The 55947-nt window shown below is 59.0% G+C and carries 55 protein-coding genes (2 of these 55 running past the window's edge); 21 read left to right on the top strand and 34 right to left on the bottom strand.

The window, feature by feature from the left end; translation table 11 throughout:
- Positions 1-760, top strand: partial view of a LysR family transcriptional regulator gene (locus tag ASD70_RS24855; RefSeq protein WP_056847669.1) — the 3' portion only. 95 nt of this gene lie to the left of the window's left edge; the window shows 760 of its 855 coding nt (coding positions 96-855); its start codon lies beyond the left edge, outside the window; the stop codon is at positions 758-760.
- A gap of 40 nt (positions 761-800) precedes the next feature.
- On the opposite strand, the gene ASD70_RS24850 is transcribed toward ASD70_RS24855, so the two are convergent.
- The 3 genes from ASD70_RS24850 to ASD70_RS24840 are packed head-to-tail and all read right to left on the bottom strand — an operon-like array spanning position 801 to position 2839.
- A complete protein-coding gene (locus ASD70_RS24850) occupies positions 801-2030 on the bottom strand; it encodes an RNA polymerase sigma factor (RefSeq protein ID WP_056847668.1) in 1230 nt (409 codons plus the stop codon).
- Positions 2030-2377 carry a YciI family protein gene (locus ASD70_RS24845; protein ID WP_046069229.1) on the bottom strand — a complete coding sequence of 116 codons (348 nt, stop codon included), beginning with the start codon at positions 2375-2377 and terminating at the stop codon, positions 2030-2032. Before ASD70_RS24845 ends, ASD70_RS24850 begins: the two co-directional genes overlap by 1 nt.
- 42 nt (positions 2378-2419) lie before the next feature.
- A complete protein-coding gene (locus ASD70_RS24840) occupies positions 2420-2839 on the bottom strand; it encodes a YybH family protein (protein WP_056847667.1) in 420 nt (139 codons plus the stop codon).
- Between the two features lie 144 nt (positions 2840-2983).
- Here ASD70_RS24840 and ASD70_RS24835 point away from each other — a divergent pair, with 144 nt between their 5' ends.
- The gene (locus ASD70_RS24835) at positions 2984-3475 is read left to right on the top strand and encodes a GNAT family N-acetyltransferase (RefSeq protein WP_046069231.1); all 492 of its coding nucleotides are present in this window, start codon (positions 2984-2986) and stop codon (positions 3473-3475) included.
- Positions 3476-3539: 64 nt separating this feature from the next.
- Here ASD70_RS24835 and ASD70_RS24830 read toward each other — a convergent pair whose 3' ends face one another.
- Positions 3540-4022, bottom strand: coding sequence for a GyrI-like domain-containing protein (locus ASD70_RS24830; protein WP_056847666.1), 483 nt, complete (start codon positions 4020-4022; stop codon positions 3540-3542).
- A 197-nt stretch (positions 4023-4219) separates the two neighbouring features.
- Between ASD70_RS24830 and alaC the strand changes: the two genes are divergently transcribed.
- Complete coding sequence (gene alaC, locus ASD70_RS24825) at positions 4220-5437, top strand: alanine transaminase (protein ID WP_046069233.1); 1218 nt, start codon at positions 4220-4222, stop codon at positions 5435-5437.
- Between the two features lie 138 nt (positions 5438-5575).
- On the opposite strand, the gene ASD70_RS24820 is transcribed toward alaC, so the two are convergent.
- Entirely contained in the window at positions 5576-6928 is a 1353-nt protein-coding gene (locus ASD70_RS24820) for a GntP family permease (RefSeq protein WP_034115677.1), read from the bottom strand.
- A gap of 84 nt (positions 6929-7012) precedes the next feature.
- Positions 7013-7546, bottom strand: a complete 534-nt coding sequence (locus tag ASD70_RS24815) for a gluconokinase (RefSeq protein WP_043051282.1) — start codon at positions 7544-7546, stop codon at positions 7013-7015.
- 212 nt (positions 7547-7758) lie between these two features.
- Here ASD70_RS24815 and ASD70_RS24810 point away from each other — a divergent pair, with 212 nt between their 5' ends.
- From ASD70_RS24810 to ASD70_RS24790, 5 genes are all read left to right on the top strand, one after another.
- The gene (locus tag ASD70_RS24810; RefSeq protein WP_162252763.1) at positions 7759-8790 is read left to right on the top strand and encodes a LacI family DNA-binding transcriptional regulator; all 1032 of its coding nucleotides are present in this window, start codon (positions 7759-7761) and stop codon (positions 8788-8790) included.
- A gap of 358 nt (positions 8791-9148) precedes the next feature.
- The gene (locus ASD70_RS24805; RefSeq protein ID WP_046069235.1) at positions 9149-9781 is read left to right on the top strand and encodes a glutathione S-transferase family protein; all 633 of its coding nucleotides are present in this window, start codon (positions 9149-9151) and stop codon (positions 9779-9781) included.
- 15 nt (positions 9782-9796) lie between these two features.
- The gene (locus ASD70_RS24800) at positions 9797-10534 is read left to right on the top strand and encodes an NAD-dependent epimerase/dehydratase family protein (RefSeq protein ID WP_046069236.1); all 738 of its coding nucleotides are present in this window, start codon (positions 9797-9799) and stop codon (positions 10532-10534) included.
- Positions 10535-10543: 9 nt separating this feature from the next.
- On the top strand, positions 10544-11953 hold the full coding sequence (locus ASD70_RS24795) for an MFS transporter (protein WP_056847665.1): 1410 nt from the start codon (positions 10544-10546) through the stop codon (positions 11951-11953).
- Between the two features lie 134 nt (positions 11954-12087).
- A complete protein-coding gene (locus ASD70_RS24790; protein ID WP_056847664.1) occupies positions 12088-12585 on the top strand; it encodes a hypothetical protein in 498 nt (165 codons plus the stop codon).
- Between the two features lie 40 nt (positions 12586-12625).
- On the opposite strand, the gene ASD70_RS24785 is transcribed toward ASD70_RS24790, so the two are convergent.
- The 4 genes from ASD70_RS24785 to ASD70_RS24770 all read right to left on the bottom strand — a co-directional run bounded on the left by ASD70_RS24785 (position 12626) and on the right by ASD70_RS24770 (position 15977).
- Positions 12626-13567, bottom strand: coding sequence for an aliphatic sulfonate ABC transporter substrate-binding protein (locus tag ASD70_RS24785; protein WP_046069239.1), 942 nt, complete (start codon positions 13565-13567; stop codon positions 12626-12628).
- 61 nt (positions 13568-13628) lie between these two features.
- Positions 13629-14138, bottom strand: a complete 510-nt coding sequence (locus ASD70_RS24780; RefSeq protein ID WP_046069240.1) for a sigma-70 family RNA polymerase sigma factor — start codon at positions 14136-14138, stop codon at positions 13629-13631.
- Between the two features lie 108 nt (positions 14139-14246).
- Positions 14247-15038: a phosphate/phosphite/phosphonate ABC transporter substrate-binding protein gene (locus ASD70_RS24775; RefSeq protein WP_046069241.1), complete on the bottom strand. Its 792-nt coding sequence runs from the start codon at positions 15036-15038 to the stop codon at positions 14247-14249.
- 9 nt (positions 15039-15047) lie between these two features.
- A complete protein-coding gene (locus ASD70_RS24770; protein WP_056847663.1) occupies positions 15048-15977 on the bottom strand; it encodes a fatty acid desaturase in 930 nt (309 codons plus the stop codon).
- Between the two features lie 302 nt (positions 15978-16279).
- Here ASD70_RS24770 and ASD70_RS24765 point away from each other — a divergent pair, with 302 nt between their 5' ends.
- The gene (locus ASD70_RS24765) at positions 16280-16693 is read left to right on the top strand and encodes a GNAT family N-acetyltransferase (RefSeq protein ID WP_056847662.1); all 414 of its coding nucleotides are present in this window, start codon (positions 16280-16282) and stop codon (positions 16691-16693) included.
- A gap of 84 nt (positions 16694-16777) precedes the next feature.
- On the opposite strand, the gene def is transcribed toward ASD70_RS24765, so the two are convergent.
- The 3 genes from def to ASD70_RS24750 form a co-directional block, all read right to left on the bottom strand.
- A complete protein-coding gene (gene def / locus ASD70_RS24760) occupies positions 16778-17317 on the bottom strand; it encodes a peptide deformylase (RefSeq protein ID WP_046069244.1) in 540 nt (179 codons plus the stop codon).
- Positions 17314-18273 carry a YihY/virulence factor BrkB family protein gene (locus ASD70_RS24755; RefSeq protein WP_046069245.1) on the bottom strand — a complete coding sequence of 320 codons (960 nt, stop codon included), beginning with the start codon at positions 18271-18273 and terminating at the stop codon, positions 17314-17316. The genes def and ASD70_RS24755 overlap by 4 nt, the downstream gene beginning before the upstream one ends.
- Positions 18274-18454: 181 nt before the next feature.
- The gene (locus ASD70_RS24750) at positions 18455-18640 is read right to left on the bottom strand and encodes a CsbD family protein (protein ID WP_046069246.1); all 186 of its coding nucleotides are present in this window, start codon (positions 18638-18640) and stop codon (positions 18455-18457) included.
- A gap of 197 nt (positions 18641-18837) precedes the next feature.
- Here ASD70_RS24750 and ASD70_RS24745 point away from each other — a divergent pair, with 197 nt between their 5' ends.
- Positions 18838-19215, top strand: a complete 378-nt coding sequence (locus tag ASD70_RS24745) for a hypothetical protein (RefSeq protein ID WP_046069247.1) — start codon at positions 18838-18840, stop codon at positions 19213-19215.
- 57 nt (positions 19216-19272) lie between these two features.
- Here the strand turns inward: ASD70_RS24745 and ASD70_RS24740 are convergent, their stop codons facing one another.
- The 7 genes from ASD70_RS24740 to fadD2 all read right to left on the bottom strand — a co-directional run bounded on the left by ASD70_RS24740 (position 19273) and on the right by fadD2 (position 29439).
- A complete protein-coding gene (locus ASD70_RS24740; protein ID WP_056847661.1) occupies positions 19273-20460 on the bottom strand; it encodes a multidrug effflux MFS transporter in 1188 nt (395 codons plus the stop codon).
- A 10-nt stretch (positions 20461-20470) separates the two neighbouring features.
- Positions 20471-22201 carry a thiamine pyrophosphate-binding protein gene (locus tag ASD70_RS24735; protein ID WP_056847660.1) on the bottom strand — a complete coding sequence of 577 codons (1731 nt, stop codon included), beginning with the start codon at positions 22199-22201 and terminating at the stop codon, positions 20471-20473.
- A 13-nt stretch (positions 22202-22214) separates the two neighbouring features.
- On the bottom strand, positions 22215-22994 hold the full coding sequence (locus tag ASD70_RS24730; protein WP_056847659.1) for a phytanoyl-CoA dioxygenase family protein: 780 nt from the start codon (positions 22992-22994) through the stop codon (positions 22215-22217).
- 63 nt (positions 22995-23057) lie between these two features.
- Positions 23058-24410, bottom strand: coding sequence for a 3-phosphoshikimate 1-carboxyvinyltransferase (gene aroA, locus ASD70_RS24725; RefSeq protein WP_056847658.1), 1353 nt, complete (start codon positions 24408-24410; stop codon positions 23058-23060).
- A gap of 301 nt (positions 24411-24711) precedes the next feature.
- Positions 24712-25500, bottom strand: a complete 789-nt coding sequence (locus ASD70_RS24720) for an SDR family oxidoreductase (protein ID WP_056847657.1) — start codon at positions 25498-25500, stop codon at positions 24712-24714.
- A 175-nt stretch (positions 25501-25675) separates the two neighbouring features.
- Positions 25676-27367, bottom strand: coding sequence for a long-chain-fatty-acid--CoA ligase FadD1 (fadD1, locus tag ASD70_RS24715; RefSeq protein WP_046069253.1), 1692 nt, complete (start codon positions 27365-27367; stop codon positions 25676-25678).
- A gap of 383 nt (positions 27368-27750) precedes the next feature.
- Complete coding sequence (fadD2, locus tag ASD70_RS24710; RefSeq protein ID WP_056847656.1) at positions 27751-29439, bottom strand: long-chain-fatty-acid--CoA ligase FadD2; 1689 nt, start codon at positions 29437-29439, stop codon at positions 27751-27753.
- 210 nt (positions 29440-29649) lie between these two features.
- Here fadD2 and ASD70_RS24705 point away from each other — a divergent pair, with 210 nt between their 5' ends.
- Both ASD70_RS24705 and ASD70_RS24700 read left to right on the top strand, forming a co-directional pair.
- Positions 29650-30594 carry an alpha/beta hydrolase gene (locus tag ASD70_RS24705; RefSeq protein WP_046069255.1) on the top strand — a complete coding sequence of 315 codons (945 nt, stop codon included), beginning with the start codon at positions 29650-29652 and terminating at the stop codon, positions 30592-30594.
- Positions 30595-30650: 56 nt separating this feature from the next.
- Complete coding sequence (locus ASD70_RS24700) at positions 30651-31121, top strand: MaoC family dehydratase (RefSeq protein ID WP_015885544.1); 471 nt, start codon at positions 30651-30653, stop codon at positions 31119-31121.
- A gap of 144 nt (positions 31122-31265) precedes the next feature.
- Here ASD70_RS24700 and ASD70_RS24695 read toward each other — a convergent pair whose 3' ends face one another.
- Complete coding sequence (locus ASD70_RS24695) at positions 31266-31733, bottom strand: ferritin-like domain-containing protein (protein ID WP_003175720.1); 468 nt, start codon at positions 31731-31733, stop codon at positions 31266-31268.
- 204 nt (positions 31734-31937) lie between these two features.
- Between ASD70_RS24695 and ASD70_RS24690 the strand changes: the two genes are divergently transcribed.
- Both ASD70_RS24690 and ASD70_RS24685 read left to right on the top strand, forming a co-directional pair.
- The gene (locus ASD70_RS24690; protein WP_003213031.1) at positions 31938-32174 is read left to right on the top strand and encodes a DUF3820 family protein; all 237 of its coding nucleotides are present in this window, start codon (positions 31938-31940) and stop codon (positions 32172-32174) included.
- Positions 32175-32184: 10 nt separating this feature from the next.
- Positions 32185-33360: an aminotransferase class V-fold PLP-dependent enzyme gene (locus ASD70_RS24685; protein WP_056847655.1), complete on the top strand. Its 1176-nt coding sequence runs from the start codon at positions 32185-32187 to the stop codon at positions 33358-33360.
- 202 nt (positions 33361-33562) lie between these two features.
- Here ASD70_RS24685 and ASD70_RS24680 read toward each other — a convergent pair whose 3' ends face one another.
- Genes ASD70_RS24680 through zwf form a run of 3 tightly spaced genes read right to left on the bottom strand, consistent with a single transcriptional unit; the run spans position 33563 to position 36412 of the window.
- Positions 33563-34228, bottom strand: coding sequence for a bifunctional 4-hydroxy-2-oxoglutarate aldolase/2-dehydro-3-deoxy-phosphogluconate aldolase (locus ASD70_RS24680; RefSeq protein WP_017735662.1), 666 nt, complete (start codon positions 34226-34228; stop codon positions 33563-33565).
- A 17-nt stretch (positions 34229-34245) separates the two neighbouring features.
- Entirely contained in the window at positions 34246-34959 is a 714-nt protein-coding gene (gene pgl, locus ASD70_RS24675; RefSeq protein ID WP_046069258.1) for a 6-phosphogluconolactonase, read from the bottom strand.
- Entirely contained in the window at positions 34946-36412 is a 1467-nt protein-coding gene (zwf, locus tag ASD70_RS24670) for a glucose-6-phosphate dehydrogenase (protein ID WP_046069259.1), read from the bottom strand. The genes pgl and zwf overlap by 14 nt, the downstream gene beginning before the upstream one ends.
- 219 nt (positions 36413-36631) lie before the next feature.
- On the opposite strand from zwf, the gene ASD70_RS24665 reads away from it, so the two are divergent.
- Positions 36632-37492, top strand: a complete 861-nt coding sequence (locus tag ASD70_RS24665) for a MurR/RpiR family transcriptional regulator (RefSeq protein ID WP_169856377.1) — start codon at positions 36632-36634, stop codon at positions 37490-37492.
- A gap of 121 nt (positions 37493-37613) precedes the next feature.
- On the opposite strand, the gene ASD70_RS24660 is transcribed toward ASD70_RS24665, so the two are convergent.
- The 10 genes from ASD70_RS24660 to ASD70_RS24615 form a co-directional block, all read right to left on the bottom strand.
- Positions 37614-38459: a D-hexose-6-phosphate mutarotase gene (locus tag ASD70_RS24660; RefSeq protein ID WP_056847654.1), complete on the bottom strand. Its 846-nt coding sequence runs from the start codon at positions 38457-38459 to the stop codon at positions 37614-37616.
- 98 nt (positions 38460-38557) lie between these two features.
- A complete protein-coding gene (locus ASD70_RS24655) occupies positions 38558-39904 on the bottom strand; it encodes a carbohydrate porin (protein WP_056847653.1) in 1347 nt (448 codons plus the stop codon).
- 85 nt (positions 39905-39989) lie between these two features.
- Positions 39990-41150 carry an ABC transporter ATP-binding protein gene (locus ASD70_RS24650; protein ID WP_056847652.1) on the bottom strand — a complete coding sequence of 387 codons (1161 nt, stop codon included), beginning with the start codon at positions 41148-41150 and terminating at the stop codon, positions 39990-39992.
- A gap of 2 nt (positions 41151-41152) precedes the next feature.
- Positions 41153-41998: a carbohydrate ABC transporter permease gene (locus tag ASD70_RS24645; protein WP_056847651.1), complete on the bottom strand. Its 846-nt coding sequence runs from the start codon at positions 41996-41998 to the stop codon at positions 41153-41155.
- Positions 41991-42899 carry a carbohydrate ABC transporter permease gene (locus tag ASD70_RS24640; RefSeq protein ID WP_034115703.1) on the bottom strand — a complete coding sequence of 303 codons (909 nt, stop codon included), beginning with the start codon at positions 42897-42899 and terminating at the stop codon, positions 41991-41993. Before ASD70_RS24640 ends, ASD70_RS24645 begins: the two co-directional genes overlap by 8 nt.
- A gap of 157 nt (positions 42900-43056) precedes the next feature.
- On the bottom strand, positions 43057-44343 hold the full coding sequence (locus tag ASD70_RS24635) for an ABC transporter substrate-binding protein (RefSeq protein WP_046069263.1): 1287 nt from the start codon (positions 44341-44343) through the stop codon (positions 43057-43059).
- Positions 44344-44447: 104 nt separating this feature from the next.
- On the bottom strand, positions 44448-45707 hold the full coding sequence (locus tag ASD70_RS24630) for a D-mannose isomerase (protein WP_056847650.1): 1260 nt from the start codon (positions 45705-45707) through the stop codon (positions 44448-44450).
- A gap of 221 nt (positions 45708-45928) precedes the next feature.
- Complete coding sequence (locus tag ASD70_RS24625) at positions 45929-46753, bottom strand: hypothetical protein (protein ID WP_056847649.1); 825 nt, start codon at positions 46751-46753, stop codon at positions 45929-45931.
- A gap of 127 nt (positions 46754-46880) precedes the next feature.
- The gene (locus ASD70_RS24620) at positions 46881-47879 is read right to left on the bottom strand and encodes an NAD-dependent epimerase/dehydratase family protein (RefSeq protein ID WP_046069266.1); all 999 of its coding nucleotides are present in this window, start codon (positions 47877-47879) and stop codon (positions 46881-46883) included.
- Between the two features lie 52 nt (positions 47880-47931).
- Complete coding sequence (locus ASD70_RS24615) at positions 47932-48825, bottom strand: LysR family transcriptional regulator ArgP (protein WP_046069267.1); 894 nt, start codon at positions 48823-48825, stop codon at positions 47932-47934.
- A gap of 100 nt (positions 48826-48925) precedes the next feature.
- On the opposite strand from ASD70_RS24615, the gene ASD70_RS24610 reads away from it, so the two are divergent.
- The 6 genes from ASD70_RS24610 to ASD70_RS24585 form a co-directional block, all read left to right on the top strand.
- Entirely contained in the window at positions 48926-49525 is a 600-nt protein-coding gene (locus ASD70_RS24610; RefSeq protein WP_046069268.1) for a LysE/ArgO family amino acid transporter, read from the top strand.
- 178 nt (positions 49526-49703) lie between these two features.
- Positions 49704-50300: a superoxide dismutase gene (locus ASD70_RS24605; protein WP_043049045.1), complete on the top strand. Its 597-nt coding sequence runs from the start codon at positions 49704-49706 to the stop codon at positions 50298-50300.
- Between the two features lie 156 nt (positions 50301-50456).
- The gene (locus tag ASD70_RS24600) at positions 50457-50642 is read left to right on the top strand and encodes a hypothetical protein (protein ID WP_056847648.1); all 186 of its coding nucleotides are present in this window, start codon (positions 50457-50459) and stop codon (positions 50640-50642) included.
- A 193-nt stretch (positions 50643-50835) separates the two neighbouring features.
- Entirely contained in the window at positions 50836-52887 is a 2052-nt protein-coding gene (locus ASD70_RS24595) for a putative bifunctional diguanylate cyclase/phosphodiesterase (RefSeq protein ID WP_056847647.1), read from the top strand.
- Between the two features lie 126 nt (positions 52888-53013).
- Complete coding sequence (locus ASD70_RS24590; protein ID WP_046069271.1) at positions 53014-54351, top strand: imelysin family protein; 1338 nt, start codon at positions 53014-53016, stop codon at positions 54349-54351.
- Between the two features lie 247 nt (positions 54352-54598).
- Positions 54599-55947, top strand: the 5' portion of a protein-coding gene (locus tag ASD70_RS24585) for a TrkH family potassium uptake protein (RefSeq protein WP_046069272.1). It continues 106 nt past the right edge of the window; the window shows 1349 of its 1455 coding nt (coding positions 1-1349); the start codon lies at positions 54599-54601; its stop codon lies beyond the right edge, outside the window.

Raw genomic sequence — 55947 nt, 5'->3', positions numbered from 1 at the left:
CGTCAGCGCGGCGGTGGCCAGCCTTGAGATAGACTTGGATGTAGTGCTGTTTGACCGCAGCAGCCGCAAACCGACCTTGACCCCGGCAGGCCATGTACTGCTGCAACGCGCCGAGCAGGTGCTGGAGGCCAGCAGCCGCCTGGAATTGACGGCGAGCCAATTGGCCACGGGGTTGGAACCGAAGCTGACCATCGCCATGTCAGACACCTACCAATCGCAGCGCTTCGAAACCACCATCATCGCGTTTGCCGAACGTTATCCGGACCTGGAACTGGAATGGCTGATTGCCGAGTGCGATGACCTGATCGACCTTGTACAAAGTGGCCGAGCGCAAATCGCATTTATCGAGCAGCAGGAGGAGTACCCGCCGGACTTGACCCATTCGCCGGTCGAGGAACGTACCGAAACGGCCCTGTTCGTTTCCCCCCAGCATGCCTTGGCCAGGCTGGAAAAGGTTGACCAGCAGGCATTGAAACAGCATCGGGAATTGCGCCTGGCGAGCATCGTCAAACCCTATGACAATCGCGCTGCCGGGCGGGTCTGGTCGGCAGCCAGTTACCTGATGCTGATGGAAATGGCGCAGTTGGGTTTCGGCTGGGCGCCCCTGCCACGCTGGCTGGTGGAACGTTTTGGCAATGGCAGCCTGCAGGAACTGAGGGTGCGTGGCTGGCCGCGGTCGGTGACGGTGGATGCGTTGTGGTCGCGCCAGCATCCGCCGGGGCCGGCGGGGAGTTGGTTGCTGGGGCAGATGCTCGAATGAGCCAGTGAGAACAATGAAGCCCCCTCCCACATTTGGAGCTTCATTGTCTGGGGGATTTGAGTTCGGTCAGGCGTCGCTCCAGGAAGCGTTTTTCCGGGGTTTGCTGGGTCAGCGACAGGGCTTTTTCGTAAGCTGCACGGGCCTCTCCAACCCGTCCCAACTGCCGGCAGAATTCCCCCCGCGCCGAATGCGCCAAGTGGTAATCCTGCAACTCACCGCGTTGCAAAATGCTGTCCACCAATGTCAATCCAGCCGTCGGTCCCTGTTCCATCGCCACCGCTACCGCACGGTTCAACTCGACCACCGGCGATGGCATGGCCCTGAGCAATACATCGTAGAGCCCGACAATCTGCCGCCAATCAGTCTGCTCGGCACTCGGCGCCTCGGCGTGCACCGCCGCAATCGCTGCTTGCAGGCAATATGGCCCGAAGCGTCGCGTGGTCAGCGCCTGCTCCACCAATGCGCAGCCTTCAGCCATCAAGGACGTATCCCACAGCCCACGATCCTGAGCATCCAACAGCACCAATTCACCATTGGCCGAGGTGCGTGCCGGGCGGCGCGATTCGTGCAGCAACATCAACGCCAGCAAGCCCATGACTTCCGGCTCCGGTAGCAACTCCATCAGCAAGCGGCCCAGGCGAATGGCCTCCGCGGTCAAGTCTTCACGGGTGAGATCGGTGCCTGTGGAGGCCGAGTAGCCTTCGTTGAACACCAGGTAAATCACCCGCAGCACGCTGTCCAGGCGCTCGGGCAACTCGGCACGGGACGGCACTTGATAGGGGATTTTCGCTTCACGGATCTTGCCCTTGGCACGCACGATGCGCTGGGCGATGGTGGTGGGTGTGGCGAGAAACGCGTGGGCAATGGCCTCGGTACTCAGGTCGCAGATCTCGCGCAAGGTCAGCGCCGCCTGGGCATCGGGCGCCAACGCCGGGTGGCAGCAGGTGAAGATCAGGCGCAGGCGATCGTCTTCCACGTCTTCATCACTCCACTGCGCCGCTTCCAGTGTGTCGGCCTGCTCTTGCAGCAACGGGGTAAACCGCGCCTGGCGACGTAGACGGTCGATGGCTTTGAAGCGACCGGTTGATACCAGCCAGGCCCGTGGATTATCCGGCACACCGTCCTCGGGCCAGCGCTGCACGGCGACGAAAAATGCCTCGTGCAGCGCCTCTTCGGCCAGGTCGAAATCACCCAGCACACGAATCAGCGTTGCAAGCACACGCCGTGACTCGCTGCGGTAAACCGCTTCGACCTGGCCATTGAGCGTCATTAAGCTAGTTTCAATTCACGTACGGGGCGTACTTCCACACTGCCGACCCGGGCTGCCGGGATGCCGCCGGCTACCTGGAGCGCTTCGTTGAGGTCCCTGGCTTCGATCAGGTAGAAGCCGGCGAGCTGCTCCTTGGTTTCGGCAAATGGCCCGTCGGTGATCGACACCTTGCCATTGCGCATGCGCACGGTGGTGGCAGTATTGACCGGCTGCAGCGGCTCGGCGGCGAGCATGCGTCCGCTGGCCTGGACGGCCTCGGCGTAGGCAAGACACTCCGGGTCCTTGGGGCTGTCGGGCGAGGTGTGTAACAGCTGTTCGTCGCTGTAGATCAGGCACAGGTATTTCATGATGTTCTCCGTTTTCGGCCTGCTGACTATAGTTCGCAGTGCTCAAGGTTTCAGGTCGAACAGCGCCGTGCCGCTTTGCATATCGAACGGCGTCGACCAGTGCTCATGCACCACTTTCCATTGGCCATCGATACGCTGGTAAGCGGCGGTGACGCGCATCCAGCAGGTCTTGAGTACACCATCCGGACCGGTGCCACCGCAGTGCGCCAGCCAGTGTGCGAAGGCGCTGTCCTGGGCCTGGTTGATGCGCAACTCATGAAACTCAAAAACGCCTGGGCCCGGGCAATGTTCCATGCACGTCTTCCAGTGTGCACGATAGGCCTCCCTGCCCTTGAATTGCAGCGCGCCAACCGCATCGAATGCGACGATATCGTCGGCGTAAAAGCTGACAATCTTGTCGATATCCTGGGATACCACGGCTTGTTTCCATTGCTCGATCAGGGTGTTGATTGCAGTACTCATGGCGATGACTCCTGGGTTGTAAAATCACGGAAGACACCCTTAGTCGAACGGCCTTGTGGCAAATCGACAGGCCATGGAAAAATAATTTACCCCGCCACAAACCCGATAGACTGCAGCCTTCATTGCAGCCGTTCGGATAATCCGATGCAAACCCGCCTTGTTGCCTATGAGGCGCTCAATGCTGTGCAACAACAGCAAGTCAGCGCCATCGAAGTTCATCCTGAACAACTGCCGTTTTGCGGCGATATGTATTGCGCCCTCAATACGCTGCTGGTCAACCCGAGCCCTGGCGTCAAAGGTTTTGCGCTGTTGGCCGATGATATCCCCGTGGCCTTTCTCCTACTCAAGCGCCCACCCTGCCTGCCCCATTGGGCCGATGAACACTGCGCCACACTGCATGCGTTGCAAGTAGATCGGCATCAGCAAGGGCGTGGGTTCGGCAAGGCGTGTTTGCAGGCACTGCCAACCCTGGCGCTTGAGGTGTGGCCGCAGATCAAAGGGTTGGAGTTGTCTGTGGACACGCACAACCCGGCGGCAATGGGGCTGTATCTGGGGGCTGGATGGGTGGACAGCGGCGAAGCGTACAAGGGACAGGTTGGGTATGAGCGCCGGTTGAGTTGGATCTTCAATTCATAACGGTAATGTCACGCAAACACGACGTTGACGCGTGCCTGTCGTGTTTACATGACATCGGCGAGCGTCAGCCCCGCTCTCCAACCGGCAACCAGATCTCCACCGCTCCCGTGCCCTTTCTCGCGTCAAAATCTGCGCTATAGCGCTCGAAATCCGCGCCCATCACCTTGTAACCCGAGTGCGGCAGCCATTCGAACATAATGCGCTCGTAGGTTTGCTCAAGCGCCTGCACCGGCCCGTAATGCGGGAACACCGCATAGTTGAGCGGCGGGATTTCGATGAACTCAAAGTTGCTCGGCACATCGCCCTTGCCTGGGACTTCTACCCCGGCCATGTAATCAAACTCGCCGTGGTGGGGGTTGTGGCAAACGCCGTAGGTCACGCCGCCAACGCGCTTCTTGATGTCTTTAATGCACGTGTCAAACAACTCCCATAACTTGGGGATATCGCCCACGGTGGCCTTCGAATAACGCCCTTGTACACCGGCGATCACCAGGGCTTTGCCGGCTTCCATGCGTGGCTCCAACGGTTGTTTTGTCTGCTGATCCATACGAACAGTCTCCTTCTTATGAGGGAACAAACCCGCATCGAGTATAGGGGCATATCCCGGTCGCGCTCCATGTACAATTTTTTCCCGCGCCATCTGGACAACACGCCATCATCGCCCGTATTGTCTGCCCCGCAGGCCACCGCAGTGGCCGACGTCGCTCGGACGGTTCCGGGCGCTTACGTACTCTCGAGGCAACAATGGCCGACCAAGGTTCGCCGCGCCGCTTTGCGCGCATAGATCGACTCCCCCCTTACGTTTTCAATATCACTGCCGAGCTGAAGATGGCTGCGCGTCGGCGCGGCGAAGACATCATCGACTTGAGCATGGGTAACCCCGACGGCGCCACGCCACCGCACATTGTGGAAAAAATGGTCACCGTCGCCCAGCGTGAAGACACCCACGGCTACTCCACCTCCAAAGGCATCCCGCGCCTGCGCCGGGCGATTTCGCGCTGGTACAAGGACCGTTATGAAGTGGATATCGACCCCGAGTCGGAAGCCATCGTCACCATCGGTTCCAAAGAGGGTCTGGCGCACCTGATGCTGGCCACCCTGGACCAGGGCGACACCGTGTTGGTGCCCAACCCCAGCTACCCGATTCATATCTACGGTGCCGTGATTGCCGGCGCCCAGGTACGTTCGGTGCCGCTGGTGCCGGGCGTGGACTTCTTCGATGAGCTGGAACGGGCGATTCGTGGCTCGATCCCCAAGCCGAAGATGATGATCCTCGGTTTCCCGTCCAACCCCACCGCGCAGTGCGTGGAGCTGGATTTCTTCGAACGGGTCATCGCCCTGGCCAAACAGTACGACGTGCTCGTGGTTCACGACCTGGCCTACGCCGACATCGTCTACGACGGCTGGAAAGCCCCGTCGATCATGCAAGTGCCGGGCGCCAAGGACATCGCGGTGGAGTTTTTCACCCTGTCCAAGAGCTACAACATGGCCGGATGGCGCATCGGGTTCATGGTGGGCAACCCGGAACTGGTCAACGCCTTGGCGCGGATCAAGAGCTACCATGACTACGGCACCTTCACCCCGCTGCAGGTGGCGGCGATTGCGGCGCTGGAAGGCGACCAGCAGTGCGTCAAGGACATCGCCGAACAGTATCGCCAGCGCCGCAATGTGCTGGTCAAGGGGCTGCATGAACTGGGCTGGATGGTGGAGAACCCGAAGGCGTCGATGTATGTCTGGGCGAAGATTCCCGAGCAGTACGCCGCCATGGGCTCGCTGGAATTTGCCAAGAAACTGCTGCTGGAGGCCAAGGTGTGTGTATCGCCTGGGATTGGCTTTGGCGAGTATGGCGATGATCACGTGCGCTTTGCGCTGATCGAAAACCAGGACCGGATCCGCCAGGCAGTGCGGGGGATTCGTGGCATGTTCAGGGCGGATGGGCTAGTACCCAAAGCCAGCGTCTAACTCGGTCAAAATGTGGGAGGGGGCTTGCTCCCGATAGCAGTGGTTCAGTCGATACATCTGGTGACTGATCCACCGCCATCGGGAGCAAGCCCCCTCCCACATTTGATTGGGTTTTCACCCCAGACTGTGCGGTGTGGCTTACACCACCAACGACAGCAACATGATGAAGATCAGCGCCACGATCGACAGAATGGTCTCCATCGCCGTCCAGGTCTTGAACGTCTCGGCCACGGTCATGTTGAAGTACTGCTTGACCAGCCAGAACCCGGCATCGTTGACGTGCGACAGGATCAACGACCCCGCCCCCGTCGCCAGCACCAGCAACTCGCGGTTAACCCCCGGGATCATCCCCACCACCGGCACCACAATGCCCGCGCCGGTAATGGTCGCGACGGTCGCTGAGCCCGTGGCAATCCGAATCACCGCCGCCACCAGCCATGCTAGCAGGATCGGGTTGATCTGCGCGTTCACCGCCATATGACCGATCACGTCACCTACGCCGCTCGTGACCAGCATCTGCTTGAAACCACCACCGGCACCGATGATCAGGATGATCGCGGCGGTCGGCGCAAGACTGGCGTCGAGCAGCTTGAGGATCTGCTTGGAATGGATGCCCTGGCGATGGCCAAAGGTGTACAGCGACAACAACAAGGCCAGCAACAGCGCGGTGATCGGGTGGCCGATCATGTCCATCCAGTTGCGCACCACATTGCCTTCGGCAAAGGCGATGTCGGCGAAGGTTTTCAGCAGCATCAGGAACACCGGCAGCAGCACGGTGACCAGGGTGATGCTGAAGCTCGGCAGGTTTTTGTTTTCAGGCTCGCGGGCCAGTTGATCGACCAGCTCCTGGGACGGGTTGCCCGGGATGTACTTGGCGATAAAAGTACCGAAGATCGGGCCGGCGATGATGGCCGTCGGCAGCGCAACAATCAGGCCGTACAGGATGGTCTTGCCGATGTCCGCACCGAACACGCCAATAGCCAGCAACGGGCCCGGGTGCGGCGGCACCAGGCCGTGCACCGCCGAGAGGCCGGCGAGCAGCGGGATACCGATCTTAATCAGCGACACACCGGTACGCCGCGCCACGATAAACACCAGCGGGATCAGCAATACAAAGCCGATCTCGAAGAACAGCGGGATGCCCACCAGGAACGCGGCGAACATCATGGCCCACTGAACCTTCTCTTTGCCGAAGGCGCGGATCAGGGTCTGGGCGATCTGGTCGGCACCGCCGGATTCGGCCATCATCTTGCCGAGCATCGTGCCCAGCGCGAGGATGATGCCGACAAAGCCGAGCACCCCGCCGAAACCGTCCTGGAATGCCTTGATGATCTTGTCCACGGGCATGCCCGAGGTCAGGCCCAGGAAGCCGGCCGCGATGATCAGTGCAATGAACGGGTGCACCTTGAACTTGGTGATCAGAACGATCAACCCGATGATAGTGACCACTGCATCTAGCAGCAGGTAAGACTCGTGGGACATGCCAAACATGGGGGGTCTCTCCTGTTTGTTGTTGTTATTAAAGCGGGTGTTGAATTTCCTGCCGGGGATAGCGCTATCTTTTCCGGCAAAAAATTAATGAGTTGGTTCAAAGCCGTGCTTGAGCCACCAGGCGTTGGTCTGCTCGGCCAGTTCCTCAACGCTGTCTTCACTGGCGTTGAGCGCCAGGGTCAGCGGCTCGCCCTTGGGCGACTCCAGGGTGGCGAACTGGCTGTCGATCAGGCTGGCCGGCATGAAATGGCCGGGCCGGTGGGACACACGGTCGGCGGCGACTTCACGGGTCAGCTCCAGGAATACAAAGCCCAGGCCCGGCGCGGCTTCGCGCAGGTGGTCGCGGTATTTCTTTTTCAGGGCCGAACAGGTGAGCACCGGATGCTCGCCCGCCTTGAGCGAGCGGCGCAGTTCATCGCACAGGATGTCGAGCCAGCCGGCGCGGTCGTCGTCGTTAAGGGGGTGGCCGGCGCTCATCTTTTCGATGTTCGCGGCGGGGTGAAAGCTGTCGCCTTCAATGGCAGTGGCGCCGTTCAGGCGGCACAGGGCTTCGCTGACGCTGGACTTGCCACAGCCGGAAACACCCATGATGACCAGGGCGGTAACAGGTTGACTCATGAAACACCTCAGGACGCAGATAGCGCTACCTTTGCACAGCATAAGGCTAGTGCAAAAACAGGCTTTTCCCGCGCCGACTTGTCATTTTTATGGAGTGACGCGTGCATCTGCTCCAATCATTCGAACCGGATCAGGCAACCCTAGGTTCAATAATTTGCAGCCCTTTGGAGACAGCGCTACCTTAGTGCCTCGATTTTTGTTTGGCAAGCCGCCTGATGACCTCCAAGAACGATAAAAATACCCGCACGACGGGCCGCCCTACCCTCAATGAAGTTGCACGGCTGGCCGGGGTCAGCCCGATCACCGCCTCACGCGCCCTGCGCGGTATCAGCAGCGTCGCCACCGAACTGGTGGAAAAAGTCCAGCAGGCCGCCGCCGAACTCAGCTACGTGGTCAACCCCGCTGCCCGTGCCCTGGCCTCGGCCCAGAGCCATTCGGTGGTAGTGCTGGTGCCGTCACTGTCCAACCTGCTGTTTATCGAAACCCTGGAGGCCATCCATCAAGTACTGCGGCCCAAAGGCTTTGAAGTGCTGATCGGCAACTCTCATTATTCGCGTGATGAAGAAGAAAACCTGCTGCGCAACTACATGTCTTACCAGCCACGGGGGTTGCTGTTGACCGGATTCGACCGCACCGAAAGCGCGCGACGAATGGTCGAGACCAGCAATGTGCCGTGCGTGTACATGATGGATCTGGACCCCAATGCCGGGGTGAACTGCGTGGGTTTCTCACAGTTGGCAGCAGGCGAGACGGCGGCGGCGCATTTGCTGTCCCGGGGGCGTAAGCGCCTGGCCTACATTGGCGCGCAGTTGGATCAGCGCACGTTGTTGCGCGGTGAAGGTTTCCGCCGCGCCTTGCAGCAGGCGGGCATGTACGACCCGGCGCTGGAGCTTTTGACACCCCGCCCCTCCTCAGTGGGCCTGGGCGGCGAACTGTTCCTGCAATTGCTGGCAGCGCATCCGGATGTGGATGCGATCTTCTTCGGTAACGACGACCTGGCCCAGGGCGCCCTGCTCGAAGCCCTGCGCCATGGCATCAAGGTGCCTGAACGCGTGGCAGTGCTGGGCTTCAACGACTTGCCTGCATCGTCATTCATGGTGCCGCGCCTGAGCAGCATCAGCACGCCACGAGAAGCCATTGGCCGCAGGGCGGCGGAGCATTTGTTGACCATCATGGCGGGCAACAAGATCGCCAAGCCGGTGGTGGATATGGGGTTTGAGTTGCAGGTGCGGGAGAGCACCTGACCCGCTCGTTCCCACGCTCTGCGTGGGAACGATCAGAAGTCTGCCTGTGTTAATGGCGGCTGTGCGTAGGACACTTTCGGGTGCGCCGGCTTTGAGTGTCCACCGGTCTACTAACCTGCGTACAGCTGCCACCCTCGTTTAACTCGCTGCTCGGCAAGGCCATGGACCAGCACACACCACGCTGCTGAGACCTTACTCGGTCCAAATGTGGGAGGGGGCTTGCTCCCGATTGCAGTGGGTCAGCTATCTGTAAGTTGACTGACCCACCGCTATCGGGAGCAAGCCCCCTCCCACATTTTTTAACCATGCCCGCTTGCGCCCTGCTAGATTGACCACTTTCCATCGCCAGGGAAGAACCATGGGACATTCACTGAAAATCTTGGGCCGCACTTCCTCCATCAACGTGCGCAAAGTGTTGTGGACCTGCCAGGAACTGGGCATCGACTATGTGCGCGAGGACTGGGGCATCGGCTTCAAGCCCACGCAGTCCACCGAATTCCTCGCCCTGAACCCCAACGCGCAAATACCTGTGCTGATCGACGACCACGGCGTGCTGTGGGAGTCCAACACCATCTGCCGCTACCTCGTCGGCCTTTACCAACGCCACGACCTGCTGCCTGTCGAACCGGCGCCACGGGCCCGTGTCGAGCAGTGGATTGACTGGCAAGCCACGGAACTCAACCGCGCCTGGAGCGATGCCTTTACCGCCCTGGTACGCAATAACCCGGACGGCCTCGACGCTGCGCAGATCGCCGCCGCGGTGCAGGTATGGAACGACAAGATGGGGATTCTCGAACAGCAGCTGGCCAAGACCGGAGCCTATGTGGCCGGCGAGGAATTCTCCCTCGCCGACATTTTGATCGGCCTCTCGGTACACCGCTGGCAGGCAACCCCCATGCAGCGTCCGCCCTACCCAGCCATTGCCGCCTACTATCAGCGGCTCAGCCAGCACGCCGGTTTCAAGACCTTCGCCCTCGACGGCCACAACTAAGCACAGGGACCCCACGTGAACGGACTCAACGTACTACTCACCGGCGCCTGCGGCAGAATCGGCAAGACATTTTTCCAAGCCTCGCAAGACCGCTACCGCTTCACCCTCACCGACCGCATCGCGCCGGATTTCGACCTGGGTGGACACCGCTTCGTACACGCCGACCTCAGCGATAAATCCAGCCTGGCGACCCTGCTCGAAGGCATCGACGTGATCGTGCATCTGTCGGGCATCCCCCACGCCAGTGCCTCGTTCGACGAATTGCTGCCCAACAACATCCTCGCCACCACCTACCTCTTCGAAGCCGCCGTGGCTGCCGGCGTGCAGCGCCTGGTGTTCGCCAGCAGCGCACAAACCATCGAAGGCTATCCGGTCGACCGGCAGATCACCCCCGGCATGCAGGTGATGCCCGCCAACCTGTATGGCGTGAGCAAATGCTATGGCGAGGCGTTGTGTGGCTACTACGCGGCCAAGACGCCGCTGTCGACCATCGCCCTGCGCATCGGCGCTTTTGAATTCCCCGAAACCCACGACCTGAACAACGCTCGCGACCTCAGCGCGTGGCTCAGCCCGCGGGATGCCGTGCAGCTGTTGCAACGCTCAGTGGAAACCGTCGGCGTGAAGCACCTGATTGCCCACGGCATTTCCAACAACCGCTTCAAGCGCCTGGACCTGAGCGAGACCACGCGTGTGCTGGGCTACCAACCGTTGGACGACGCGTTCCAGGTATTCGAAATTCCCGTCACTTACTGAGTTTTCACCATGCCTGCACACGCCACCAAAGACGGCCTCGACCCGCTCCGCGCCGCCCATATCAGCGCACGCATCGACCGCCTGCCCGCCGTGGCCACCATCTGGCGCCTGGTGGCGCTGCTGTCTATCGGGGGTTTTTTCGAGCTGTATGACCTGTTCCAGACCGCCTATATCAGCCCCGGGCTGATCAGCGACGGAATTTTTCATACCGGCAGCCAGGGCGTGTTTGGCTTCTCGGACCAGGCCGCGTTCGCCTCGGCGACCTTCCTCGGCCTGTTCCTCGGTGCCAGCCTGCTCAGCCCCATCGCCGACCGCTTCGGGCGCCGGGCGATCTTCACCTTTGCATTGATCTGGTACACCGTCGCCACGGTGCTGATGGGTATTCAAACCTCCGCCCTGGGCATCATCTGCATGCGCTTTCTGGTGGGCATCGGCCTGGGCATCGAACTGGTGACTATCGATGCCTACCTCTCGGAACTGGTGCCCAAGCGCATGCGCAGTTCGGCGTTTGCCTTTGCGTTTTTCATTCAGTTTCTGTCGGTGCCCGCCGTGGCCTTGATGTCGTGGTGGCTGGTGCCCCAGGCGCCGTTCGGCATCTCCGGCTGGCGCTGGGTGGTGTTGAGCAGCGCGGTGTTTGCGCTGTTTATCTGGCAATTGCGCAAGCGCTTGCCGGAATCGCCGCGTTGGCTGGCACAGAAGGGCCGTTTCGAAGAAGCCGGTGCGATCATGGACAACTTGGAAACACGCTGCCTGAAAGATCACGGCAAGCCCTTGGATGAGCCGGAGCCCGAAGCCGTCAGCGTTCAAGGCCGCGGGCGTTTTGCCGATATCTGGCAACCACCGTACCGGCGCCGCGCCTTGATGCTGATCGTGTTCCATGTGTTCCAGGCCATCGGTTTTTTCGGCTTCGGCAATTGGTTGCCGGCGCTGCTGTCGGGCCAGGGTGTCAGCGTGACCCACAGCTTGCTGTACGCCTTTATCATCACCCTCGCCTACCCGCTGGGGCCGTTGCTGTTTGTGAAGGTGGCCAACCGCTTTGAAAACAAATGGCAGATCGTCGGTTCCGCCATGGGCGCGATGATCTTCGGCAGCCTGTTCGCCCTGCAAACCAGCGCATTGGGGCTGGTGTCCTGCGGGGTGATGATCACCTTCTGCAATGCCTGGCTGAGCTTCAGTTATCACTCGTACCAGAGCGAATTGTTCCCCACCAATATCCGCGCACGGGCCGTGGGGTTCTGCTATTCGTTCAGCCGCCTATCTACGGTGTTCAGCAGCCTGTTGATCGGCTTTATTCTCGAACACCTGGGCACGCCAGGGGTGTTGGCGTTTATCGCCAGCAGCATGCTGATCGTGATGATCACCATCAGCTGGTTCGGGCCGCGTACGCGTAACCTGGCGCTGGAAAATATCGCCCACTGACGGCAATGCTTGGCCGCCAGCGGCAGCATGCTTGCCGCGGCAGCCAAGCCATTCTCAGTAAATATTGAGGTTTGCACACACGGCACGCTATTTGCTCCAGCTGTGGCACCGACCATTTGCACAGGTGACCGATCATGCTGGTTAACAACAACACCCAAGCCATGTCGACCGTCCAACAGATCAAGCGACCCGACATGGACCCCGCCAACGCCGCCGCCAGCGCGTTGTACAGTGGTGCCCTTCAGACTGCGCAGCAGAACATCACAGTGCCAGTTGCGCAGAAGGAACTGGACAAGGCCAGCGATCGCATTGACGAAGCGTTTGCCAAGACCCGTGTGCAGCTGCAAGCCACTGCGCCGAACAGCGATGTGCCGGCCACCAGTGTCGCCGGTTCAGCACGCAGTGAGTTCACCGATTACATGACCAAGACCCCGGCCGAGCGCATTCGCGATCAGTTGCTCAAAGAACGCGGCCTGACACTGGAGCAACTGAACGCCCTGCCGGTGGAAGAGCAAAATGCCTTTGCCAAGGCAGTGTCCGAGCGGCTCCAGCAACAGCAACAGCAGCAGGTTGCAGCAAAGACGGCTGACCCACAGGCGCAGACGGTGAAAGAGACCCTGGCTGCGATCTAGTCGCCCAGGGAATCCATGACCTGATGCCGACTTGTAGGCGCTATTGGGGCTTTAAGACGACTTGCTGCACATCGACCTTTTTCGGGATCAGGCCGTTGGCAAAAAACAGGTCCGCCGTGCGCTGCTGATTGGCGACGTCGATCGCCTGCAAAGGACGGATCGGCGCGGGCGAGCGATGCTCGAAGTAGCTTTTGACCACCGCCGGTGGCAGGCCAAGGGTGCCGGCCATCAATGCAATGCTTTCATCGGGTTGGTCGAGTGATAGTCGCTGCGCCTTGCCGAGGGTCTGGATAATGGTGGCAATGGCCTGGGGATGTTGCTGGGCGAACGGGCCGTTGACCACAAAGAAACTGCCAGCCGGGTTAAGACCCTGACCATCACCCAGCACGCGAGCGGAGCCGTCGACCACCGCGGCCGAGTAGTACGGGTCCCAAATCACCCAGGCATCGACCTTGCCTTGTTCGAAGGCAGCACGGCCGTCGGAAGGTGAAAGGTACACCACGTTAACGTCCTTCCATTGCAAGCCGGCGCGCAGCAGGCTCTTGAGGAACAGGTTGTGCGCGCTGGACCCCTTGAGCAACGCCACGCGCTTGCCCTTGAGCTCGGCGACGTTCTGCACCGTGCTGGCCTTGGGGACCAGCACGGCTTCGGTCTTGCCGTCGTTGGGCTCGACGGCAAAGTACTGCAAGTCGATGCCAGCCGCCTGGGCAAAGATCGGCGGGATGTCGCCGATATTGCCGATATCCAGGCTGCCCGCATTGAGCGCCTCGATCAACGGCGGGCCGCCGAGGAATTCGGTCCATTGCACCTGGGTGCCGGGCAGCGCGGCTTCGAATAGCTTGTGCTCGCGGGCGAGCACCATGCTTACCGAACTTTTCTGGTAGCCGATTCGCAGGGTGGGAGGTTCGGCGGCGAGCGCAGGCTGGGCCAGGACGGTGAGCGCCAGCAGTGAACCACCTAGCAGGTTTTTCAGTTTTTTCATGGTTGCCTCATGGTCGTGATCGTGGGCGAGTTGGCCGTGTGCAGTGAGTCAGGCGTGGTGTTCATTCCAGGCGCAACCGCAGGCGACCGTTAAGCGCGCGGGCCATGTAATCACTGACCGAGCGCGGGGAAATTCCCAATTCGGCGGCGATCGCGGGATACGTCAGGCCATTGAGTCGGGACAACAGGAACGTCGCCCTGACCTTGGCCGGCAGGCCGTCGAGCCACTGGTCGACGACTTTCAGCGCCTCGCACGTCTGGGCCAGGTTTTCGGGGGACGGCACGCTGAAGGCTTCATCGTTATCCAGGACATCGAGATAGGCGCGCTCCAGGTCACGTCGCCGCCATAGCTGATACATCAGGCGCTGGGCAATGGTAGTGAGCAAGGCGCGAGGCTGGCGGATCGGGGCGACGTCGAGTGCGCTCAGGAGCTGGACAAAGGTGTCGGCGGCGATGTCTTCGGCGTGTGCACGGGAATCGAGTTGACGATACAGGCGGCTGCACAGCCAGGCGTAATGGCTGCGGAACAGTGCGCCCACGTAGTCGCGGTGAGAGGTGTCGGCGCCGGACATAGTGGCTCCTGTCGAGTAGGTTGCGCGTTATGTCCGGTGTTCCGGTGGAGCGATCCTAGCAAAGCCGCTTATTCTTTAATAATATTAAAAATGCATTTTAATATATCTTTATTGAATATTCGTGTAACCAAGGCTTGCGGCTTGCCGTTGGTAATCCAACAACACCTGATAGTCGTCCTCGCTGGCGGGGAGCACGGCTTGCACACCGAGGGTTTGCACCACCTGCGGCAGGTCTTGCAACGCCAGGTTCATGGCTTCGCGAACCTGCTCCTGCTGCACATCGCTCAAGCCCAGCGGGCCGATATAGGGCAAGGTCGGGCTCGACGCGCTGCGGGTAACGATGCGCAAACCCGCGACCTCTTCGGGCGCGAAACGCGCCAGGTAGTCATAGGTAATGCTGTCGATGGCGGCGAGGTCAGCGCGGTCTTCGCGCAGCCAGCGCAGGCTCTCACGGTGGGCGCCGCTGATGGCGATGCTGGCGAAGAAACGCCCATCGCGCTGCAACGGTGCCAGGCAGTGGCGCAGTAGGTTCATGCCACTGTTGGAGTCGTGGCCGTTGATCACCCCGCGGCTGTTGTAAAACTGCGCCAGCATAGTACGTGGGTTGTCAGCGCGGCTCAGCAACAGGCTGCAGTGTTCGCCATTGCTGCTATGGGGTAGCTCGTAGCGGGGGCGACCGATAACGCGTACCTGGCCGCGCAGTTGGGTCATCAGCGGGTAGCCGCAGGTTTGGGCGACCAGCAATTCAGGCGCCAGCCACAGGCTCGGCAAGTCGAGGTGGTCGGCGTTGAGACGACGCAGGCCCAGGCGTTCAAGGATGCGCGCAAGCCACTGTTGATTGGCCCGCTCGATGGGCTCCGGCGCGACATACATGCGCAACTCGGCGTAGTGCTTACTCATGGGCATATCTCAGGCAAAAGGGTGCCGAGGGCTGTCGATGGCCTTGAGGCCGTGGCGACTGATCAACTGGCCGTAGCCCTGCACCAGGAACCCACCGCTACGCGCCAGCCATTGCTCGCGACGGGCGCGATATACCGTGGGTAGCAGGTACCAGGGAAGTTTGGGCAGGTCGTGGTGCACCAGGTGCAGATTGTTGTTGAGGAACAACCAACGCCAGGGCCAGGACGCTTCGTTGAGCACCGTGCGTTGTTCCGGCCGGAGATGCGGGCGGTGTTCATAGTAGGAACGGATCGACGCCAAGGACATGGCCGGTACGCTGACCAGCAGCAGGTAATGCCACACCGGCAGAACGCTGTAATGGGTGATAAACCCCAGCATCAACAGGGTCACGACGCCGTGGGCCAACCACATCGGCCAAACCTCTGGCAGGCGTTGCCATTGATCGTGCACCAACCGGCTGATGGCCAAGGGTGCCGCCAGCAGCAAGCGACCGACTACCGTCTTGGTCAACCAATGCACGCTGCGTTGCAAGCGCGAGCTGGCGTCCCACTGCTGTTGGTTAAGGTAGCGGCTTTCGGGGTCGATGCCGGGCAGGGTCAGGTCTTCGTCGTGGTGATGCAACAGGTGGCTGTCGCGGTACAGGGTGTAGGGGTACCACACGGCAAACGGCGCGTAGCCGAGCAGTTTGTTCACCAACGGGAAACGGGTGGGATGGCCGTGCAGCAACTCGTGTTGCAGCGACAGCCAAAGGGTCACCAACGGGATCAGCAACAGAGTGCTGCACCACAGGCCCAGCCAGTGGCTGGCAAGCAACACACCGAACCAGCCGATATACACGCCGAGCAACAACAGCCAGGTGGGCCATTCGGTCTTCGCGGTAAAACTTGCAGCCAGGGCCTGGATTTCCCGGCGGTGGGTCAGGTCAAGGTAGTTGGCCATCGGCAGCTCAGAGCAGGTGTTTCCCACTCTGTGCCGCGAAGCGCGCAAATCTTGCAGATCCTTTGGTTCTAAGCTTGTAACTCAGTGACCGAACAGGCCGGTCTCGGACTTCTTGGCTTTCTTGTCCGCGCGTTTTTCATCGGCGGTCTTTGCCGGCTTTTTCTTCGCGGCTTTCTTTGAATCCATACCTTTGGCCATGATGCATGCTCAACTGAAAGGGGATGTAGCACTGGGTATACCACCTATTGCCCGACAGAAGGCGCTTATAATCCCCGGCCCTTGATAATGCTGGCCAGAAGACCATGCCCGAATTGCACATCGAACCGCTGGCAGAGCCCCTGTGGCCACTGTTGAACAAGTTTTACCGCAGCCACAATTCCTCGATGAAGGCCCTCAAGGGTGGACGCTTGTGGGTGGCACGCGACAGCGAGATCGTGGCCGGTTTGTGCTTGAGCCCGGTGGTGGGTGGGCAGTGGCTGACGGGGGTGTTTGTCGATCCGGCCTATCGCGGCCAGGGGTTGGCGGCACGCTTGATTGAGCAGGCGGTAGCCGGAGTGGAGGGTACGGTGTGGCTGCTGTGCCATCCGGATCTGGAGGGGCTGTATCAGCGTATGGGGTTCAGCCAGGAAACGGTATTGCCGCAATCGCTCAGTGAGCGCTTGGTGCGCTACAAACGCAACAAGCCGATGATTGCCATGGGGTTCTCAATCATCTGAATGATGCCGGGCAAAAATGTGGGAGGGGCGGTGCAACGATTCGACTCGCCCACTCCCACATTGGGATCTCAGGTAGCCTGGTGTTTATTCGTCAGCTGTTGGGGCCATTTCCGGGAACATGACTTCGATAAACCCGAATTTGCTGAAATCGGTGATCCGCGATGGGTATAACCGGCCAATCAAATGATCGCACTCATGCTGTACCACTCGCGCGTGGAAGCCATCGGCAAATCGTACAATCGGTTCGCCTTTGGGATCGAAACCTTCGTAGCGAATTTGCTGGTAACGGTCCACCGCTCCACGTAAACCCGGCACAGACAGGCAACCTTCGTAGCCCTCTTCCAGCACCGGGCTCAACGGGGTAATCAGCGGGTTGATCAGGATGGTCTGCGCCACCGGCGGCGCGTCCGGGTAGCGCTCGCTGGCTTCGAAACCAAAGATCACCAGCTGCAGGTCAACGCCAATCTGCGGCGCGGCCAGGCCAACTCCACCTACATGTTCCATGGTCTGGAACATGTCGTCGATCAGTTGCCACAGCTCCGGGCTGTCGAACATTTCCGGCGGCACCGGCGAGGCGATACGCAGCAGGCGCTCGTCGCCCATTTTCAGGATTTCACGGATCATCGCTCTGGCACTTCATCAGGGGTGGGCTTGGAGTGGTCCCGGCCTAGGCCCGAGACGTGCTGTTTTTCACTGGTGTCACTGGGTTCGTCGAATTCCTTTTCACCGGGCTCCTTGCCTTCGGCGGACATGTGTTCGATCACGGCATTCATCTCCGCGCCCAGCAGCAACACGGCGGCGGAAATATAGAAGTACAGGAGCAGGACGATAATCGCGCCGATACTGCCATACATGGCGTTGTAGTCGGCGAATGTCTTGACGTAATAGCCAAAGCCAAGGGAAGCCACGATCCACACCACCACGGCCAATACCGAGCCTGGAGTGATAAAGCGAAACTTCTGCTCCACGTCAGGCATCACGTAGTACATAAGCGCCACGGCGAACATCAGCAGGATCACGATCAACGGCCAGCGCAGAATAGTCCACAAGGTGACCACGAATTCCTGCATGCCGATCTGCCCGGCGAGCCATTCCATGACCTGCGGGCCAAGCACCATCAACGCCGCGGCGGCCAGCAACATGCCGGCGATACCCACGGTGTAGAAAATCGACAGGGGGAAGCGCTTCCAGATCGGCCGCCCCTCGACCACGTCGTAGGCCGCGTTCATCGCACTCATCATCAGGCGTACGCCCGCAGAGGCGGTCCACAGCGCGATGACAATACCCACCGAGAGCAGGCCGCCCTTGGACTGCTGCAACTGGTCGATCACCGGGTTGACCTGCTCCAGCGCCTGGGGAGGCAACACCAGTTCCGATTGCAGTCGCAGCCAGGTAAAGAAGTCCGGCAGGTGCAGGAAACCGATCAGGGCAATGAGGAACAGCAGGAAGGGAAACAGTGAGAACAGCATCTGGTAAGCCAGTGCCGAGGCGTAGGTAGGCATCTCGTCATCGACGAATTCCTTGACGGTGCGTACCAGCACCTTGTGCAGCTTGAGACCTTCGAGTACCGGAAAAATCATAGCGTCTCCTTTCGCCGCAAAGAGGTTGAGTTCGTGGGCGACTCAAGGGCCGTTTTCTACATCAAAGTAGCCCATTTGGCGACTTTGAAACAATTTCCAAAGTTTAGTTGCAACCGCTCACATAAAAACGGCCATCCGTGGATGGCCGCAGGGCTGCGAGAAACCAGCCGGCGAAACAGGATTATTTGGTGGCTTTCTTTACCGCGTCCTTGGTATCGCCGACCGCTTTCTGCACTTCGCCTTTCTTCTCTTGAACCACGCCTTCAGCGCGCAACTTGTCGTTGCCGGTGACTTTGCCGACACCTTGCTTGACGTTGCCGACTGCTTCGTTAGCCAAACCTTTTGCCTTATCCGATGCACTGCTCATGGTATTTCTCCTGGAACAATCGAGGGTTTCGGTCATTACGTAGAGGTTGACCCGGGGCCATGTGGCAGAGTTTCAATTATTTTCGGCAGGCATTTCATCGCAGGCCGCAGGTTTGGCTTTATGTTTTGCCCCCAACCCACGAGAATGCCCGGCACATTCAGGCTACACGGCTGAATAACAGATCCCGTAGGAAGGTTATGAAACTCAATAAAGCGCAGGCCATTGCCCGTAGAAACCAGGAACTGGGCGGTGCCGTACTCGGCGTCAACAACTGCCACTTCACCGACCTGGACCGCAAACGCAACATCTGGTGGTTCGACCTGCCAGTGGCGCGGATTGCCGTGGGCCAGTACGAGTGGATCCACCTGTTGATGCACAACGCCGAGACCGACCAGTTGCTGCACCTCAAGGTGCCGACCGTGTTCCTGCGCGAAAAACTCGAAGGCCTGGTGGTGCGTAATGCCGGCAAGCGCAAGCCGGAGATTACCCTGGAGCTGAGCGCCGACAAAGATTCGTTCCTCAAGGATGTGCGCCCGGCGGGTGCGGGCGTGAGCTTCGCGCAGTTCGCGCTGTAACCTGGCAGGTAAAGGGCCGTGGGCGAGAGCGTTACGCCCTCGCACCTTCGCTCCTTTTCAGGCGGTTGCCACGGACCGGCTGGCAATACGCTGGGCCAGGGCGATGGCGAACAGGCAAAACAACGCCATGACCAAAATTCCCAGCATCAGTCCCATCGCCGTGCTGGTGTGCCCCTCAGAGAAAAAGTACAGCGCCAATGCAGCACCGGCCATCTTGATAGCCCCCTGCAGTGCACTCCCGGTGCCGGCGTGTTTGGCCTGGCCATGCAAACTGATCCCCAACAGCAGCGGTGAGGACAACCCACAGCCAAGGGCGACCAAAAAGCCGTACACCACTATCGCCGGCGCCGTGACCAGGTTGAATGCCTGGAGCACCAGCGGCGCAAGCGCTGCCAACCCCGTCAGCGCAACCAGGGACGCCATCAGGATCCGCTCAGGCGAGTAGCGATTCAAGAAACGCTTGGTCAGGTAAGACCCCAGGACAATACCCGCAGAGTAGCCAACGAATAGCAGGCCGTTCTCCTGGCTCTCCAGATGGAACTGCAGCTGATAAATAAACGGACTCGCGGTGAAATAGCCGATGGTGATCGCAAACAGCACCGCGGAAACCAGGCTGTAGACCATGAAGTTGAAGTCCCGTAGCAGCACCTTGAAGCCCTCGAGCCGCTTGGCAGGCACACCGTGGAGTGGAGCCGTTTCAACCAATGTAGCTTTGATAAACACCGCGCCAAGCAGCGTGATCAAGGTGAGGGCGTAGAAGTTGTATTGCCAGGGTAGCGCTGCAGTAATAAAGCCACCCAGCACGGGCGCAATCGCTGGCGAAACCTGGGACGCCATGGAAAAAACCGTCAGTGACTTGGACAGTTCGGTTTTATCCTTGAACGTATCGCTCAAGATTGCCCGGCTTATTACGGGGCAACCGCCAGCACCGATGCCGGTCAACAAACGAAATAGATAGAGCGCCTGGATACTGTCTGCCGTCGACGTCAAGTAATTGCCCAAGGCGCCAAGGGCCAGGGACACCATAATCACCGGCACCCGCCCTTTTCTATCGGAGATCGGCCCATACACCAGTTGCGACAGTGCAAAGCCCGCAAGATAGAAAACCACCAGGTTTTGGGACTGTGCGTCCGTCACCGAAAATACCCGTGCGATTTCGGGCAAGGCCGGGTTGTACAGGTCGATTGAAAACAATCCCAATACCAGGATCAGGCAGGAGTTGGTGATGACCATTTTTGAATTCACAACAGGCTCCTCACAGTAAGGGGTGATCTTTCAGGCGTGAGCTGTATTCGCTGTTGGGCGTGGCATGTCGCCCGTCGCACTTGATTTCAATGAGATGAGGCCGAGCCGCGCTCATGATGCTTTCAATACAATCGTGCAATGCCTCTGGGGTACTGACGCATGTCGCGCTCACGCCCAGGCTCTCGGCAAACAGGCACCAGTTGTAGTCAGGGATTTGCGTCAGCGCAGGCAAGTTATCTTTGTTATTGAAGTAACTTGCCGAATACGACCTGTTGTTGAAAACGACAAAGACGATATTCAACCCATGTTTGGCGGCGGTGGACAGCTCAAGCCCTTGCATCAACATGCAGCCGTCACCGGTAACCACCATGGTCTTGCCATGGGCACGGGCGAAACTTGCACCTATGCCCGCAGGGATACTCCAGCCCATCGGGCCCAGGGTGGTTGCCGATAAATAAGCGCTGGGGCCGCGGGCGGTCCAATAGTGACCGAAGAACGAGCGATGCGATCCCGAGTCGACACACACCACGCCATCACTGGGGAAATACGACTGCAGCACGGGGATATAGGCCGCGGGATGGTCTGCGATATTGCCTGTGGCCTTGGCATCGACCGGATAATGCAAAGGCACCCGCTGAAGATCATTCGACCACTTGGAACGACTTTCCTGTGTGGCGGCCAGCTCCTCTGCATGAACCTCGCAAACCAGGCGCAAGAACCCATCCCCCGTCGCCACCACGCCGTGATCGATATCGAGAAAACGCCCCAGGTAATCCGGGCTCTCGTCCACCTGGATAGCACCACATGCCGGCCTTAACTCATGGGACCACAGCATGGTGCTCCATTGAGTGGTGTCGAGCCCCAGTAAAATCACGCCATCCACACCGTTCTTGAAGGCTTCAATGGCGCGTTTATTTCCTGAATAACCGTAAACCCCGAGTGCATTGGGGTGGTCTTCCGGAAACAGGCCTTTGGCGCTCAAGGTGGTGGCGACCGGGATCGAAAAACGATCGGAAAACGCCACGAGCGCGGCTGCCACCTTGGCGTTCTTGCAACGCAGCCCCGCGAGAATGACGAGATTGGTCGAGCGCTTGAAGACTGCCTTGATCGCAGCACTTTTGATCTTTTCGACGGCAAGCGCTTGATTGCTCCACGACTCCAGTACGCTTGGAGCGATATCAACGCGAGCCATGGACTTTTCATACAGCGCTTCTTTGCTGACAGCCAGGTAAGTCGGGCCTTTTTCCACGCCCCTCAATAGCCGGACCGATTCGCGCAGAAAGGCCGGCAAGGGTTGCCCGGCCTTGACTTCAAGGGCACTGCGGGTGATGGGTTTGAACACATCGCACAGATTGACGCCCGTTTGGCTGCCGTCCTGGAGCACGTTCTGCATTTCCAGGGAGGAAGCAATCTGGCCTGACAGCAGCAAGACCGGTTGGTGATCGGTATAGGCAGACGCTATCCCAGTTAACGCATTGGTGACTCCCGGGCCGCCGATGACCAGGCACACCCCGATTTTTTCACTGGCCCGGGCATAACCTTCCGCCATATAAGACGCACCTGTTTCGCAGGCAGTGACGACCGGCTCAATCTCCAGCGTTCCGGAACCATCATTGGGATAACAACGCATAAAAGCATTGATCAGTTTGCCGGGCACCATGAAGAAGTGCGTGACGCCAAAAGACTGAAGTTGGCGAAGAATGTAATGTGCACCGGTTTCGCCAGTACTTTGCAAGTCCATTGCAATCCCCTGTTCAGATTTCAATAAAAGCGATGCTTTCGCGCTTCATCTTCAATACGGCATCCTGAGAAAAAGAGGATGGGTATCGCACATTGGGCATATCGGCAAAATACGGCTTAGGGCTATTCGGCAAATAGTCGGACACGTGCAGACTGCGTTCTGCCCGTGCGCGCAAGTAGGTAATATAGGAAGCGTTATGCTTGGTCGACGCGGAGACAGTCCATTGAATGGCCAACTTCGTCGCCACGGGTGTTTCATCGGGTGCGCTGCTGCGGTGAGTAACTCGATTATCCCAAATGACCAAGTCGCCAGCCTTACTCATGACGGTGCGCTCAAAGGCCACAGGGTCAGCAAGCCTGAGTTTGACTTCATCCTTGCTAAGTTTATGCGAACCGGGTAATAACGTAATACCGCCGCCCGCGACTGAGTCATTATCTTGAAGATAATAGGCACACTGCAAAAACTCAGGAGATGCACTGGGCTCAATTACTTCTTCAGGCAGAAAATAAGCATCGTTATGCCAAGGTATATAAACACTTTCACGCACCGTAAAATTGGGCAACAAAGAGAAATCCGACTGGAATATCTCCTTGATAGCGTTGACGGCTCGGGGCTCAAACAGCGCGTTGATCATGTCACTGAATTGTAGAAAGGCCGTTGGCAGCAGCGTGCTTTGCTGAGTCTGCGCCAAACTGCGAGTATAAGTCTCACGCAACGTGGTCACTTGATCGCTGGAAAGAACTTTCGGAATAACGACATACCCTTCTTGTTGAAGCTTTTCTCGATAATTCATGTTTTATAGTCCGTTATAAAGAGGGTAACCCGGTCACCCTCACTTTATTTCATGGATGATCAATCAGACTTCAACATGTTTGGCTGCTGTCGAAGACTCTTCAAATGACACGCCCAGGCGTTCAAACTCCTGGAAGAAGTCCGGAAAGGAACAGTGAACATCCTGATAGCCATCCAACTCGTTGATCTGTTGGCACCGCAGGGAGGCGACAAACAGCGACATGAAGATTCGATGGTCACCCCAGGCCGACAACACTGCGTCACCGGCGTAACTCGGTTCTCCACGAATGAGGAAGCCGTCGTAAACGCCGTTTTTAAATAACGGCTCTATGGCCACGCCCATTTTTACCAGCTCAGTCACCATCGCTTCGATGCGTGGCGACTTGTGCAAGCGGGTAATGGAGCCGCCAGTGACCTTGAACTCGCCTTGCACATAAGCACCTATCGCCGCCAGCGTTGGCACAATATTAGGATAATCACTCGCATCAAAATGATATTCGCCTTTCAATTCGGCCAAGTTATTAATAATGCGCACTTCATTGGTAGCGTCATTAAATTCGACCTTTACCCCCAGCGCCTCGGCCACCTTAAGAATTGCACGCTCCCCCTGCAAACTCTTGCTGTTCATGTTTTTCAGGGTCAACGTACCGGGGAATATTATTCCAGCCGCAATCAAGTAGGACGAGGAAGTGTAATCACCGACTATCGTGTAGTTTGCACTCTGGTACTGACCTGGGTATACCTTGATCCGCGAATAGTCCGCGTTCACCTCAAAGACAATCCCCGCTGTACCGAGTGTTTCCAGGGTTTGCTTGATATACGACAGCGACAGAATTTCACCACGGATATTGACCACCGTAGGTTGTTTGGCCAGAGGCGCGCAGAAAAGAATAGCGGTGATGAATTGCGAACTGATGTTGCCCTCAATCGAGCATTCCCCACCCTGATAGCCACCCCAATTGACGATAGGCGCCTTGCCACTGTGGTTGATGCATGAAATGTGTGCGCCCAGCCCTTCCAGCGCTACAAACAAGGGCTCCATGACACGTCCGCGCAGTACATCATCCCCGGTAATAACGGCCGGGGTCGTTGTAAAGCAGGTCAGCGCGGCAAACACTCGAAATACCAACCCGGAACCCAGCGCGTCGATCACTTTCTTTTCGGGCTTGATCAAGCCGCCGGTGCCCGTCACCACTAACCGCCCTGGTTGCTCTTCAATCACTGCGCCGATACTACGACAGGCCTTTTTCATTGTTTCGGTTTCGAGACAACGAAGGTCGTTGTAAATATAGGAAGTTCCTGATGCCAAGCTCGCGGCAATAATTGCCCGCTGCGTTTCAGGTTTTGAGGAGGGGATGGTAGCGATGTTGCCGATCGATGCAGTAGGAAAGACTTTCAAGCGTTTTTGGGTCGACATGCGTTGCTCCCTAAGACAGTAGATCCAACGTGATCGGCGAGTGGGCATAACACTCACCGGCTAGGCTGAAACATCTTGTTACAACCGCTTAAAAACCTAACCTAGGGATTGGAACGTTTCAAATAACAAAAAGGAATAAGATTGGATCCAATCTATGACGTGTTTTATTTTATTCTTTATTTTCAGGGCATTACGAACCACAAAAAAAAGACAAAACTCATAAAAAAACCGCCATTGCAGGCGGTTTAAAATTGGAAATCTTGAATAAGGCAGATGGCACAACGACACATATTGCTGTTCATTAGAAGATACCAGGGTATGCTCCACCATCAACAAGGAGGTTCTGCCCCGTCATATAGGCAGCCTGATGACTGCATAAAAATGCGCACAATGCAGCGAACTCAGCGGGGTCACCAAAGCGCCCCATGGGAATGCTCGCCAGACGACTTCCAGCCACCGCGTCGAAGGTTTTTCCTGAACGCTCTGCTGTCGCTTGAAGCGTGTGCTCCAGGCGTTGCGTCTTGAACGCTCCAGGTAAAATATTATTGATCGTGGTGTTTTTTGCAGCGAAGTCCTTTTGGCGTGCCAGGCCGGCAACGAAGCCTGTGAGCCCACACCGTACCGATGTTGAAAGCCCCAAGGCATCCAGGGGCGACTTGACCGCACCAGACGTTATATTAATGATGCGGCCGAAGCCTCGACTTGCCATTGCGTCGATCACCAACTTTATCAGCTCGATAGGCGCCAACATATTTGTGTCAATTGCTGAACGCCACTCGTCACCTGTCCATTCGCGAAAGTTTCCCGGCTTGGGCCCCCCGGCATTATTAATCAAAATATCAACTTGCGGCGCGGCATCGACCAATGATTGGCGAATCGATGGATCCGTAATATCTCCGATAACCGAGATGACTTCGACCTCCGGATTTCTTTGCTTCAAGCGTTGCGTGGCGGCTTGCAAGTCAACCGCGCCTCGCGCGTTGATCACGATGTTTACACCTTCATCCGCAAGCGCCTGCGCACAGCTATAACCCAAGCCTTTACTGGCCGCACAGACGACTGCCCATTTGCCTCGAATCCCTAAGTCCATCATCACTCCTCGATCAGTGGTTCATCTTGCAACCCGGGTATTAAAAACCCGCACTTGTCCATTCGATATCACAGATGTCCGCAGAGAAACAAGCAGGGTATTTCGCCTATAGAGAAGCAAAAAAATACCCCTCAGTGAGGGGTATTGTTCAAGTGCGGCAGGACGCTTGACTGAGCTATTTTTTAACGCCCAGTTTTTTCAACTCTTCATCACGCAGTTCGCGACGCAGGATCTTGCCCACGTTGGTGGTCGGCAGTGCATCGCGGAACTCCACGGCCTTGGGCACCTTGTAGCCGGTGACGTTGGCGCGCATGTGCTCCATGACTTGGTCCTTGGTCAGGGTGGCCCCTGGCTTGACCACGATGAAGAGCTTGATGTGCTCCCCGGATTTCTCATCCGGTACGCCGATGGCTGCGCATTGCAGTACCCCCGGCAAACCGGCCAGCACGTCCTCCAGCTCGTTGGGGTAGACGTTGAAGCCGGAGACCAGGATCATGTCTTTCTTGCGGTCGACAATGCGCATATAGCCATCGGGCTGGATGATCGCGATGTCGCCAGTCTTCAACCAGCCTTCACTGTCGAGCATCTCGGCCGTGGCGTCTTCGCGCTGCCAGTAGCCCTTCATCACTTGCGGGCCCTTGACGCACAGCTCGCCGGTTTCGCCCAGCGCCAGCTCGGTACCGTCGTCGGCGATGACTTTGCACACCGTGGACGGCACCGGAATGCCGATGGTACCGATCTGGATATTCTGGATCGGGTTGACCGTGGCCACCGGGCTGGTTTCGGTCATGCCGTAGCCTTCGCAGATGCTGCAGCCGGTCACCGCCTTCCAGCGCTCTGCCGCTGCCAGTTGCAACGCCATGCCGCCCGACAGGGTGACTTTCAGCGCTGAGAAATCCAGCTTGCGGAAGCCTTCGTTGTTGCACAGCGCTACAAACAGCGTGTTGAGGCCGACAAAACCGCTGAACTTCCACTTCGACAGTTCCTTGACCATCGCCGGCAGGTCACGCGGGTTGCTGATCAGGATGTTGTGGTTGCCGATCAGCATCATCGCCATGCAATGAAAGGTGAACGCGTAGATGTGGTACAGCGGCAGCGGCGTGATCAGGATCTCGCAACCTTCATTGAGGTTCGAGCCCATCAGCGCCTTGCACTGCAGCATGTTGGCGACGAGGTTGCGATGGGTCAGCATCGCGCCCTTGGCCACGCCGGTGGTGCCGCCGGTGTATTGCAACACCGCCACGTCGCTGCTGGCCGGGCTGGCGTCGTTGACCGCCTGGCCATGCCCCTTGGCCAGCACGTCGTTGAACTTGATCGCCTGGGGCAAGTGATAGGCCGGGACCATCTTCTTCACGTACTTGATCACGCTGTTGATCAGCAGACGCTTGAACGGCGACAGCAGGTCGGCAACTTCGGTGACGATTACATGCTTGACGGCGGTCTTGGGCACGACCTTTTCAGCCAGGTGCGCCATGTTGGCCAGGCAGACCAGAGCCTTGGCCCCGGAGTCATTGAATTGATGTTCCATTTCCCGCGCGGTGTACAGCGGATTGGTGTTGACCACGATCAGGCCGGCACGGATGGCACCAAACACGGCGACCGGGTATTGCAGGACGTTGGGCAGTTGCACGGCGATTCGATCGCCGGGCTTCAAGTCGGTATGCTGTTGCAGGTACGCGGCGAAGGCGCCGGACAATTCGTACAGTTCACCGTAGGTGATTGTCTTGCCCAGGTTGCTGAAAGCCGGTTTGTTGGCGAAGCGCTGGCAGGACTGCTTCAGTACCGCCTGAATATTCGGATACTCGTCTGGATTGATTTGTGCAGCAATCCCGGCGGGGTACTTATCCTTCCAAAAGTCTTCATTCATGGAAGCCCACTCCTCAGCGACGCGAATTCATCATCGCATTTGATGCGATTATTATTGGTGTATGTCTTTTTAAGGTGAATCTGGCGCTTTCAAGCAGGCCGAGACGTCACAAAGCGCGCCGAGAGTAGCAGCTTTGCCAAGGGCCGCCTAGAGCCAAAAGAGGGCCCTACAGTCATAAACATGACTCAAGAACATCTAATGGTCATTTTTAGAGCAAAGATTCTATATCGCTGAAATCCGCTCTGGAATGGGCCTCACGGGTGACAAATAACAATTGTGGGAGGAGGCTAGCTCCCGATAGCGGTGGGCCAGTCAATTAACCAGGTGACTGACACTGCGCAATCGGGGGCAAGCCCCCTCCCACATTTTGACCCTATTTCAATTCAGGCTATGTCGCGTAGCTCCCGCCGCAGAATCTTGCCCACCGGCGTCATCGGCAACGACTCCCTCAGCACAATATGCTTGGGCACCTTGTAGCCCGTGAAGTTGGTCTTGCAGTACGCCTTCAACTCCTCAAGGCTCACCCCCTGGGCCCGTGCCACCACGAACAATTTCACCGCCTCACCCGTACGCTCATCCGGCACGCCGATCACCGCGCAGTTGGCTACGGCCGGGTGGGCCATCACCACGTCTTCGATTTCGTTGGGGTACACGTTGAAACCCGAGACGATGATCAAATCCTTCTTGCGATCCACAATACTGACGTAGCCATCGGTATCGATCACCGCAATGTCGCCGGTCTTGAGCCAGCCTTCGGCGTCCAGGGTCTCGGCGGTGGCGACCGGTTGCTGCCAATAGCCCTTCATCACCTGCGGCCCTTGGATGCACAGCTCGCCGCGTTCGCCCAGCGGCAGTTCGTGCCCCTCATCATCAATGACTTTCATTGCCGTACCGGGCACCGGAATGCCCACGGTGCCCAGGCGTGCCAGGCCGCCGTAGGGGTTGGTGCTGGCCACCGGTGAGGTTTCCGTGAGGCCGTAGCCTTCGCCAATGGAGCAGCCGGTCAACGTCTTCCAGCGTTCAGCCGTGGCCTTGACCAGGGCGGTGCCGCCGGAATTGGTGATCTTGAGGTGGGAGAAATCCAGGTTCTTGAAGTCAGGGTGATCCATCAGCGCCACAAACAGGGTGTTGAGCCCCAAGAGGCAAGAAAATCGCCACTGCTTGAGTTCCTTGATAAAACCGCCAATGTCTCGAGGGTTGGTAATCAGCACATTGTGGTTGCCTGACACCATCATGCACATGCAGTTCGCGGTGAATGCGTAGATGTGGTACAGCGGCAGCGGGGCAATCATCACCTCCTGCCCTTCCTTGACCAGCGGGTGGCCGTCCTCGCCCAGTTGCGACATGCATGCGCGCACTTGCTGCATGTTCGCCACCAGGTTGCCGTGGGTGAGCATCGCGCCCTTGGCAAGGCCAGTGGTGCCACCGGTGTATTGCAGCACGGCGATATCGTCCAGGCTCACCGGATGCCGCGTCACGCCAAGCCCCGCGCCCATGCGCAAGGCGCGCTTGAACGACACCGCCCGTGGCAGGTGGTAGGCCGGGACCATCTTCTTCACCTTGTCGACGACGGTATTGACCAGCCAACCCTTGGCGGCGGGCATGAAGTCGCCCATCCTGGCTTCGATCAGGTAGTCGATCTCGGTGTCGGTGCAAACCTCCTGTACCCGCGAACCGAACAGGTTGAGGTAGACCAGCGCCCGCACGCCCGCGTCCTTGAACTGGTGACGCATTTCGCGCGGAGTGTACAGCGGGTTGGTATTGACCACGATCAGCCCGGCGCGCAGAGCGCCGAATACCGCCACCGGGTAATGCAGCACGTTGGGCATCTGCACCGCGATACGCTCGCCAGGCTTAAGGTCGGTGTGCTGCTGCAGGTAACCGGCAAACGCCGCACTCTGGCGCTCAAGCTCAGCGTAAGTCAGGGTGATGCCCATGTTGCTGAACGCCGGACGGTCGGCAAAAGTCTTGCAGGAACGCTCGAAGACCTCGATCACCGACTTGTAGGTGCTGAGGTCGATGGTATTGGGGACGCCCGCCGCGCGTTTGTCATTCCAGAAATCAGGTTGCATTATTCTTGTCCTCTTACCTGAATGTGTCCGGCCGCTCTATCCATTTATAAGAAGCGGAGCCTTGGGGACGTTAGCAGCTATGGCCAAACAGGCAAATATGCTTAATCGTGTCATTGATTGTATGAATCTTGCGGCTAACGTGTAGGCAGATACTGCGTCCCTCTGCCAATGAGCGATACACTGCAATGATTCTGAGCAAATGGAGTCGCCATGAACCACAGCACCTTCTGGCTGACCGCGAACGACCGCAGCCGCCTGTACGTCAATCAATGGATACCCGACGGGCTGCCCAAGGCCGTGCTGATGCTCGCCCATGGCATGGCCGAGCATAGTGGTCGTTATGCTCGCCTGGCCGAAGCCCTGTGCAGCGCAGGCTATGGCGTGTATGCGCTGGACCAGCGCGGCCATGGCCGTACTGCTGACGAGGGTACCTTGGGGCTCTACGCCGAAAAGGATGGCTGGAACAAGGTGGTGGGCGACCTGGCCAGCCTCAACCAGCACATTGGCCAGCAACAACCTGGCCTGCCGATTATTTTGCTTGGCCACAGCATGGGCAGCTACATCGCCCAGGGTTATCTGCTGCACCACAGTGCCAGCCTGCATGGAGCGATTCTCAGCGGTTCGAATTTCCAGCCGGTGGCGTTGTACACCGCAGCGCGGTTGATCGCTCGTATCGAACGCCTGCGCCAGGGTGCGCGCGGCCGCAGTGCGCTGATCGAGTTCCTGTCGTTCGGCTCGTTCAACAAAGCGTTCAAGCCCACCCGCACGGCATTCGACTGGCTCAGCCGCGACCCTGATGAAGTCGACAAGTACATCAACGACCCACTGTGCGGCTTCCGTTGCACCAACCAGCTGTGGATCGACCTGCTCGGCGGCTTGCAGCAAATCAGTAAAGCGTCCAATCTCGCCCAGATCGACCCGGGCCTGCCGATCCTGGTGATAGGCGGCGAATGTGATCCGGTGAGCGAAGGCAAGCGTCTCAAGGATCTGGCCCATGCCCTGCGTGAAGCCGGCTGCCAGAACGTGCAGTTGAATCTCTACCCGCAGGCGCGGCACGAAGTGTTCAACGAAACCAACCGCGCTGAAGTCACAGCGGATGTATTGACCTGGCTCGACCAGGCCCTGGCCCTGCGCAGGCCGGCCCGCTGCGAATAATTTTTCGTTTAAAATCAGTTAATTAATTACCGCTTAGCCACAGGATGCAGCTTTAGATGACCCAGGTAACCAACACCCCGTATGAAGCCCTCGAAGTCGGTCAGACGGCCAGCTACAGCAAGTTGGTAGAAGAGCGCGATATCCAGCTGTTCGCCGCCATGTCCGGCGACCACAACCCCGTGCACCTGGATGCCGAATACGCTAAGGCGACCATGTTCAAGGAGCGTATTGCCCACGGCATGTTCAGCGGCGCGTTGATCAGTGCAGCCGTGGCCTGCGAGCTGCCTGGGCCGGGCACTATCTACATCGGCCAGCAGATGACCTTCCAAAAGCCGGTCAAGATCGGCGACACCCTGACCGTGCGCCTGGAAATCCTCGAAAAGCTGCCAAAGTTTCGTGTGCGCATTGCCACTCGGGTGTTCAACCAGCGTGATGAACTGGTGGTGGATGGCGAAGCGGAGATTCTGGCGCCGCGCAAACAGCAGGTTGTGACCCTGACTGAGTTGCCGCCGATCAGCATCGGCTGAGGCTGACTGCAATTTTAGAATCTGCACAATGCAAAAATGTGGGAGGGGGCTTGCACCCGATGGCGGTAAATCAGTCACCTATTGAGTGATTGACTCACCGCAATCGGGAGCAAGCCCCCTCCCACAGTCGTTACAGTGCAGGTCTTACGACTGAGCGCGAGCCTGGTTACGCAGGGCTTTCACTTGGTCGTGGTTGCGCTGTACGCCATGGTACTGACGCTCTACCAGGTCACGAATGCCCAGCAGGTTGTGCTTGTTGATCTTCTCGATCGCTTCACGGTAAGCCTTGAGTGCGTGGTCTTCACCGCGCTCAGCTTCGTTCAGCACGGCCTCTTCGTCTTTGCCTGTAACCATCGACTTCACGTCGACCCAACCACGGTGCAGAGCACCGGCCACGCTGCCGGAATCTTCCGGATCGCCGCCCAGGGCACGCACTGCAGTTTTCAGTTCAGCGGCGGCAGTTGCGCAATCAGCGGAGCGCTTGGCGAACAGGGCCTTGAGTTCTGGATGCTTGATATCTTCAGCACATTCCTTGAAACCCTTTTGGCCGTCGATGCTGGTCTCGATCAGGTCGTTAAGTACGGAGATCGATTCTTTATTGATGTCAGTCATTTTTCAATTCCTTATACGGGTTAGAAGGTTGTCTTGGTTATTGCAGTGCCCGTGCCAGGTTTTTAAAAACAAAAATAATGTTAAATTTCAATAAGTTACGATTTATTGAACCATCTGTATTGACGTTATTTGCATGATCTGTCATTTGGCCTTCATGCAGAATGCCTGTATTTTCGAAGACGTCGCCTCAACTGCATGATGCTTATGAACCCCGAAAAACTCGAATTGCTGATCACCCGTGAAATGCCCTTCGGCAAATACAAGGGCCGGATCATCGCCGACTTGCCCGGGCCTTACCTGAACTGGTTCGCCCGCGAAGGTTTCCCGCACGGTGAATTGGGCGGCTTGCTGGCCCTGATGCAGGAAATCGACCACAACGGCTTGTCTGAACTGCTCGAACCGCTGCGTGCTAAACACGGTAAACCCGCCCCTCGTCATTAAGAGACTCGCCATGCCAAGGAATGCTGATAACGAACCCCACTGGCGCGCCATCGCCGAGCGCTTTGACCTGGAGCCTGGGCCGATCAACCTGGAAAATGGTTATTTCGGGCGCATGAGCCGTGCAGTACAGGCGCAGTACCTTGAACACATCAGCTATATCAACCGCAGCAACTCGGTGTATGTGCGTCAGCGCTTTGAGCAGGGTGAAAATATCCAGATCCGCCGCCAATTGGCCGCACTGATCGATGTCGATCCGCAGGCGCTCGCCTTCACCCGCAACGCCACCGAAGCCTTGCAATCGCTGATCCGCAACTACAACCGCCTGCAACCAGGCGATCAGGTATTGATCAGTGATTTGGAGTACGACACGGTCAAGGGGGCCATGCGCTGGCTTGCAAGCGTCCGTGGCGTGGAGGTGATCGAGGTATCACACACCCATCCGGCCAGCTTCGACAGCCTGGTACGGACTTATCGCGACGCGTTCTTGCAGTACCCGCGCATCAAGCTGATGGCCCTGACCCATGTCACCCATCGCACCGGCCTGGTAATGCCCGTTGCAGCCATTGCCGGGGCTGCACGTGAACAGGCTATCGATGTGATCCTCGACGGCGCGCACGCGCTTGGCCAGATCGAGTTCAACCTGGCCGAACTGGGCATTCAATTCGCCGGTTTCAACCTGCATAAATGGATCGGCGCGCCGCTGACCCTGGGCTTTATGTATATCGCCCCGGAACGCCTGGCCGATATCGATCCGGACATGGGCGAGTTTCACTACCCGGCCACAGATGTGCGCGCGCGTACGTCCTACAGCACGCCGAATTTTCCCGCGCTGATGACCTTGCCATTAGTGTTTGAAGAACATCGACAATTGGGCGGCGCTGCCGCCAAGGGCGCACGGGTGAATTACCTGCGCGATCTGTGGGTAAGCCAGGTAAGGCCATTGCCGGGGATCGAAGTGCTGACGCCGGATGATCCGCGACTGTATTGCGGGATCACAGCGTTCAAGTTCATCGGGCGGGATCAGCAGGTGATGGTGGACAGGTTGCTCAAGGAACACGATCTGTTTGTCACCACGCGCACGGGGGCTGCGTTTGGCACCTGTATCCGGGTGACGCCGGGGTTGCTGACGTCGGCAGTGGATATCGGCGTACTGGTCAACGCCATTACCGAGCTAAGCAAAGATTAAACTGTGGGAGGGGGCTTGCTCCCGATTGCGGTGTGTCAGTTACCAGACGCTGTGGCTGATCTACCGCTATCGGGAGCAAGCCCCCTCCCACAGTTTTTCGGTGAGCCTGAAGATTTTCTACGGGCAAAAAAAAGCGGCGCACCGACCAAGTGCACCGCAAAAATGCCGTTAAAGCACAGCAACAACGATTCGGTAAATCAACTCAATCCAGCAGCGCCAGCGCCTCGGCGGTGACTTCCTGGATGCGCGCCCAGTCGCCGTTCTTGATCCACTCAGGGTCAAGCATCCAGCTACCGCCCACGCACATCACGTTTTTCAACGCCATGTAGCTCTTGATATTGGCCGGGCCGACGCCGCCGGTCGGGCAGAACTTCACTTCGCCAAACGGGCCGCCAAGGGCCTTGATGGCCGCGACGCCGCCGCTGACTTCGGCTGGGAACAGCTTGAAGCGGCGATAACCCAGGCCATAGCCTTCCATGATGCCCGAAGCGTTGCTGATCCCAGGCAGCAGCGGGATCGGGCTGTGTACCGAGGCTTCCAGCAGGTCGCGGGTGATGCCGGGGGTAACGATAAATTGCGAGCCGGCCACTTCAGCCGCTTCGAGCATATGGCGGTCAAGCACGGTGCCGGCGCCGGTGCACAGCTCAGGACGCTGTTCACGCAATACCTGAATGGCCTTTAGGCCAAATTCCGAACGCAAGGTCACTTCCAATGCGGTCAAACCGCCGGCTGCCAGGGCGTCGGCCAGCGGCAGGATGTCCTGTTCGCGGGCAATGGTGATCACCGGCAGGATCCGCGCCTTGGCGCAGAGGCTGTCGATCAAGGCAACTTTATCCGCCATGGACACGGTCGGTTGAGGGCTTTTCATAGCGGCTGATCCTTGGCTCATGGGCACCAGTAAATCTCTAGAGTAGGTTGCAAAAACGCGCGAATCGGCATGGCAGCAACATCGTCACTGGCCAGGGCGGCGCTCAAGGTGGTCAATTTCGAACTGCCGGAAATCGACAGCACGGTGTAGTTGGCCGTGGCCAGCAAGGCGCGACTCATGGTCAGGCGCTGATGTGGCACGGTGGGCGCCAGCATCGGCCAGCAACGGCGGGTTCCGTCGGCCTTAAGCGCCTCGCCCAGGTTCGGGCTGTTGGGGAACAGCGATGCGGTGTGGCCGTCATCGCCCATGCCCAATACCAGCACATCAATAGCTGGCAATTCGGCCAGCAGTCGATCAGCCTGCTCGGCAGCGTCTTCAAGATTAGCGGCAGCGCTGTACAGACTGATGAACCTGGCCTTGGCCGCCGGGCCTTGCAGCAGGTGTTGCTTTAACAGGCCGGCGTTGCTGTCGGCGTGCTCTACCGGCACCCAGCGTTCATCAGCCAGGGTGACGGTGACCTTGGACCAGTCCAGGCCCTGCTTGGCCAGGTTTTGGAAAAACGCCACAGGGCTGCGGCCACCGGACACCACCAAGGTCGCCTCGCCACGGGCACTGATGGCCGCGCGCAGTTGCTCGGCCACGTCATTGGCCAGGCCATCGGCCAGCAGCACAGGCGTACGATACTCATGGGCAGTCACGCCCTGAGGCAGTTTCAATTCAGATATCGCCATACCACGACCTCCCATCCCGCGTGATCAGTGCAATCGAGCTCATCGGCCCCCAGGACCCCGCCGCATACGGCTTGGGCGCATCGCCGGACTTCTTCCAGCCGGCGATCAACTGGTCGCACCACTTCCACGCGGCTTCGATTTCATCTTTGCGAACAAACAGGTTCTGATTGCCGCGCATTACTTCCAACAGCAAACGCTCGTAGGCATCGGGGATCCGTGCGCTGCGATAGGTGTCGGAAAAATTCAGTTGCAGTGGCCCGCTGCGCAGTTGCATGCCCTTGTCCAGGCCTTGCTCCTTGGTCATCACTCGTAAGGAAATACCTTCGTCCGGCTGCAGGCGGATGATCAGCTTGTTGCTGATCTGCAGGCGCTGCTCGGGAGCGAAGATGTAGTGGGACGGTTCCTTGAAATGGATGACGATCTGCGACAGCTTTTGCGGCATGCGCTTGCCGGTGCGCAGGTAGAACGGCACCCCGGCCCAACGCCAGTTGCGGATATCGGCACGCAGGGCGACGAAAGTCTCGGTGTCGCTCTGGGTGTTGGAATTGTCTTCTTCCAGGTAGCCCGGCACGGCTTTGCCGGCGCTGTAGCCGGCGATGTACTGGCCGCGCACCACCTGGGTGGTCAGGCCCTCGGGGCTGATCGGCGCCAGGGCCTTGAGCACCTTGACCTTCTCGTCACGGATGCTGTCGGCGGACAGGTCGGCCGGCGGGTCCATTGCAATCAGGCAAAGCAGTTGCAACAAGTGGTTCTGGATCATGTCCCGCAGCTGGCCAGCCTTGTCGAAGTAGCCCCAACGGCCTTCGATGCCGACCTGCTCGGCCACGGTAATTTCCACATGGGAGATGTAGTTCTGGTTCCACTGGGTTTCGAACAGGCTATTGGCGAAACGCAGGGCGATCAGGTTCTGGACGGTCTCTTTGCCCAGGTAGTGGTCGATGCGATAGGTGCGGTTTTCCGGGAAAAACTGCGCCACGGCGTCGTTGACCTTGCGCGAGGACTCCAGGTCCGAACCGATGGGCTTTTCCAGCACCACACGGGTGTTGTCCGCCAGGCCGACCTTGGCCAGGTTCTCGCAGATCGCGCCGTACACTGCCGCCGGGGTAGCGAAATAGGCAATCAGGCGCTGTTCGCTGCCAACGTTCTCGGCCAGGGCGACGTAGTCGTCAGCCTTCATGAAGTCGACATGCACATAGGCCAGGCGCGCAAGGAAGCGCGTGGTCACGGCTTCGTCGAGTTCCTTGCCGACGTACTTACGCAATTGTGTTTCGATATGGGCCAAGTGTTGCTGCTCGCTACCGGCTTCACGGGCCAGGGCCAGGATGCGCGTGTCGTCGTGCAGCAACCCGGCACCATCGAGTTGATAGAGAGCAGGAAATAACTTGCGCAGCGCCAGATCACCCAAGGCGCCAAACAGGGCAAAGGTGCAGGGTTCTACGGTTATCGAAGGCATGATGTTTGTTCTTTTATCAAGTTAAGCTACAAATACCTTTTTTCAAGGCATCACTCAAGGAAAAATGTAGTAATAACCACAACATTTTCCCGAAATACGCATTCCGAGTGGTGGTGTTCAGCTACCCTCAGTAGGATAGGCCACCGCAAACGGCCACTCATCGATTGGTCACTGCCCCTTATTTGCATCGTCGCCCGAAGGAAAGACTGAATGGACCGCGTGCGAAATCTTCTGGAACAGATCCGGAACCGCCTCGAAGAATTGAACAAGGCCGAGCGCAAAGTCGCTGAAGTCATCCTGCTCAACCCGCAGCAGGCCACCCGCTTCTCGATTGCCGCCCTCGCCCAGGCCGCCTCGGTCAGTGAACCGACGGTCAACCGCTTCTGCCGTTCGTTCGGCGTCAGCGGTTACCCTGAACTTAAATTGCAGCTGGCGCAAAGCCTGGCCAGCGGCGCTGCGTATGTCAGCCGGGCCGTGGAGGCTGATGATAACCCCGAAGCCTACACCCAGAAGATCTTTGGCAGCGCCATTGCGTCCCTGGACAGCGCGTGCCAGGCCCTGGACCCGGCCCTGATCAGCAAGGCCGTGGACTTGTTGATCCAGGCGCGGCAGATCCACTTCTTCGGCCTCGGGGCTTCGGCACCGGTGGCGATGGATGCGCTGCACAAGTTTTTCCGTTTCAACCTGGCGGTGACCGCTCATGCGGATGTGCTGATGCAGCGCATGATCGCTTCGGTGGCCCACACCGGTGAGTTGTTCGTGATCATTTCCTACACCGGGCGTACCCGTGAACTGGTAGAAGTGGCGCGTATTGCCCGGGAAAACGGTGCTTCAGTACTGGGTGTCACCGCCGAGAACTCGCCGCTGGCCAAGGCCAGTACGGTAAGCCTGAACATTCCGTTGCCGGAAGACACCGACATCTATATGCCAATGACGTCACGCATCATCCAGCTGACGGTGCTGGATGTGCTGGCAACCGGCATGACCCTGCGCCGCGGGGTGGATTTCCAGCCGCATTTGCGCAAGATCAAAGAGAGCTTGAATGACAGCCGGTATCCGGTGGGGGACGAGTTCAACTAGGCCTGGACTTGTGTTGGCTGCACTGGCCTCATCGGGAGCAAGCCCCCTCCCACATTTGAAGGTATTCACAAATCAAACTGTGGGAGGGGGCTTGCTCCCGATAGGGCCCTCAGCCATACACCTAAACCCCAGCCCTGGCCTGCAAACTCAAATGCGCCCTCTCCCCCGGCGCCAGGCTGGCCCCGGCCATCGCCGACTCTACGCACACAAACCCCGACGCCTCATTAAAGCTCACGCCCAACAGCGGCCGGCTACCTGGGTGCCACACCACCGTGTCGGCGCTGTCGCCGGTGTCGATGCACAGTTCGCGCTGCCAGGCATGGTCCTTGAGCTGCAATTCGCCCTCATGCTGGAATACCCGCTGGCAACCGCCATCGACCCTTAGCTCGCCTTCCTGCTGGCAAACCTGGCGGTTGAGTTGGTCGTAGCCCTGCGCCCCGTCGAGCCCAGACAGCGCTACCTCATCAACGTGACCAATACGCCAGTAAGCGTGCAACGCATGGCTCAGCTGGCACGGCAGTTCGTCCTGATGCTCAGTGCTCAGGCGCAGGTCCAGGGTTTCGCCCAGGTGTGCGTGCAAGTCCACCTGCCAGTCACACAGCTGCAATTGCCAGTGCAGGCACACGCCGTCGTCGTCGGTGCTGCTGTCGAGCAGCTTCCAGTCGATCAAGCGCGCCCAACCATGGGAAGGCCAGGCGTTTTCGCTGGGATGGCGGCCATACCAGGGCCAGCACACCGGCACGCCACCACGAATGGCACCGACTTGCGGCCATTTGGCGGCGCACCACAGCCAGGGCTTCTGGCCCGTGGGTTGAAAGTGCAGCAATTGCGCGCCCTGACGACTGAACACCGCCTGGCACAGGGGATGGTCGATCACCAACACGTCGCGCATCTGAAAGCGTTCCCAGGCGAACACTGGACGTTCGCGCAGGGATTTGAAAAAGCGTTGCAGCGGTTGCTCATGCATGTGCCCAGGTCCCGAATATCACAGTGCAACCCAAAAAAAAGCGGATAGCCATGGCTACCCGCAAATGCGCACAGAGAGAGGAGCTTATCGCAACAGCGTTAGAACGTAGACTGAATTTTCAGGCCGGCGACCAAGGCGTTGTCGACCTTATCCACGCCGCCAGGCTGGACTACGTATTGCAGGTTGGGGCGCACGGTCAGCCAATTGGTGACGTGGAAACCGTAGTTGAGTTCAACGTTGTACTCGGTCTCACGAATGGGCGTGTACAGCGGATTGTCATAGTCGCTCACACCATTGGCGGCGTTGAGCAGCTGGGAGTTCTTCTTCACGTCATCGTTGACATGCAGGCGAGCAACGCCAATGCCGACGTCATCTTTTGGACGCGCGTCGAATGGGCCTTTGTACACCAGCATCAACGACTGGTAGTTGTCGACCAGGTTGGTTTCCTTGTCGTGGAAGGTCGCGTTGGCAGCGATGTTCAAGCCACGGGAAGCGTCGCCGTTATGCGTGGTCAGTTGCTGTTGCGCAACGAACCAGTAACCTTTCTTGCTGCTACGGGTACGGAAGTCTGCGCCAGAAAGGACAGCATCGCCGCCGTTGACGTCTTCACGGACATCCGGGGCATCGGCGGCGCTTTTGTAGAAGCCCACACGGTATTCGCCCGGCAGGTTATTAACCTTCGGCGACCAGACCAATTCAACCGGAATCACAGTACCTTTGGTACCGCTACCGCTGAGTTTGAAGCCGTTGCCGTGCTCCAGCTGCGATGGGTTCTGGTTGTAGGCGCCGATTTGCGCATACAGCTCAGGCGTGATGTTGTACTTCACGCGGATCGCGGCCTGGGCAACCGGCCAGTTGTACCAGGTGTTGACGTAGTTACCCACCTGGGAGCCACAGAACGACAGGTTCTGGAAGTCGCACGGGAAGGTGTTGAAGTCTTCGCCTTCACCAAAGTAGCCGAGTTTCACGTCCAACTTGTTGTCGAACATCTGGTGCTGAATCCAGAACTGGGTCAGACGTACCATGTGGCCACGACCGTAGACTTCCTGGGACGAGCTCAAGGTGCCGGCACGCGGGTCACCAATACGGTCATTGGAGATGTTCTGACCATTACGATTGGTCAACTGGATCTTGGCCTGGGTGTTATCCCAGCCCCACAGTTTTTGCAGGTCCAGTGCCACGCCAAGACCAAACTGGTCAGAGTAGCGACCGGTCTTGTCGTCGTTGTAGCCGCCGTGGGCGTTGTAGCCCATTTCCCCAACGTAGTCGGCCTTGATGTCGATACCTTGCTCGATCAGCTTGGTCCGCGTTCCGCCCCAATCACCGGTCATCCATTTGGAATCGGCACTGAAGGCTTCGTCCGCCATCGCATTGGCGGACAAAACCAGGGCTGCTACTGCTGACAATTGGCAGATCAGCCGGGTGTTGTTGTGTTGCTTTTTCATCCCTACATCCTCGTCTTTATTGTTATTAAACTGTTTTTATCTAACGCGGGTTACATTTTTTAACTAAAACAACTGCTTATCTGCTTCAGCGACCCTTGAATTGGGTCACGTTGTCGGCATGCCCCTGTGCCGGCAGTGAAGCAGCGGTACCCAGTCGCTCACCGGTCTTGGCGTCAAACAGCAACACCTTGGCCGGGTCGAATTGCAGGGTCAGGGTCTCGCCTACCTGCGGTGCCACGTCCGGCGCCAGGCGGCAGCAGACCTTGGTGTCGTTGAGCTGCACGAATACCAGGGTGTCCGGGCCGGTCGGCTCGGTAACCTGGACTTCGGCACGAATGCTCGATGCACTGCTGCCCTCACCCGCCGCCAACATGATTTGCTCCGGGCGCAGGCCCAGGATTACATCGCGGTCTTCAAGGCCGGCGTCCGTCATGTTAAGCGCCAGTTCGCAACGGGCCTGGCCGCTGTCGAGCAGCGCCACCAGGCGACCGTCCTTGCGTTGCAGGCGCAGAGGCACGAAGTTCATCGGCGGCGAACCGATAAAACTCGCAACGAACTGGTTGGCAGGGTTGTTGTAGATCTCTTTCGGCGTACCGAACTGCTGGATGATGCCGTCCTTCATCACTGCCACCTTGTCGCCCAGGGTCATCGCTTCGATCTGGTCGTGGGTGACGTAGACGGTGGTGGTTTTCAGGCGCTGGTGCATCAGTTTCATTTCGGTGCGCATCTCGACGCGCAGCTTGGCGTCGAGGTTGGACAGTGGTTCGTCGAACAGGTAGATCTTCGGCCGACGCGCCAGGGCACGGCCCATGGCCACACGCTGTTGCTGGCCGCCGGACAACTGGCCGGGCTTGCGGTTGAGCAGGTGTTCGATCTGCAACAGCTTGGCCACCCGTGCTACTTCGGTGTCGATATCGGCCTGGGGCATCTTGCGGATTTTCAGGCCGAACTCGATGTTCTCGCGCACGCTCATGGTTGGGTACAGCGCGTAGGACTGGAACACCATGGCGATGTCACGGTCCTTGGGGCTCATGCCGCTGACGTCCTGATCACCGATCATGATCGCGCCGCCGCTGATGGTCTCAAGGCCGGCGATGCAGTTCATCAGCGTGGATTTGCCACAGCCCGACGGACCGACCAGGATCAGGAATTCGCCTTCCTTGATCGACAGTTCGATGTTCTTCAAGGTGTCGGGCAGGCCGGCGCCATAGGTCTTGTTTACATTGCGAAGTTCAAGCGTAGCCATGATTACCCCTTGACCGCGCCGGCCGTAAGGCCGCGCACGAAATACTTGCCTGCGATCACATAGACCAGCAGGGTCGGCAGCCCGGCGATCATCGCCGCCGCCATATCCACGTTATATTCCTTGGCCCCGGTGCTGGTATTGACCAGGTTGTTCAGCGCCACCGTAATGGGCTGGGAGTCGCCACTGGAGAACACCACGCCGAACAGGAAGTCGTTCCAGATCTGGGTGAATTGCCAGATCAGGCAGACCATGATGATCGGTGTCGACATCGGCAAAATGATCTGGCGAAAGATGGTGAAGAACCCAGCGCCATCCAGGCGTGCCGCCTTGATCAGCGCATCCGGGATGCTTACGTAGTAGTTACGGAAAAACAGCGTGGTAAACGCCAGGCCGTAGACCACGTGCACAAACACCAAGCCGGTGGTAGTGCTGGCCAGGCCCATCTTGCCGAGGGTGAACGACGCCGGCAGCAGCACGGTCTGGAACGGCAGGAAGCAGCCGAACAGCAACAGCCCGAAGAACAGCTGCGAACCCCGGAAGCGCCAGAACGACAGCACATAGCCGTTCAAGGCACCGATGGCGGTGGAAATCAGTACCGCCGGCACGGTGATCTTGATCGAGTTCCAGAAGTAGCCATCCACAGTGGCCCAGGCCTTGACCCAGCCGATGCCGCTGACCACGGTCGGCCAGCTCAGCAGGTTGCCGGTGCTGATGTCTTCAGGGGTCTTGAAGCTGGTGAGCAGCATCACCACCAGCGGTACCAGATACAGCAGCACCGCCAGGATCAGCACCGCGTAGATCGCGATGCGGCTCAGGCTGATGGCAGGTTTGGCAACGAGACTAGTCATTACGCTTGGTCCTCAGCTCGGAATACAGGTACGGCACGATGATCGCGAGGATCGCACCGAGCATCAGGATTGCACTGGCCGAGCCCATGCCCATCTGGCCACGACTGAAGGTGAACGAGTACATGAACATCGCTGGCAGGTCGGACGAATAGCCCGGGCCGCCGGCAGTCATGGCGGCCACCAGGTCAAAGCTCTTGATCGCAATGTGCGCCAGGATCATTACCGCACTGAAAAACACCGGACGCAGGCTGGGCAGCACCACGCTCCAATAGATGCGCGGCAGGCTGGCACCGTCGATCTGGGCGGCGCGGATGATCGACTGGTCGACGCCGCGCAGGCCGGCCAGGAACATCGCCATGATAAAGCCCGAGGCTTGCCACACGGCAGCAATCACCAGGCAATAGACCACGCGGTCCGGGTCGATCAGCCAATCGAGACGGAAGCCTTCCCAGCCCCAATCACGCAGGAGTTTGTCCAGGCCCATGCCCGGGTTGAGCAGCCATTTCCAGGCGGTACCGGTGACGATCATCGAGAGCGCCATCGGGTACAGGTAAATGGTGCGGATAAAACCTTCACGGCGGATTTTCTGGTCGAGGAAGATCGCCAGCGTCACCCCGATCACCAGAGTGATGCCAATGAACATGCCGCCGAATACGGCCAGGTTCTTGCTCGCGACCCACCAACGGTCGTTGTCGAACAACCGCTCATACTGCGCCAGGCCCGCCCACTTGTAGCTGGGCAGGAACGTGGAGGTGGTGAACGACAGCACGAACGTCCAAAGGATGTAGCCGTAAAAGCCCACCAGCACGATGAACATGCTCGGCGCCAGCACCAGTTTAGGCAGCCAGCGTTGCAGTGCATCGAACGGCGAGGCCTTGCTGAACACAGCAACAGAACTCATGGGAAAATCCAGTACAGGGAAAAAGGACTAACAGGTGAACCGAACCCTGTAGGGGCGAGCTTGCTCGCGAAGGACTTCAACGATAGCGCGTGCATCCAGGATGAACGCGGTGACCTTGAGTTTTTCGCGAGCAAGCTCGCTCCTACAGATAGCTGCGTTACTTGGCCGACTTGATCGCCGCGCCAAGCTTCTTGGCGGTGTCGGCCGGGTCGGCTTTCGGGTCATTGATGTAGTTGGTCACCACGTCAAAGAACGCACCTTGCACCGCCAGGGTAGTGGCCATGTTGTGCGCCATGCTTGGCTGCAGGCCGCCGGTCTTGGCGTCGGTCAGGAAGTCCTTGGCGGCGGTCTGGGCGCAGGAGTCGAAGCCGTAGGAATCCATTTTGTTCAGCATGTCGTTACGCACAGGGATCGAGCCCTTGTTGATGCTGAACACCTTCTGGAAGTTCTCACCCAGCACGACTTTGGCGATGTCCTGCTGACCTGCGGCAGTGCCTTTGTCTTTCTGCTTGAACACCGCCAGGGAGTCGATGTTGTAGGTGAAGGCTTTGTCGGTGCCCGGGAAGGCTACGCACTCGTAGTCCTTGCCGGCGACTTTCTTGGCCGCAGTCCACTCGGACTTGGCCCAGTCACCCATGATCTGCATGCCGGCCTTGCCGTTGATGACCTTGCCGGCCTCGAGGTTCCAGTCCTGGCCTTTACCGTCGACGTCCATGTAGGTCGCGACTTTCTTCAGCTCGGTGAGGGCCTTGACCATTTCCGGGCCGGTCAGCGCGCCGTTATCCAGGTCGACCAGGGCTTTCTTGTAGCCATCGGCGCCCATCACCGACAGCACCACCGCTTCGAACACGGTGCTGTCCTGCCAAGGCTGGCCGCCGTGGGCGAGCGCAATGAAGCCCGCAGCTTTTAGCTTGTCGCCGGCTGCGTAGAATTCTTCGAGGGTGGTGGGGTTCTTGGTGATGCCGGCTTTCTTGAAGACTTCCGGGTTGATCCACAGCCAGTTCACCCGGTGGATGTTGACCGGTACGGCAACGTAGTCACCGTCGTACTTGACGGTGTCGGAGACTTTCTTGTCGAGCAAAGAATCCCATTTTTCTGCTTTGGCGACGTCCTTGAGCACGTCGGTGTCGAGCAGGCCAGTGGACGCCCATTCCTGGATGTCGGGGCCCTTGATCTGGGCAACACCTGGTGGGTTGCCGGCGACCGCACGGCTTTTCAGCACGGTCATCGCGGTGGCGCCACCGCCACCTGCTACGGCACCGTCTTTCCAGGTGAAGCCGTCTTTCTCAACTTGGGCCTTCAGCACATCCACAGCCGCTTTCTCACCGCCTGAGGTCCACCAATGCACCACTTCAACCGTACCTTTGGAGTCGGCGGCAAATGCACTGAGGGGAAACAACGAGGCAATGGAAATAGCGACGGCGAGGCGATTAATCGCGTTCATCTGAGTACCTTTTCTTGTTGTTATGCATGCAAGTCTAGAGCTTGCGCTGCACGGAGTTTAAACATGGATTTGCAGGGTGCAGGTAACAAAGGGACGTACAAATGTCACCACTTGGTGACATAAACGCCCTGAGCTAAAGCGCTGGTCATGCTGGGCGACAAGGGTAGCGCCGGCAGCACCACCGCTTGCCAGGCATGGTACAGGTCCGGTTTGCCACCCCAGATCTTGCTGCTGGGCTGGTTGTGGGGGCTGAGCTCGTGGTGCCAGCTGCCGTTGTGGCGGTCGATAAAGTGGGTTTCGCAGAACTCCCAGATTCGGCGGTACCAGGTTTCGTAATGCAGCTCGCCGGTGCGCTTGAGCAGGGCTTGCGCGGCGGCGCTGGCTTCGGCGTGGGTCCAGTGCAGACGCTCGCGTACCACCGGGCGATGGTTCCAGTCCAGGGTGTAGACGATGCCGGCAGCGCCATCCACCGCCCAGGCGTATTCACAGGCACTGGCAAACAGGTTTTTCGCGTCGCTTACCAGCCAGTCTGGCGTGCTGAGCCCTGCTAGCAGGCGCGAGGCTTCAAGGTGCAACACCAGCCGGGCCCATTCGAAACCGTGGCCGGGGGTGATGCCATAAGGGCGAAAGCCATCGGCGGGGTTATCTTCGTTGTAGTCGAGCAGTGGCTTCCACTGCGCGTCGAAATGCTCGATCACCATGAACTGGTTGCCGGCGGCATGGGTGTGGATTACCCGCTCGACGATACGTAGTGCACGATCCAGCCAACGGCTGTCACCGGTCACATCAGCCAGCGCAAGGAAGGCTTCGGTCGCATGCATGTTGCTGTTGGCGCCGCGATAAGCTTCGACGCCGCTCCAGTCCTGGGCGAAGGATTCGAGCATGACGCCCTCCTCCTCGCTCCAGAAAAACTGGTCGATGATATGGATGGCGTCGTTCAATAAGGCCTGTGCACCGGGCGCGCCGGCCACTGCGGCAGAGCTGGCGGCCAGGGCGACGAAGGCATGCAGGTAAGCTGCCTTGCCGGTGTTGCCATCAAGGGCGTCGGGAGTGGCGAACCAGCCACCGTGCTCACTGTCGCGCAGCGGCCCGCCAAGGGCCTCGACACCATGGGCCACCAACTCGGCATAACCAGGCAGGCCCATGGCATGGGCCATGGCGAAGCTGTGGGTCATACGGGCGGTGTTCATGGTCTCGGCGTGGGCGTCGGCCGGCAGTTGGCCTTTATCGTCCAGGTTGCCGAAACCGTCCGGCAACCGCGATGCCTTGGCAAACGCCAGCAGGCGCTGGCCTTCGGCGGCGAGCCAGGCGTGATGGGCAGGTGCGTTCAGCCAACTGCTGGCAGGCAGTGGTTGGGTGGTCATGGGTAGCCCTTATTGTTTTTTGTGGGATGACCGGAGTCTAAACAAGGGCGCGGGAGGGGCAAGTAACGAAGGGGAAAAGAAATGTCACCGCTTGGTGACAATCCATGTAGGAGCGAGCTTGCTCGCGAAAAGCTAACAAGCACCGCGTTTATCCAGGATAACCTGCGTAATCGTTAACGTTTTTCGCGAGCAAGCTCGCTCCTACAGAGGACGATTGGTGGTCACTGACCCAGCGGTGTGGCTGCAGCAGGCGCATTGAGGCGCTGGTTCAGATTCTGCACCTGGCTTTGCAAGGTGGTGATATTGCGGGTGGTCTGGATGCGGAACACGTCGAACTCCTTGTTGGTCGGCGCATCGAGGTTGGCAGGCTGGTTTTCCTGGGCGCTCTTGAGTACCAGCACGTCCTGCTCGAGGCGGGCAATGGCCGCGCTTGGGTTGCCCTGCTTTTTCAAGGCCGCCACCTCGGTGGACAGGTCCTTGATCTCGCCTTGCGCCGCCTTGAGCGTTGCAACGGCATCGGTCAGGGCCTGCACCTCGCCTTGCAACTTGGCGTTCGCCGCCGTCAGCTCGGTGGTGCTGGCGGTCATCTGGGCCAAACGGCTGTCCAGTTCGGTGGCTTGGCCAGCCACGCCCAGCTGTTGCTTGTTCTGCTCCTGCAACTGGTCCTGCAACTGCTTAATCTGCAGTTTCAACGCTTCGCTGCCGTTGTTCACGTTGGCTTCACTGGCTACCACCTTGCCGGAAATAGCCTGCAGGCGCCCCGCCGCTTCCTCGCTGATCCGCGCAAAGCTTTCCTGGGTGGCGACCAACTGCTGGCCCATCAGCGAAATCTGCTGGAAGCTCCACCAGGCGAGGCCAGCAAAGGCGATCAACAGTGCGCCGACCAATGCCCACAATGGGCCGGTGCTGGCGCTCTTGACCTTGACCACGGGCGTCGCGCGCGAGCGCACCGACGTGGCGGGGGTCGGCACGAAATCATCGTCGTCCCCATGGTCGGCCCGCAGGGTGGGAACGTTGTCGAGGTCGTCATTTGCATCGTTACGCATGAATCTACCCTGAATCAATGAGGTGGCTGGCTGCAAAGCCGAGCGGCAGGAGTATAAACCGCACTCCCGGCGCATGGATCGACCCGGAACCTGGAATTCGGTTCCCGGTGTGTTGCTGGTTATGAGCTTATTTGAAGCCCGGGTCCTGAGCCTTCCACCAGCTGCAGAACTCGTCGAGCGCGGCCCACAGGCTGACCTTGGGCTCATAGTCGAGATAATGCCTGGCGCGGCTGATATCGAGGGTGAAATCCTTGTTCATCACCTGCATGCCCAGGCGCGATAACGCCGGCTCCGGCCGCCCCGGCCACATGGCGCAAAATGCCTCATTCAAGGCTGCCACGCTGTAGGACAAACCGTAGGATCGATACCGGGTCACTTGGGGCAGTTCCATTTGCCGCATTACATAGTTGACCACGTCCCACACCGGCACCGGCGCACCGTTGCTGATGTTGTAGGCCTTGCCCAACGCCGAACCGGGGGCGAGCAGGCTGCTGAGCAACGCTTCATTAAGGTTATGCACGCTGGTGAAGTCGACCTTGTTCAGGCCGTCGCCCACGATAGCCAGGCGATTTTTGCGCTGCATCTTCAACAGGCGCGGGAAGATGCTCATGTCGCCGGCCCCGGTAACGAAACGCGGACGCAATGCCAGCACTTCAAGGCCGAACTCCTGGGCCCCGAAGACTTTCTGCTCGGCCAGGTACTTGGTCGCGGCATAGGGATGCTTGAAACGCTTGGGCACTTGCTCTTCGGTGAGCCCCAAATGATCGCGGCCATCGAAGTAGATAGACGGCGACGACAGGTGCACCAGGCGCCCGACGCGCTGCTTGAGGCAGGCTTCGACCACGTTTTCGGTGACCAGCACATTACCCTGGTGGAAGTCCTGGTACTTGCCCCACAGCCCGACGGCACCGGCACAATGCACCACGGCTTCGACATCGCGGCACAGGTCGCGTACCAGGTCGGCATCATTCAAATCACCCTGGATAAACTCGGCACCACGCCGTACCAGGTGTTCCACACCTTCGGCGCGCCGCCCGTTGACCCGCACATCCAGGCCCTGCTCAAGGGCGAAGCGCGCAAAGCGCCCGCCGATGAAGCCGCTTGCGCCGGTGACCAGAATTTTCATGTAGTACTCCGTGTTCTTTCGTTTTTCATCGCTGTTGCCTTGACGCCTGCCGCTACTCCAACGGCACCAACCATTGGCCACACGCCTGGGCCAGATGGTCGGTCAACAGGCCTAACAACTGCCCGCCACTGCGCCAATGATGCCAGTACAGCGGCACATCGATGGGCTTATCTGGCAATAACTCGACCAATGCGCCGGTTTCAAGCTGGTCACGCACCTGCAATTCGGGCACCAGGCCCCAGCCCAGGCCGGCTTCCGTCAGGCGGATAAAGCCTTCGGATGACGGGCATAGATGGTGTTCAAAACCACCATTCACCCCAAGAGAGGCCAGGTAGCGGTGTTGCAGGAAATCATCCGGGCCAAACACCAGCGCAGGTGTGCGCGCCAATTGATCGGCCCGCACGCCCTCGGGAAAATGCCTGGCAATGAAGGCTGGGCTCGCCAGCGCGCGATAACGCATGGCACCCAGCAACAGGCTGCGCGCACCGGCCACCGGGCGCTCGCTGGCGCAGATACAAGCTGCCACTTCACCGGCACGCATGCGCTTGAGGCCAACCGTCTGGTCTTCCACCACCAGATCCAGCAGCAAGTGCTGTTCGGCGCAGAAGTCGCTGACGGCCTCTGCCCACCAGGTGGCGAGGCTGTCGGCATTCAGGGCGATGCGCAGGCGTTCGGGCATGCCCTCCTCGTCAAGGGCCGGCACCTGGCTTTGCAGGTCGCGCTCGAGCAAGCGCACCTGTTGCACATGGTTGAGCAAGCGCCGACCGATATCGGTGGGCGTCGGCGGCGAAGCGCGCACCAGCACCGGCTGGCCGATACGGCCCTCCAGCAATTTGATGCGCTGGGAGATGGCCGACTGCGACAACCCCAATACATGGGCGCCACGTTCAAAGCCGGCCTGTTCCACCACCGCCGCCAGGGCAGACAACAACTTATAGTCGAACATCAGTTTCTCTAATGAGCGATCAGCAATATTGGTTTTTCTTATACAGGCACGATGCGCATCATAGCCAGCACCGTTTGAGCATTCACAAGGATCCTTCAGTATGTGGCAGAGCTATATGAACGGATTGCTGGTGGCCCTCGGGCTGATCATGGCAATCGGAACGCAGAACGCATTCGTCCTCGCGCAAAGCCTGCGCCGCGAGCATCATTTGCCCGTCGCGGCTTTGTGCGTGATCTGCGATGCGCTGCTGGTGGCCGCCGGAGTGTTCGGCCTGGCCACTGTCCTGGCCCAGAGCCCGATACTGCTGGCGGTGGCGCGCTGGGGCGGTGCGGCGTTCCTGCTCTGGTACGGCGCGTGCGCGCTGCGCAGGGCCTGTTCGAAGCAAAGCCTGGATCAGGGAGCCAGCCTCAAGACCCGCTCGTTGCGCGCCGTCCTGTTGAGCGCGCTGGCGGTGACCCTGCTTAATCCCCATGTGTACTTGGACACCGTCCTGCTGATCGGCTCCCTGGGCGCGCAACAAACAGAGCCGGGCGCCTACGTGGCCGGCGCAGCCAGTGCATCGTTCCTGTGGTTCACCACCCTGGCGCTCGGCGCGGCGTGGCTGTCGCCCTGGCTGGCACGCCCGGCCACCTGGCGCCTGCTGGACCTGCTGGTCGCGGTGATGATGTTCACTGTGGCCTATCAATTGATCAGCGCCTGACAAATATTCCAAAACGCTCTGGAACCTCTATCCCACACAGTTGTTGCGTGGTTATGCCGCACCCCCGGTGCTATGATCAGACCCCTGCGCCGCAAAGAGTACAAACTCCCCGGCGCATGTCTGGCCGCCCGTGATCGGCCTTGCGCTCACCGCAACTGACCTGATTAGGAGAATCATCATGGCTTTCGAATTGCCGCCGCTGCCCTATGCACACGATGCCCTGCAGCCGCATATCTCCAAGGAAACCTTGGAATACCACCACGACAAGCATCACAACACCTATGTCGTGAACCTGAACAACCTGGTGCCAGGCACCGAGTTCGAAGGCAAGACCCTGGAAGAGATCGTCAAGTCTTCCTCGGGCGGCATCTTCAACAACGCCGCTCAAGTCTGGAACCACACTTTCTACTGGAACTGCCTGGCGCCAAACGCCGGCGGCCAACCGACCGGCGCATTGGCTGAAGCCATCAACGCGGCGTTCGGTTCGTTCGACAAGTTCAAGGAAGAATTCACCAAGACGTCCGTGGGCACCTTCGGTTCCGGCTGGGGCTGGCTGGTGAAAAAGGCTGACGGCTCCCTGGCCCTGGCCAGCACCATCGGCGCCGGCAACCCGCTGACCAGCGGCGACACCCCGCTGCTGACCTGCGACGTGTGGGAACACGCTTACTACATCGACTACCGCAACGTGCGTCCAAAGTATGTGGAAGCGTTCTGGAACCTGGTCAACTGGAAGTTCGTGGCTGAGCAGTTCGAAGGCAAGGCCTTCACTGCCTAAACAGCTCGTTCATTGAAGAGAGCCCGGCGATTGCCGGGCTTTTTTTTGCGCGCCAGATAGACCGCCCAAAAATACCGGAACCCAACAGTAACAATTCACCACACAAGCAGCAGGAGGAATAAACCTCCTGATTAATTTTCAATGTGGAGAATGTCGATGGATCCTATTTCGTTGGTAGCAGGTGCTGCGGGTGCAGTCCCACTGGTAGCGGGTATTGTTGATAAAGGTCTGGACTTGGCAAACGGCGCAATGGACCTCTGCAACAAAGCCATGGACATGGCCGGTGAAGGCTCGAAGATCGGTGGGCAAGAGCAACCGCCCCAAGAGCCGGTCAACTTTTAATCGTCGTCAACTCGAAGGCGGATCTCCTCCGCCTTCTCCCCTGCCGGGCTTTCAGCCCACAGCCCATTCTATAAGTTTGTCCAGCCAAAACCTCAATTGAGCCCAGGCCCCAATGTCCCTTTGACTGCCATCATCAGATTGCCAATACTCATGGCATATTGAAGGCCACCCGCATGAGACAAGGAATGCCCCTTTGAAGCTGGAACTCAAGAACAGCTTGTCGGTGAAGTTGCTACGGGTTGCGCTGCTGTCGGCCTTAATCGTGGGCGTGGCGCTGAGCGTGGCGCAGATCGTTTTCGATGCCTACAAGACACGCCAGGCCGTGGCCGGCGATGCCCAACGTATTCTCGACATGTTTCGTGACCCCTCGACCCAGGCCGTCTACAGCCTGGATCGCGAAATGGGCATGCAGGTGATTGAGGGACTGTTCCAGGACGACGCGGTGCGCATGGCTTCCATCGGTCACCCCAACGAGACCATGCTCGCGGAAAAGAGTCGCGCCTTGCAGCAATCCCCCAGCCGCTGGCTGACCGATCTGATTCTTGACCAGGAGCGTACATTCACCACGGCCTTGGTCGGCAAGGGCCCTTACAGCGAATACTACGGCGACCTGAGCATCACCCTCGACACCGCCACCTACGGCAACGGCTTTATTGTCAGTTCGGTGATCATTTTTATTTCCGGCGTCCTGCGCGCGCTGGCCATGGGCCTGGTGCTGTACCTGGTGTACCACTGGCTGCTGACCAAGCCGCTGTCACGGCTTATCGGGCACCTGACCTCGGTCAACCCCGACCGCCCCAGCGAGCACAAGATTCCTCAGGTCAAGGGGCACGAACGCAACGAACTGGGCCTGTGGATAAACACCGCCAACCAGTTGCTCGAATCCATCGAGCGCAATACCCACCTGCGCCACGAAGCGGAGTCGAGCCTGTTGCGCATGGCCCAGTACGACTTCCTCACCGGCCTGCCAAACCGCCAGAAGCTGCAGGAGCAACTGGACAAGATCCTCACCGACGCTGGCCGCCGGCAACGACGTGTAGCTGTACTGTGCGTGGGGCTCGATGACTTCAAGAGCGTCAATGAACAATTTACCTACCAGGCCGGCGACAAACTGCTGCTGGCCCTGGCCGACCGCTTGCGCGCCCACAGCGGACGCCTCGGTACGCTCGCCCGCCTGGGCGGCGATCAGTTCGCCCTGGTACAAGCCGATATCGACCAGCCCTACGAAGCCGCCGAACTGGCACAAAGCATTCTCGATGACCTGGAAGCGGAATTCGTACTCGACCATGACCTGATTCGCCTGCGCGCCACCATCGGCATTACGCTATTCCCGGAAGATGGGGATACTACCGAGAAGCTGCTGCAAAAAGCCGAGCAGACCATGACCCTGGCCAAGAGCCGCTCGCGCAATCGCTATCAGTTCTATATCGCCAGTGTCGACAGCGAAATGCGCCGACGCCGCGAACTGGAAAAGGACCTGCGCGACGCCCTGGGCCGCGACCAGTTCCATTTGGTCTACCAACCGCAGATCAGCTACCGCGATCACCGTGTGGTTGGCGTAGAAGCCCTGCTGCGCTGGCAACACCCGGAACACGGCCTGGTGCCGCCCGACCTGTTTATCCCCCTGGCGGAACAGAATGGCACCATCATCCCGATTGGCGAATGGGTGCTCGACCAGGCGTGCCGGCAACTGCGCGAATGGCATGACCTGGGCTTCACTGAACTGCGCATGGCCGTCAACCTGTCCACCGTGCAATTGCACCACACCGAGTTACCGCGGGTGGTCAACAACCTGATGCAGATCTACCGCTTGCCACCACGCAGCCTGGAGCTGGAAGTGACCGAGACCGGCCTGATGGAAGACATCAGCACCGCCGCCCAGCACCTGCTGAGCCTACGCCGCTCCGGGGCGCTGATTGCCATCGACGACTTCGGCACCGGCTATTCATCCCTGAGCTATCTGAAAAGCCTGCCGCTGGACAAGATCAAGATCGACAAGAGCTTCGTCCAGGACCTGCAGGATGACGACGACGACGCCACGATCGTGCGCGCCATTATCCAACTGGGCAAAAGCCTGGGCATGCAGGTGATTGCCGAAGGCGTGGAGACTGCCGAGCAAGAGGCCTACATCATCTCCGAGGGCTGTCATGAGGGCCAGGGCTATCACTACAGCAAACCCCTGCAGGCACGGGAGTTGGCCGCTTATTTGAAACAGTCCGAGCGCAATAACGCCGTCAGTCTCTGACCACGAAAAACGATACTGAATATTTCCCACGCATAAGCCTTTACACAAAATGCAAATCTTTCGCATTATGTCGCAGCTTTTGCGCTCCCCGCGCGCCCTATTCACCACCGAAGCAGGATGTTCGCCATGATTCGTATGCCCCTGGCCACCGCCAGTCTGCTGGCCATTGCCATTTCGCTCGCCGGTTGCGGCGAAGGTAAAGACAAGGCCGCCGCGCCTCAAGCTCCCGCAGCCGCCAGCGCTACCGCACCTGCGGCTGCCGCGGCAGGCCAGGTCGACGAAGCGGCTGCCAAAGCCGTGGTCGCGCACTACGCAGACATGGTGTTTGCGGTGTACAGCGATGCCGAATCCACCGCAAAGACCCTGCAGACCGCAGTCGATACGTTCCTCGCCAACCCGAACGACGAAACCCTCAAAGCGGCCCGTACCGCCTGGATCGCCGCCCGCGTCCCTTACCTGCAGAGCGAAGTGTTCCGCTTCGGCAACACCATCATCGACGACTGGGAAGGCCAGGTGAACGCCTGGCCCCTGGACGAAGGGCTGATCGACTATGTCGATAAATCCTACGAGCACGCCCTGGGTAACCCAGGCGCCAACGCCAACATCATCGCCAATAACGAGATCCAGGTCGGCGAAGACAAGGTCGACGTCAAGGACATCACCCCGGAAAAACTCGCCAGCCTCAATGAGCTGGGCGGTTCCGAAGCCAACGTTGCCACCGGCTACCACGCCATCGAATTCCTGCTCTGGGGCCAGGACCTCAACGGCACCGGCCCTGGCGCGGGCAACCGTCCGGCCTCGGATTACCTGACCGGTGACGGTGCAACCGGCGGTCATAACGAGCGCCGCCGCACTTACCTGCGCGCCGTGACCCAGCTGCTGGTCAGCGACCTGGAAGAAATGGTCGGCAACTGGAAACCCAACGTCGAAGACAACTACCGCGCCACTCTGGAATCGGAACCTGCCACCGACGGCCTGCGCAAAATGCTGTTCGGCATGGGCAGCCTGTCCCTGGGCGAGCTGGCCGGTGAGCGCATGAAGGTGTCCCTGGAAGCCAACTCGCCGGAAGACGAGCAGGACTGCTTCAGCGACAACACCCACTACTCGCACTTCTACGATGCCAAGGGCATCCGTAACGTCTACCTGGGCGAATACACTCGCGTTGACGGCACCAAAATGACCGGTGCCAGCCTGTCATCCCTGGTGGCCAAGGCCGACCCGGCAGCCGATTCGACCCTCAAGGCTGACCTGGCGGCGACCGAAGCGAAAATCCAGGTCATGGTCGACCACGCCGAGAAAGGCGAGCACTACGACCAACTGATCGCCGCCGGCAACGATGCGGGCAACCAGATCGTACGTGACGCCATCGCCGCACTGGTCAAGCAGACCGGTTCGATCGAAGCCGCTGCGGGCAAGCTGGGCATCAGCGACTTGAACCCGGACAGCGCTGATCACGAGTTCTGATCCGTACGCTGTTGAAAAGGCGACCTTCGGGTCGCTTTTTTTATACCTGTTTCAAACACTGCAGATCCCCTGTGGGAGGGGGCTTGCTCCCGAACAGCAGCGGACCAGCAACCACATGCTTCACTGACCCACCGCTATCGGGGGCCCCCCTCCCACATTTTGCTCCGTGTAACCTCAAGCACTCTGGTTTACATGCCCTGTACCGTAGGTAGAATGGCGCCTCTGCCCAATCACCCGAGCGAACTTCATGGCGTTGCCGACCCTACGCATCATTGGTTTCATCATCGGCATCTTCCTGATCACCCTTGCGGTCGCCATGGTCATCCCGATGGCCACCCTGGTGATTTTCGAACGCACCAGCGATCTGCCCTCGTTTCTGTGGGCCAGCCTGATCACCTTTATCGCAGGGCTGGCCCTGGTCATCCCCGGTCGCCCCGAACATGTGCATCTGCGCCCTCGGGACATGTACCTGCTGACGGTCAGCAGTTGGGTGGTGGTGTGCATCTTCGCCGCCCTGCCGTTTTTGCTGACCCAGCACATCAGCTACACCGATTCCTTCTTCGAAAGCATGTCGGGTATCACCGCCACCGGTTCCACAGTATTGAGCGGGCTGGACAGCATGTCACCGGGCATCCTGATGTGGCGTTCGCTGTTGCACTGGCTTGGCGGTATCGGCTTTATCGGTATGGCGGTGGCGATCCTGCCGCTGCTGCGCATTGGTGGCATGCGCCTGTTCCAGACCGAATCCTCGGACCGCTCGGAAAAGGTCATGCCCCGCTCGCACATGGTGGCGCGGCTGATCGTGGCGGCGTATGTGGGCATTACCATCTTCGGCAGCCTGGCATTCTGGTGGGCCGGCATGGGCTTGTTCGATGCGATCAACCACGCGATGTCGGCAATTTCCACCGGTGGGTTTTCCACGTCGGATGAGTCCCTGGCGCACTGGAAACAACCCGCGGTGCACTGGGTCGCCGTGGTGGTGATGATCCTCGGCAGCTTGCCGTTCGCCTTGTATGTGGCCACATTGCGCGGCAACCGTCGGGCGCTGATCAAGGACCAGCAGGTGCAAGGCTTGCTCGGCCTGTTGCTCGTGACCTGGTTGGTACTCGGCACCTGGTACTGGTGGACCACCAATCTGCATTGGCTCGATGCCTTGCGTCATGTGGCGCTGAATGTGACGTCAGTGGTGACGACCACTGGCTTTGCACTGGGAGACTATAGCCTGTGGGGCAACTTCTCACTGATGCTGTTTTTCTACCTGGGCTTTATCGGCGGCTGTTCGGGCTCTACAGCCGGCGGTATCAAGATCTTCCGTTTCCAGGTCGCTTACATCCTGCTCAAGGCCAACTTGAACCAACTGATTCACCCACGCGCGGTGATCAAGCAGAAGTACAACGGCCATCGCCTCGACGAAGAAATTGTGCGCTCGATCCTGACCTTTTCGTTTTTCTTCGCCATTACCATCTGCACCATCGCCCTGGCCTTGTCACTGCTGGGCGTGGACTGGATGACCGCCCTGACCGGCGCCGCCAGTACCGTATCCGGCGTCGGCCCGGGCCTGGGCGAAACCATTGGCCCGGCCGGCAACTTCTCCAC

Origin of the sequence: Pseudomonas sp. Root569 (genome assembly GCF_001427465.1) — a bacterium.
GTDB classification, from domain to species: Bacteria; Pseudomonadota; Gammaproteobacteria; order Pseudomonadales; family Pseudomonadaceae; genus Aquipseudomonas; species Aquipseudomonas synxantha.
The sequence above is the reverse complement of the archived record's forward strand: the minus strand, read 5'-3'. Positions and strand labels throughout refer to the sequence as shown.

Bases quoted from the DNA above. Each gene is read 5' to 3' on its own strand.
- ASD70_RS24850 (WP_056847668.1), bottom strand. From the start codon at position 2,030: ATGACGCTCAATGGCCAGGTCGAAGCGGTTTACCGCAGCGAGTCACGG.
- ASD70_RS24845 (WP_046069229.1), bottom strand. From the start codon at position 2,377: ATGAAATACCTGTGCCTGATCTACAGCGACGAACAGCTGTTACACACC.
- ASD70_RS24840 (WP_056847667.1), bottom strand. From the start codon at position 2,839: ATGAGTACTGCAATCAACACCCTGATCGAGCAATGGAAACAAGCCGTG.
- ASD70_RS24835 (WP_046069231.1), top strand. From the start codon at position 2,984: ATGCAAACCCGCCTTGTTGCCTATGAGGCGCTCAATGCTGTGCAACAA.
- ASD70_RS24830 (WP_056847666.1), bottom strand. From the start codon at position 4,022: ATGGATCAGCAGACAAAACAACCGTTGGAGCCACGCATGGAAGCCGGC.
- alaC (WP_046069233.1), top strand. From the start codon at position 4,220: ATGGCCGACCAAGGTTCGCCGCGCCGCTTTGCGCGCATAGATCGACTC.
- ASD70_RS24820 (WP_034115677.1), bottom strand. From the start codon at position 6,928: ATGTTTGGCATGTCCCACGAGTCTTACCTGCTGCTAGATGCAGTGGTC.
- ASD70_RS24815 (WP_043051282.1), bottom strand. From the start codon at position 7,546: ATGAGTCAACCTGTTACCGCCCTGGTCATCATGGGTGTTTCCGGCTGT.
- ASD70_RS24805 (WP_046069235.1), top strand. From the start codon at position 9,149: ATGGGACATTCACTGAAAATCTTGGGCCGCACTTCCTCCATCAACGTG.
- ASD70_RS24795 (WP_056847665.1), top strand. From the start codon at position 10,544: ATGCCTGCACACGCCACCAAAGACGGCCTCGACCCGCTCCGCGCCGCC.
- ASD70_RS24790 (WP_056847664.1), top strand. From the start codon at position 12,088: ATGCTGGTTAACAACAACACCCAAGCCATGTCGACCGTCCAACAGATC.
- ASD70_RS24785 (WP_046069239.1), bottom strand. From the start codon at position 13,567: ATGAAAAAACTGAAAAACCTGCTAGGTGGTTCACTGCTGGCGCTCACC.
- ASD70_RS24780 (WP_046069240.1), bottom strand. From the start codon at position 14,138: ATGTCCGGCGCCGACACCTCTCACCGCGACTACGTGGGCGCACTGTTC.
- ASD70_RS24775 (WP_046069241.1), bottom strand. From the start codon at position 15,038: ATGAGTAAGCACTACGCCGAGTTGCGCATGTATGTCGCGCCGGAGCCC.
- ASD70_RS24770 (WP_056847663.1), bottom strand. From the start codon at position 15,977: ATGGCCAACTACCTTGACCTGACCCACCGCCGGGAAATCCAGGCCCTG.
- ASD70_RS24765 (WP_056847662.1), top strand. From the start codon at position 16,280: ATGCCCGAATTGCACATCGAACCGCTGGCAGAGCCCCTGTGGCCACTG.
- def (WP_046069244.1), bottom strand. From the start codon at position 17,317: ATGATCCGTGAAATCCTGAAAATGGGCGACGAGCGCCTGCTGCGTATC.
- ASD70_RS24755 (WP_046069245.1), bottom strand. From the start codon at position 18,273: ATGATTTTTCCGGTACTCGAAGGTCTCAAGCTGCACAAGGTGCTGGTA.
- ASD70_RS24750 (WP_046069246.1), bottom strand. From the start codon at position 18,640: ATGAGCAGTGCATCGGATAAGGCAAAAGGTTTGGCTAACGAAGCAGTC.
- ASD70_RS24745 (WP_046069247.1), top strand. From the start codon at position 18,838: ATGAAACTCAATAAAGCGCAGGCCATTGCCCGTAGAAACCAGGAACTG.
- ASD70_RS24735 (WP_056847660.1), bottom strand. From the start codon at position 22,201: ATGGACTTGCAAAGTACTGGCGAAACCGGTGCACATTACATTCTTCGC.
- ASD70_RS24730 (WP_056847659.1), bottom strand. From the start codon at position 22,994: ATGAATTATCGAGAAAAGCTTCAACAAGAAGGGTATGTCGTTATTCCG.
- aroA (WP_056847658.1), bottom strand. From the start codon at position 24,410: ATGTCGACCCAAAAACGCTTGAAAGTCTTTCCTACTGCATCGATCGGC.
- ASD70_RS24720 (WP_056847657.1), bottom strand. From the start codon at position 25,500: ATGGACTTAGGGATTCGAGGCAAATGGGCAGTCGTCTGTGCGGCCAGT.
- fadD1 (WP_046069253.1), bottom strand. From the start codon at position 27,367: ATGAATGAAGACTTTTGGAAGGATAAGTACCCCGCCGGGATTGCTGCA.
- fadD2 (WP_056847656.1), bottom strand. From the start codon at position 29,439: ATGCAACCTGATTTCTGGAATGACAAACGCGCGGCGGGCGTCCCCAAT.
- ASD70_RS24705 (WP_046069255.1), top strand. From the start codon at position 29,650: ATGAACCACAGCACCTTCTGGCTGACCGCGAACGACCGCAGCCGCCTG.
- ASD70_RS24700 (WP_015885544.1), top strand. From the start codon at position 30,651: ATGACCCAGGTAACCAACACCCCGTATGAAGCCCTCGAAGTCGGTCAG.
- ASD70_RS24695 (WP_003175720.1), bottom strand. From the start codon at position 31,733: ATGACTGACATCAATAAAGAATCGATCTCCGTACTTAACGACCTGATC.
- ASD70_RS24690 (WP_003213031.1), top strand. From the start codon at position 31,938: ATGAACCCCGAAAAACTCGAATTGCTGATCACCCGTGAAATGCCCTTC.
- ASD70_RS24685 (WP_056847655.1), top strand. From the start codon at position 32,185: ATGCCAAGGAATGCTGATAACGAACCCCACTGGCGCGCCATCGCCGAG.
- ASD70_RS24680 (WP_017735662.1), bottom strand. From the start codon at position 34,228: ATGAAAAGCCCTCAACCGACCGTGTCCATGGCGGATAAAGTTGCCTTG.
- pgl (WP_046069258.1), bottom strand. From the start codon at position 34,959: ATGGCGATATCTGAATTGAAACTGCCTCAGGGCGTGACTGCCCATGAG.
- zwf (WP_046069259.1), bottom strand. From the start codon at position 36,412: ATGCCTTCGATAACCGTAGAACCCTGCACCTTTGCCCTGTTTGGCGCC.
- ASD70_RS24660 (WP_056847654.1), bottom strand. From the start codon at position 38,459: ATGCATGAGCAACCGCTGCAACGCTTTTTCAAATCCCTGCGCGAACGT.
- ASD70_RS24655 (WP_056847653.1), bottom strand. From the start codon at position 39,904: ATGAAAAAGCAACACAACAACACCCGGCTGATCTGCCAATTGTCAGCA.
- ASD70_RS24650 (WP_056847652.1), bottom strand. From the start codon at position 41,150: ATGGCTACGCTTGAACTTCGCAATGTAAACAAGACCTATGGCGCCGGC.
- ASD70_RS24645 (WP_056847651.1), bottom strand. From the start codon at position 41,998: ATGACTAGTCTCGTTGCCAAACCTGCCATCAGCCTGAGCCGCATCGCG.
- ASD70_RS24640 (WP_034115703.1), bottom strand. From the start codon at position 42,899: ATGAGTTCTGTTGCTGTGTTCAGCAAGGCCTCGCCGTTCGATGCACTG.
- ASD70_RS24635 (WP_046069263.1), bottom strand. From the start codon at position 44,343: ATGAACGCGATTAATCGCCTCGCCGTCGCTATTTCCATTGCCTCGTTG.
- ASD70_RS24630 (WP_056847650.1), bottom strand. From the start codon at position 45,707: ATGACCACCCAACCACTGCCTGCCAGCAGTTGGCTGAACGCACCTGCC.
- ASD70_RS24625 (WP_056847649.1), bottom strand. From the start codon at position 46,753: ATGCGTAACGATGCAAATGACGACCTCGACAACGTTCCCACCCTGCGG.
- ASD70_RS24620 (WP_046069266.1), bottom strand. From the start codon at position 47,879: ATGAAAATTCTGGTCACCGGCGCAAGCGGCTTCATCGGCGGGCGCTTT.
- ASD70_RS24615 (WP_046069267.1), bottom strand. From the start codon at position 48,825: ATGTTCGACTATAAGTTGTTGTCTGCCCTGGCGGCGGTGGTGGAACAG.
- ASD70_RS24610 (WP_046069268.1), top strand. From the start codon at position 48,926: ATGTGGCAGAGCTATATGAACGGATTGCTGGTGGCCCTCGGGCTGATC.
- ASD70_RS24605 (WP_043049045.1), top strand. From the start codon at position 49,704: ATGGCTTTCGAATTGCCGCCGCTGCCCTATGCACACGATGCCCTGCAG.
- ASD70_RS24600 (WP_056847648.1), top strand. From the start codon at position 50,457: ATGGATCCTATTTCGTTGGTAGCAGGTGCTGCGGGTGCAGTCCCACTG.
- ASD70_RS24590 (WP_046069271.1), top strand. From the start codon at position 53,014: ATGATTCGTATGCCCCTGGCCACCGCCAGTCTGCTGGCCATTGCCATT.